Source organism: Nonomuraea rubra (genome assembly GCF_014207985.1).
Taxonomy (GTDB): domain Bacteria; phylum Actinomycetota; class Actinomycetes; order Streptosporangiales; family Streptosporangiaceae; genus Nonomuraea; species Nonomuraea rubra.
This window is the reverse complement of sequence record NZ_JACHMI010000001.1, coordinates 6,710,820-6,767,525: the sequence shown is the minus strand read 5'-3', so window position 1 is coordinate 6,767,525 and position 56,706 is coordinate 6,710,820. Positions and strand designations below refer to the sequence as shown.

Annotated in this window: 51 protein-coding genes and 1 pseudogene (2 of these 52 running past the window's edge); 29 read left to right on the top strand and 23 right to left on the bottom strand. The window is 72.8% G+C overall.

Going from position 1 to position 56,706, the window contains the following annotated elements; genetic code table 11:
- The 3 genes in view from HD593_RS30905 to HD593_RS30895 are tightly spaced (each overlapping or abutting the next) and all read left to right on the top strand, a layout consistent with a single transcriptional unit that may run on beyond the window.
- Nucleotides 1–203, top strand: partial view of a roadblock/LC7 domain-containing protein gene (locus tag HD593_RS30905; protein WP_379478765.1) — the final stretch only. Its footprint begins 232 nt before the window's first position; 203 of the gene's 435 nt are visible here — the last part of the coding sequence; its start codon lies off the left edge, out of view; it ends in the stop codon at nucleotides 201–203.
- Nucleotides 200–598, top strand: a complete 399-nt coding sequence (locus HD593_RS30900; RefSeq protein WP_185105508.1) for a DUF742 domain-containing protein — start codon at nucleotides 200–202, stop codon at nucleotides 596–598. The genes HD593_RS30905 and HD593_RS30900 overlap by 4 nt, the downstream gene beginning before the upstream one ends.
- Nucleotides 579–1,178 (top strand): GTP-binding protein, encoded by a 600-nt coding sequence (locus HD593_RS30895; protein WP_185105507.1) that lies wholly within the window; start codon nucleotides 579–581, stop codon nucleotides 1,176–1,178. Before HD593_RS30900 ends, HD593_RS30895 begins: the two co-directional genes overlap by 20 nt.
- A gap of 5 nt (nucleotides 1,179–1,183) precedes the next feature.
- On the opposite strand, the gene HD593_RS30890 is transcribed toward HD593_RS30895, so the two are convergent.
- The 3 genes from HD593_RS30890 to HD593_RS30880 form a co-directional block, all read right to left on the bottom strand.
- Nucleotides 1,184–2,164 carry a DUF1838 family protein gene (locus HD593_RS30890; RefSeq protein ID WP_312903820.1) on the bottom strand — a complete coding sequence of 327 codons (981 nt, stop codon included), beginning with the start codon at nucleotides 2,162–2,164 and terminating at the stop codon, nucleotides 1,184–1,186.
- 72 nt (nucleotides 2,165–2,236) lie between these two features.
- Nucleotides 2,237–2,839, bottom strand: a complete 603-nt coding sequence (locus HD593_RS30885) for a DJ-1/PfpI family protein (RefSeq protein ID WP_185105506.1) — start codon at nucleotides 2,837–2,839, stop codon at nucleotides 2,237–2,239.
- A complete protein-coding gene (locus HD593_RS30880) occupies nucleotides 2,836–3,798 on the bottom strand; it encodes a GlxA family transcriptional regulator (protein WP_185105505.1) in 963 nt (320 codons plus the stop codon). The genes HD593_RS30885 and HD593_RS30880 overlap by 4 nt, the downstream gene beginning before the upstream one ends.
- Nucleotides 3,799–3,925: 127 nt before the next feature.
- Here HD593_RS30880 and HD593_RS30875 point away from each other — a divergent pair, with 127 nt between their 5' ends.
- Nucleotides 3,926–4,594 (top strand): HD domain-containing protein, encoded by a 669-nt coding sequence (locus HD593_RS30875; protein WP_312903818.1) that lies wholly within the window; start codon nucleotides 3,926–3,928, stop codon nucleotides 4,592–4,594.
- A gap of 8 nt (nucleotides 4,595–4,602) precedes the next feature.
- Here HD593_RS30875 and HD593_RS30870 read toward each other — a convergent pair whose 3' ends face one another.
- The 5 genes from HD593_RS30870 to HD593_RS30850 form a co-directional block, all read right to left on the bottom strand.
- Entirely contained in the window at nucleotides 4,603–5,697 is a 1,095-nt protein-coding gene (locus HD593_RS30870; protein WP_185105504.1) for a DUF917 domain-containing protein, read from the bottom strand.
- Entirely contained in the window at nucleotides 5,694–6,764 is a 1,071-nt protein-coding gene (locus tag HD593_RS30865) for a DUF917 domain-containing protein (protein ID WP_185105503.1), read from the bottom strand. Before HD593_RS30865 ends, HD593_RS30870 begins: the two co-directional genes overlap by 4 nt.
- Nucleotides 6,765–6,767: 3 nt before the next feature.
- A complete protein-coding gene (locus tag HD593_RS64570; RefSeq protein WP_185105502.1) occupies nucleotides 6,768–8,318 on the bottom strand; it encodes a hydantoinase/oxoprolinase N-terminal domain-containing protein in 1,551 nt (516 codons plus the stop codon).
- A 22-nt stretch (nucleotides 8,319–8,340) separates the two neighbouring features.
- Nucleotides 8,341–9,654, bottom strand: a complete 1,314-nt coding sequence (locus tag HD593_RS30855; protein WP_185105501.1) for a purine-cytosine permease family protein — start codon at nucleotides 9,652–9,654, stop codon at nucleotides 8,341–8,343.
- Between the two features lie 129 nt (nucleotides 9,655–9,783).
- Complete coding sequence (locus HD593_RS30850) at nucleotides 9,784–10,962, bottom strand: cysteine desulfurase-like protein (RefSeq protein WP_185105500.1); 1,179 nt, start codon at nucleotides 10,960–10,962, stop codon at nucleotides 9,784–9,786.
- 9 nt (nucleotides 10,963–10,971) lie between these two features.
- On the opposite strand from HD593_RS30850, the gene HD593_RS30845 reads away from it, so the two are divergent.
- From HD593_RS30845 to HD593_RS30835, 3 genes are read left to right on the top strand one after another with little or no spacing between them, the layout of a single operon-like run.
- Nucleotides 10,972–12,021, top strand: coding sequence for a winged helix DNA-binding domain-containing protein (locus HD593_RS30845; RefSeq protein ID WP_185105499.1), 1,050 nt, complete (start codon nucleotides 10,972–10,974; stop codon nucleotides 12,019–12,021).
- 25 nt (nucleotides 12,022–12,046) lie between these two features.
- On the top strand, nucleotides 12,047–13,477 hold the full coding sequence (locus HD593_RS30840) for a WS/DGAT/MGAT family O-acyltransferase (protein WP_185105498.1): 1,431 nt from the start codon (nucleotides 12,047–12,049) through the stop codon (nucleotides 13,475–13,477).
- A gap of 16 nt (nucleotides 13,478–13,493) precedes the next feature.
- Nucleotides 13,494–14,597: a winged helix DNA-binding domain-containing protein gene (locus tag HD593_RS30835; RefSeq protein WP_185105497.1), complete on the top strand. Its 1,104-nt coding sequence runs from the start codon at nucleotides 13,494–13,496 to the stop codon at nucleotides 14,595–14,597.
- Between the two features lie 35 nt (nucleotides 14,598–14,632).
- On the opposite strand, the gene HD593_RS30830 is transcribed toward HD593_RS30835, so the two are convergent.
- Nucleotides 14,633–15,292 (bottom strand): TetR/AcrR family transcriptional regulator, encoded by a 660-nt coding sequence (locus tag HD593_RS30830; RefSeq protein WP_185105496.1) that lies wholly within the window; start codon nucleotides 15,290–15,292, stop codon nucleotides 14,633–14,635.
- 149 nt (nucleotides 15,293–15,441) lie between these two features.
- On the opposite strand from HD593_RS30830, the pseudogene HD593_RS30825 reads away from it, so the two are divergent.
- From HD593_RS30825 to HD593_RS30805, 5 genes and pseudogenes are all read left to right on the top strand, one after another.
- Nucleotides 15,442–16,404 (top strand): annotated as a pseudogene (locus HD593_RS30825) (RNA polymerase sigma factor); the annotation flags it as partial.
- Between the two features lie 170 nt (nucleotides 16,405–16,574).
- Nucleotides 16,575–17,342, top strand: coding sequence for a class I SAM-dependent methyltransferase (locus tag HD593_RS30820; RefSeq protein WP_185105494.1), 768 nt, complete (start codon nucleotides 16,575–16,577; stop codon nucleotides 17,340–17,342).
- Nucleotides 17,343–17,544: 202 nt separating this feature from the next.
- On the top strand, nucleotides 17,545–18,492 hold the full coding sequence (gene add, locus HD593_RS30815; RefSeq protein ID WP_185105493.1) for an adenosine deaminase: 948 nt from the start codon (nucleotides 17,545–17,547) through the stop codon (nucleotides 18,490–18,492).
- A complete protein-coding gene (locus tag HD593_RS30810) occupies nucleotides 18,489–19,313 on the top strand; it encodes a TIGR02569 family protein (RefSeq protein WP_221525071.1) in 825 nt (274 codons plus the stop codon). Before add ends, HD593_RS30810 begins: the two co-directional genes overlap by 4 nt.
- An 89-nt stretch (nucleotides 19,314–19,402) precedes the next feature.
- A complete protein-coding gene (locus tag HD593_RS30805) occupies nucleotides 19,403–19,885 on the top strand; it encodes a nuclear transport factor 2 family protein (RefSeq protein ID WP_185105492.1) in 483 nt (160 codons plus the stop codon).
- Here HD593_RS30805 and HD593_RS30800 read toward each other — a convergent pair.
- Together HD593_RS30800 and HD593_RS30795 are read right to left on the bottom strand one after the other, a co-directional pair.
- Nucleotides 19,836–21,857, bottom strand: coding sequence for a beta-galactosidase (locus HD593_RS30800; RefSeq protein WP_246546801.1), 2,022 nt, complete (start codon nucleotides 21,855–21,857; stop codon nucleotides 19,836–19,838). The genes HD593_RS30805 and HD593_RS30800 overlap by 50 nt on opposite strands.
- 22 nt (nucleotides 21,858–21,879) lie before the next feature.
- A complete protein-coding gene (locus HD593_RS30795; protein ID WP_185105491.1) occupies nucleotides 21,880–24,186 on the bottom strand; it encodes a beta-xylosidase/alpha-l-arabinosidase in 2,307 nt (768 codons plus the stop codon).
- A gap of 211 nt (nucleotides 24,187–24,397) precedes the next feature.
- Here HD593_RS30795 and HD593_RS30790 point away from each other — a divergent pair, with 211 nt between their 5' ends.
- Nucleotides 24,398–25,423, top strand: coding sequence for a LacI family DNA-binding transcriptional regulator (locus HD593_RS30790; RefSeq protein WP_312903814.1), 1,026 nt, complete (start codon nucleotides 24,398–24,400; stop codon nucleotides 25,421–25,423).
- 28 nt (nucleotides 25,424–25,451) lie between these two features.
- Here the strand turns inward: HD593_RS30790 and HD593_RS30785 are convergent, their stop codons facing one another.
- Nucleotides 25,452–26,099: a response regulator gene (locus HD593_RS30785; RefSeq protein WP_312903812.1), complete on the bottom strand. Its 648-nt coding sequence runs from the start codon at nucleotides 26,097–26,099 to the stop codon at nucleotides 25,452–25,454.
- A gap of 4 nt (nucleotides 26,100–26,103) precedes the next feature.
- Nucleotides 26,104–27,285 (bottom strand): sensor histidine kinase, encoded by a 1,182-nt coding sequence (locus HD593_RS64565; protein ID WP_185105489.1) that lies wholly within the window; start codon nucleotides 27,283–27,285, stop codon nucleotides 26,104–26,106.
- Nucleotides 27,286–27,446: 161 nt separating this feature from the next.
- On the opposite strand from HD593_RS64565, the gene HD593_RS30775 reads away from it, so the two are divergent.
- The 4 genes from HD593_RS30775 (at nucleotide 27,447) to HD593_RS30760 (ending at nucleotide 30,776) form a co-directional block, all read left to right on the top strand.
- Nucleotides 27,447–28,160 carry an ABC transporter ATP-binding protein gene (locus tag HD593_RS30775; RefSeq protein WP_312903810.1) on the top strand — a complete coding sequence of 238 codons (714 nt, stop codon included), beginning with the start codon at nucleotides 27,447–27,449 and terminating at the stop codon, nucleotides 28,158–28,160.
- On the top strand, nucleotides 28,157–28,900 hold the full coding sequence (locus HD593_RS30770) for an ABC transporter permease (protein ID WP_185105487.1): 744 nt from the start codon (nucleotides 28,157–28,159) through the stop codon (nucleotides 28,898–28,900). The genes HD593_RS30775 and HD593_RS30770 overlap by 4 nt, the downstream gene beginning before the upstream one ends.
- A 251-nt stretch (nucleotides 28,901–29,151) precedes the next feature.
- Nucleotides 29,152–29,724 (top strand): hypothetical protein, encoded by a 573-nt coding sequence (locus HD593_RS64560; RefSeq protein WP_185105486.1) that lies wholly within the window; start codon nucleotides 29,152–29,154, stop codon nucleotides 29,722–29,724.
- 101 nt (nucleotides 29,725–29,825) lie between these two features.
- On the top strand, nucleotides 29,826–30,776 hold the full coding sequence (locus HD593_RS30760) for a phosphotransferase family protein (protein ID WP_185105485.1): 951 nt from the start codon (nucleotides 29,826–29,828) through the stop codon (nucleotides 30,774–30,776).
- A gap of 39 nt (nucleotides 30,777–30,815) precedes the next feature.
- On the opposite strand, the gene HD593_RS30755 is transcribed toward HD593_RS30760, so the two are convergent.
- Entirely contained in the window at nucleotides 30,816–33,128 is a 2,313-nt protein-coding gene (locus tag HD593_RS30755) for a rhamnogalacturonan lyase (protein ID WP_185105484.1), read from the bottom strand.
- A gap of 203 nt (nucleotides 33,129–33,331) precedes the next feature.
- A complete protein-coding gene (locus tag HD593_RS30750; RefSeq protein WP_185105483.1) occupies nucleotides 33,332–34,093 on the bottom strand; it encodes a DeoR/GlpR family DNA-binding transcription regulator in 762 nt (253 codons plus the stop codon).
- Between the two features lie 61 nt (nucleotides 34,094–34,154).
- On the opposite strand from HD593_RS30750, the gene HD593_RS30745 reads away from it, so the two are divergent.
- The 3 genes from HD593_RS30745 (at nucleotide 34,155) to HD593_RS30735 (ending at nucleotide 37,512) form a co-directional block, all read left to right on the top strand.
- A complete protein-coding gene (locus HD593_RS30745; RefSeq protein WP_185105482.1) occupies nucleotides 34,155–35,810 on the top strand; it encodes an FGGY-family carbohydrate kinase in 1,656 nt (551 codons plus the stop codon).
- Nucleotides 35,807–36,697: a hypothetical protein gene (locus tag HD593_RS30740; protein ID WP_185105481.1), complete on the top strand. Its 891-nt coding sequence runs from the start codon at nucleotides 35,807–35,809 to the stop codon at nucleotides 36,695–36,697. Before HD593_RS30745 ends, HD593_RS30740 begins: the two co-directional genes overlap by 4 nt.
- A 128-nt stretch (nucleotides 36,698–36,825) precedes the next feature.
- The gene (locus HD593_RS30735) at nucleotides 36,826–37,512 is read left to right on the top strand and encodes an aspartate/glutamate racemase family protein (RefSeq protein ID WP_185105480.1); all 687 of its coding nucleotides are present in this window, start codon (nucleotides 36,826–36,828) and stop codon (nucleotides 37,510–37,512) included.
- A gap of 99 nt (nucleotides 37,513–37,611) precedes the next feature.
- On the opposite strand, the gene HD593_RS30730 is transcribed toward HD593_RS30735, so the two are convergent.
- Entirely contained in the window at nucleotides 37,612–38,100 is a 489-nt protein-coding gene (locus tag HD593_RS30730) for a hypothetical protein (protein WP_185105479.1), read from the bottom strand.
- A 205-nt stretch (nucleotides 38,101–38,305) separates the two neighbouring features.
- On the opposite strand from HD593_RS30730, the gene HD593_RS30725 reads away from it, so the two are divergent.
- The gene (locus HD593_RS30725; RefSeq protein WP_185105478.1) at nucleotides 38,306–39,169 is read left to right on the top strand and encodes an LLM class F420-dependent oxidoreductase; all 864 of its coding nucleotides are present in this window, start codon (nucleotides 38,306–38,308) and stop codon (nucleotides 39,167–39,169) included.
- Nucleotides 39,170–39,456: 287 nt separating this feature from the next.
- On the opposite strand, the gene HD593_RS30720 is transcribed toward HD593_RS30725, so the two are convergent.
- From HD593_RS30720 to HD593_RS30700, 5 genes are read right to left on the bottom strand one after another with little or no spacing between them, the layout of a single operon-like run.
- Nucleotides 39,457–40,683: a zinc-binding dehydrogenase gene (locus tag HD593_RS30720; RefSeq protein ID WP_246546800.1), complete on the bottom strand. Its 1,227-nt coding sequence runs from the start codon at nucleotides 40,681–40,683 to the stop codon at nucleotides 39,457–39,459.
- The gene (locus tag HD593_RS30715) at nucleotides 40,683–41,042 is read right to left on the bottom strand and encodes a hypothetical protein (RefSeq protein ID WP_185105477.1); all 360 of its coding nucleotides are present in this window, start codon (nucleotides 41,040–41,042) and stop codon (nucleotides 40,683–40,685) included. The genes HD593_RS30720 and HD593_RS30715 overlap by 1 nt, the downstream gene beginning before the upstream one ends.
- The gene (locus HD593_RS30710) at nucleotides 41,039–41,905 is read right to left on the bottom strand and encodes a DODA-type extradiol aromatic ring-opening family dioxygenase (RefSeq protein ID WP_185105476.1); all 867 of its coding nucleotides are present in this window, start codon (nucleotides 41,903–41,905) and stop codon (nucleotides 41,039–41,041) included. The genes HD593_RS30715 and HD593_RS30710 overlap by 4 nt, the downstream gene beginning before the upstream one ends.
- A 20-nt stretch (nucleotides 41,906–41,925) precedes the next feature.
- Nucleotides 41,926–42,759, bottom strand: a complete 834-nt coding sequence (locus HD593_RS30705) for a citryl-CoA lyase (protein ID WP_185105475.1) — start codon at nucleotides 42,757–42,759, stop codon at nucleotides 41,926–41,928.
- Entirely contained in the window at nucleotides 42,752–43,903 is a 1,152-nt protein-coding gene (locus HD593_RS30700; protein WP_185105474.1) for a CaiB/BaiF CoA transferase family protein, read from the bottom strand. The genes HD593_RS30705 and HD593_RS30700 overlap by 8 nt, the downstream gene beginning before the upstream one ends.
- 192 nt (nucleotides 43,904–44,095) lie before the next feature.
- Between HD593_RS30700 and HD593_RS30695 the strand changes: the two genes are divergently transcribed.
- The 5 genes from HD593_RS30695 (at nucleotide 44,096) to HD593_RS30675 (ending at nucleotide 51,627) form a co-directional block, all read left to right on the top strand.
- Nucleotides 44,096–45,529: an amidohydrolase family protein gene (locus tag HD593_RS30695; RefSeq protein ID WP_185105473.1), complete on the top strand. Its 1,434-nt coding sequence runs from the start codon at nucleotides 44,096–44,098 to the stop codon at nucleotides 45,527–45,529.
- Between the two features lie 49 nt (nucleotides 45,530–45,578).
- Complete coding sequence (locus tag HD593_RS30690; RefSeq protein ID WP_185105472.1) at nucleotides 45,579–46,379, top strand: IclR family transcriptional regulator domain-containing protein; 801 nt, start codon at nucleotides 45,579–45,581, stop codon at nucleotides 46,377–46,379.
- 109 nt (nucleotides 46,380–46,488) lie between these two features.
- Nucleotides 46,489–48,525: a M14 family zinc carboxypeptidase gene (locus HD593_RS30685; RefSeq protein WP_185105471.1), complete on the top strand. Its 2,037-nt coding sequence runs from the start codon at nucleotides 46,489–46,491 to the stop codon at nucleotides 48,523–48,525.
- Complete coding sequence (locus HD593_RS30680; RefSeq protein ID WP_185105470.1) at nucleotides 48,525–51,068, top strand: M14 family zinc carboxypeptidase; 2,544 nt, start codon at nucleotides 48,525–48,527, stop codon at nucleotides 51,066–51,068. The genes HD593_RS30685 and HD593_RS30680 overlap by 1 nt, the downstream gene beginning before the upstream one ends.
- Before the next feature lie 58 nt (nucleotides 51,069–51,126).
- A complete protein-coding gene (locus tag HD593_RS30675) occupies nucleotides 51,127–51,627 on the top strand; it encodes a GNAT family N-acetyltransferase (protein WP_185105469.1) in 501 nt (166 codons plus the stop codon).
- Here the strand turns inward: HD593_RS30675 and fusA are convergent.
- Nucleotides 51,624–53,633, bottom strand: coding sequence for an elongation factor G (gene fusA, locus HD593_RS30670; RefSeq protein ID WP_185105468.1), 2,010 nt, complete (start codon nucleotides 53,631–53,633; stop codon nucleotides 51,624–51,626). The two genes, HD593_RS30675 and fusA, sit on opposite strands and share 4 nt — an antisense overlap.
- A gap of 371 nt (nucleotides 53,634–54,004) precedes the next feature.
- Between fusA and HD593_RS30665 the strand changes: the two genes are divergently transcribed.
- The 3 genes from HD593_RS30665 (at nucleotide 54,005) to HD593_RS30655 (ending at nucleotide 55,991) form a co-directional block, all read left to right on the top strand.
- Nucleotides 54,005–54,721 (top strand): GNAT family N-acetyltransferase, encoded by a 717-nt coding sequence (locus tag HD593_RS30665; RefSeq protein ID WP_185105467.1) that lies wholly within the window; start codon nucleotides 54,005–54,007, stop codon nucleotides 54,719–54,721.
- Nucleotides 54,718–55,590: a lysophospholipid acyltransferase family protein gene (locus tag HD593_RS30660; protein ID WP_185105466.1), complete on the top strand. Its 873-nt coding sequence runs from the start codon at nucleotides 54,718–54,720 to the stop codon at nucleotides 55,588–55,590. The genes HD593_RS30665 and HD593_RS30660 overlap by 4 nt, the downstream gene beginning before the upstream one ends.
- Before the next feature lie 131 nt (nucleotides 55,591–55,721).
- A complete protein-coding gene (locus tag HD593_RS30655; protein WP_185105465.1) occupies nucleotides 55,722–55,991 on the top strand; it encodes a WGxxGxxG family protein in 270 nt (89 codons plus the stop codon).
- Nucleotides 55,992–56,063: 72 nt separating this feature from the next.
- On the opposite strand, the gene aztA is transcribed toward HD593_RS30655, so the two are convergent.
- Nucleotides 56,064–56,706: the 3' portion of a zinc ABC transporter ATP-binding protein AztA gene (gene aztA, locus HD593_RS30650; RefSeq protein ID WP_185105464.1), read on the bottom strand. Its footprint extends 71 nt past the window's final position; 643 of the gene's 714 nt are visible here — the last part of the coding sequence; the start codon falls outside the window, past its right edge; the stop codon is at nucleotides 56,064–56,066.

Sequence of the window (56,706 nt, the reverse complement as noted above, 5' to 3'; positions counted from 1 at the left end):
ACCAGGTCATCATCGAGATGGCCGAGCTGTGGCTGTTCATCACCGCCGCGGGCCGGGGCACCCATCTGGCCGTGGTCGCCTCCCAGGAGGTCGACGCCGAGCTGATGAGCGTGGCCATGCACACCCTGATCCAGCAGGTCGGCAAGAAGCTGGGCACCGACGCGCGCACCCCGCAGGGCCACGACGGCTGGGGACACGGATGAAACACTGGACGGACGGGTTCGCCGACGACGACGCCGACGAGCCCCTTGTCCGTCCTTACACGATCACCGGCGGGCGGACCGCCGCCGAGCGGGAGGACCTGGCGCTGATCACCGTGGTGGCGGCGCTGTCCGAGGAGCTCGCGGAGACGGGACGCGGCCAGCGGAGATGGCAGCCGGAGCACCGCGCCATTCTCGCCCTGTGCAGGCGGCCGCTGGCGGTGGCGGAGATCGCCGCCGCGCTGGACCTCCCGGTGTCGGTGACCAAGATTCTCATCGGTGATCTGATCGATTCGGGTCAGGTGCGGGCCCGGCGGCCGCTGGCCTTCGCGCAGGCGGGCGGCAGGCCCGACATGGCAATTCTCGAGGCGGTGAGGGATGGGTTACGCAAACTCTGACCAGGGGGACGACGCGCCCCTGGCGGTGAAGATCCTGATCGCCGGCGGGTTCGGGGTCGGGAAGACGACCATGGTGGGCGCGGTGAGCGAGGTCGCCCCGCTGCGTACGGAGGAGTACCTGACGCACGCCAGCGTCGGCGTGGACGACCTGGACGGCGTGGGCGGCAAGTCCACCACCACCGTCGCGCTGGACTTCGGCCGCATCACCATCCACGACCACCTGGTGCTCTACCTGTTCGGCACGCCGGGGCAGGAGCGCTTCTGGTTCATGTGGAACGACCTCGTCAACGGGGCGCTGGGCGCGGTCGTCCTGGTCGACACCCGGCGGCTGGAGGTGAGCTTCGCCTCCATCGACTTCTTCGAGAGCCGCGGCATCCCGTTCGTCGTCGGCGTCAACTGCTTCCACGGGGTCAGGGAGCGGACCCAGGACGAGATCCGCAGGGCGCTCGATCTCGACCCGCAGGTGCCGCTCGTCCTGTGCGACGCCCGTGACAGGAAGGAGGGGCGCGATGTGCTGCTGGCGCTCATCGACCATCTGATGGCCGCCAAGGCCGGCACCGCACCGCACCCCGTGTCCTGACCGGTTCAGGCGCGGCCGTTGGCGGCGCACCATCCTGCCCAGGTGGTGGCGCCCTTGCCGAGCTGCTTGTTGTAGAAGGACGTCCAGGAGTTCTCGCTCGCGCCCGGCGCGGCGGGGGTGGACTTGTACAGCGGGTAGCCCGCCTCGACCTCGGCCCGCAGCCACGGCTCGACCTGGGAGTAGGAGTCCAGCGACCAGCTACGGGCGTGGTAGGTGAGCTGGCCGCGCACGTCGGTCTCCGGCAGGCACATGAACGGCACCCACGGGCTGGTCCGCGCCCAGCTGATCTTCGTCTGCATCGCGCCCTCGGGCACGCCGGGCCCGGTGCGGTCCTCCACCTCGCGCCGGTCGACGGAGAAGTCGAACATCTCCTGGGCGGCGTACACGCCTCCGGCCAGGCCGAAGCCCTCGCCGAGCGTGGTGGCGAAGTTCGTGCGCACGGGGATGTCGCTGGTCCAGACCGTCTCCTCGTGCAGCTGCTGCAGCGGCGGGCCGGCGTAGGCGGAGGTGATCGTGAACGGGCCGAAGTTCACCGTGTCGTTGTTGATGGGGACGACCGGGTACGTCCTGCCGTCGATCGGGTTCTTCCACTCCCGCAGGACGCGCCGCGGATCCGCCGGGTCGGTGTAGAAGACGATCTCCCGGGAGAGCTGGTAGAGCTGGTTGGTGCCGGGCACCCGGTACAGCTTCCTGATGTTGTAACCCTCGATGTTGAACAGCTTCTGGCCGTGCCGCATCGCCGGGTCCAGGCTGTTGCCCTCGATGTTGGCGTACACCGATCCGGAGATCCGGAACACCATGTCCTTGCCGTCCGGACGCCCGAACGTCTGTAAGGACAGCTTCCCGCTCGTGTCGGTGACGGTCGCGTAGACCGGCCCGGGATGCGTGGGGCCGGGTGCGGCGTCCTGCGCCGAGGCGCCCGGGACGCCGGTGGTGAGAAGTATGGCGATCGGGGCCAGCAGCCCCGCGAGACCTTTTCTGATCACGTTCGGCCTTTCATATCGAACAGCGCCATATTGTGATCATGCGGCGAGACGGCTTGTCCAGCCCTCGCGAGGTCAGGCGGGCTCGTCGGCGAGGTACGGCGGGGCCGGCTCGTACTGGATCAGCCGGCGCACGGCACGCGCGTGGTCACGGCCGTGCAGCCGGCCGACGAGCCACAGCGCGCCGTCGATCCCGGCGGACACGCCCTGGGTGGTGATCAGGTCGCCGTCCACGACGTAGCGGGCGTCGCGGACGACGGTGACGTCCCCCCGCGCCTCCAGGGCGTCCTCGTAGTCGCGGTGGGTGGCCACGCGGCGCCCGCGGGCGGGGCCGGCGGCGTGCAGGAGGAAGGCTCCGGTGCACACGCCCATGACCCAGCCCGCCTGCCCGGCGGTCTTGGCGATCCAGCCGGTGACGGCGGGGTTGTGCGGCTCGCTCTCGCGCGCGCCGCGCCCGCCGGGCACGAGCAGGACGTCCAGCGGCGGGTGGTCGCCCAGGGTGCGGTCGGGCAGCACGCGCATGCCCTTGGCGCAGCGGACGGGGCCGGGGCGCTCGGCGAGCAGCAGCGCGGTGTCGGCGCCGCCGCGCAGGATGGCCGAGGTGGTGAACACCTCCCAGGGGCCGGCGAAGTCGAGCTCCTCCGCGACGTCGAAGAGCAGCAGGCCGTACGTGGTCATCGGGGTCCTCCCGTGGTGGATCGGAAACGGTCGCGGTAGTCGGAGGGGGCGACGCCCAGGCAGCGGTGGAAGCTGCGGCGCAGGGTCTCGGCGGTGCCGAAGCCGTAGCGGCGGGCGATGGACTCGACGGGGTCGCCGCCGTTCTCCAGGGCTCGCTGCGCCGCCTCCACCCTGACCCGCTCGACGTAGGCGGCGGGCGGGATGCCGAGCTCGGTGGTGAAGCGGCGTTGCAGGTGGCGCGGGCTGAGCCCGGCGTGCGCGGCGAGGCCGGAGATGTCGTGCCGGGCGCCGGGATCGGCGTGGATGGCCGTCACGGCCCGGCGGATCGGGTCGGAGGAGGGCTGCATCGACCACAGGCCCACGCTGAACTGGGACTGGTTGCCCGGCCTGCGCAGGAACAGCACCAGGTGGCGAGCCACGTCCAGGGCCACCTGCCGGCCCCGGTCCTCCTCCACCAGGGCCAGGGCGAGGTCCATCCCGGCGGTGACGCCCGCCGAGGACCAGATGTGGCCGTCGCGGATGAAGATGGGGTCGGGCTCGACGGTGACGGCGGGGTACTCCCGCGCGAGCCGTTCGGCCCTGGCCCAGTGGGTGGTGACGCGGCGGCCGTCCAGCAGGCCGGCCTCGGCCAGCAGGAACGCGCCGCTGCAGACGGAGGCGACGCGCCCGGCCCCGCGGGCGGCGGCGGCGATCCAGCCGACCAGGGCCGGGTCGTGCCTGGCGGTGTGGACGCCCGTCCCGCCGGTGACGATCAGCGTGTCGATGCCCTCCGGCCGCAGCGCCGTCACCGCGTGCCCGGCGTGCACCGGCAGGCCGCTCCCGGAGTGGACCGGGCCTGACGCGGGGGCCACGATCACGCAGTCGTAGCCGCCGGCCTGCTGGAACACCTCGTGCGGGCCGGCGAGGTCGAGCGACTGGAAGCCATCGAAGATCACGAAGGCGATGCGGTGTGGGTGCACCCCTCCACGTTCGGGCCCGCGCCGTGATGGCGTCAACGACGTGCATCCCACAGATCGCGCCATCAACCTTCAGTAGGACTGAAGCATCGCGTAGGCTTCAGATTGACTGAAGGAGAGAGGAACTCCGGTGGACCACGACTCCCTGCCCTTCCCCCGTACCGACCTCGCCCTGGCCGCGATGCGGCACGCCCGCGACATCGAGGATCCGGCCATCTTCAACCACAGCATGCGCACCTACCTGTACGGCCGGTTCATCGGCGAGCAGGAGGGGCGGCGGCCCGGCCACGACTACGACGACGAGCTGCTGTTCCTCGGCTGCGTGCTGCACGACACCGGGCTGGGCGACACCGGGCTGGGCGACAGCGAGCAGCCGTTCGACATCGACGGCGCCGACCACGCCGTCGGCTTCCTGGCCGGCCTCGGCGTGTCGCCGGAGCGCCTGGAGGTCGTCTGGGACGCCATCGCCCTGCACCTGCACCCCGACGTCGCGCTGCGCAAGCGGCCGGAGATCGCGCTCGTCTCGGCGGGCGCCGGCTTCGACCTCGGCCCGCAGGGGCCCTACACCCTCCCGGCAGGCTACGCCGACCGCGTCCACGCGGCGCTGCCCCGCCTGCGGGGGTCGGCCGCCCTGTACGACGCGATCGTCGCCCAGGGCCTGGCCAATCCCCACAAGGCCCCGCCGTTCACCCTGACCGGCGAGCTGCTGCGCCAGCACACCGGCCAGAGCTGGCCCACCTGGCAGCAGCTGATGACCCAGCCGCCGAGCTGGAACGACTACGGCCCGCCGACGGCCTGACGCCCACCTCACGCGGCCTCCTCGACCGGCCTGAACGCGTACGGCAGGCCGAACGCGGCGGGCCCGAACACCGCGAGCGCCTCCGGGGTGCGCATGAGGGCCGGCGTGGAGATGCCCACCACCGTGATCCGCTGGCCGTACCGCAGGCTCTCGGTGGTGATCGGCTCGGCCTGCTCCGACTCCAGCACGCACACCAGGTCGGGCACGACGCAGCGCGCCCGGCCGTCCACCAGCGCCACCAGGTGCTCGTTCTGGAACATCAGCTCCAGCTCGTGCCGCCCGTCGAACGACACCGCCGCCGCCCTGCCGCGGGCGAAGCCGGCCTCGGTACGCCGTTCGACGTCGGTGACCTTGCCGCGGAACAGCACGCGCAGGTGCCCGTACAGGGTGTCGCGCAGGGCCTCGGCCAGCGCCGCGATCGGGTCGGCCGAGCGCTGCCTGGCCTGCCTGAGCGTGCGCCCCACGGTGCGGGCGAGCGACAGCGTACGCGGCACCGCCGTGCGCTTGACCTGGGCGCCGGTCATCGGGTACTCGGCGATGTGCGCCACGCCGCCGAGGCGGATCGTGATGCCGCGCGCCAGCCACTCCATGCGGGCGTTGTCGGCGCCGGTGTCGATGATCGTGGTCTCGCCGCGCTCCCCGGCCACGACCATCGGCGAGCCCGGCACCCCGTACACGGCGAACGTCTCCATCTGCAGCTCGGGGAAGGCGCGCCCCATGCCGTCGGCGTCCACGACGGGCAGGCCGGTCCTGGCGGCGACGACGAGCGGGATCATCGAGTTGATGCCGCCGCACTCGATCGGCATGGTCGCGCCGGCCCTCCTGCCCAGGTGCGCCTCCAGCGCGCGCAGCGCGGCGACCGGCTCGGTGCCGCGCGGCAGCTTCTCGTGCACCACCGTCGGCGCGCCCATCTGGGCGGTGGGGATGACGAGGGTGTCGTCGTCCAGGTCGTCCGGGTCGAGCACGGTGACGGGGCCGTGCTCGCGGATGGCCTCGCGCACCAGCAGGTGCCCGACGTACGGGTCGCCGCCCCCGCCCGTGCCCAGGAGGGCGGCGCCGCGCGCCAGGTCCGGCAGGTCGTCCTCGGTCAGCTCCCAGCTCATCCGGCCGCCCCGACGGGGTCGAGGTCGTAGCCGAAGTACCGCGGCCCGGCCAGCGCCAGCCCCTCGGGGGTGTGCCAGCGCGGGTCCGCGGGGGCGGCGATGACCGTGACCCGCTGCCCGAACCGCAGCGCCTCGGTGGTGACGGCCTCGCCGCTCTCGCGGTCCAGGGTGCAGATCAGGTCGGGTACGGTCGCCCGCACCCGCCCGTCCACCTCGGCCACCAGGTGCTCGTTCTGGAAGCGCAGCGTCAGCTCGCTCCCGGCGTCGCCGTCCAGGCCCGCCAGCGTCGCGGTGCCGCGGGCGAACCCGGTCACGGTGCGGCGCTCCACGTCGGTCACCTTGCCGGTGAACAGCGTCGAGCCGCCCAGCCGGGCGACCACGGCGGCCACCGGGTCCGCGTGCGCGGCGCGGGCCTCGCGGACCAGCCGGCCCAGCTCGGCGCAGAGGCTGAGGGTGCCGGGCACGAGCGAGTCGCGGGCCTGGGCGCCGGTCATCGCGTACGAGCTGATCATCGCGGAGCAGCCCATGTCGATGGTGGCGGAGCGGGCCAGGCGTTCGGCCCAGTGGTTGTCCACGGTGTCCAGGACGGCGCGGTTGCCCTTCTCGTCGGCGATGGCCATCGGGGTGGCGCGGATGCCGTACAGGGTGGGCAGGACCATCTGGATCTCGGGGAAGGCCCGCCCCATGCCGTCGGCGTCCACCAGCGGCAGCCCGAGCTGCGCCGCCGCGACCACTGGGATGAGCGAGTTGACGCCGCCGGCCTCGGCGCAGGCGATGTGGGTCAGGCCGCTGCCGAGGTAGCCGCTCAGGGCGCCGGCCGCGGCGGAGACCTGGTCGATCGAGGGCAGCTTCTCCACCATCACGGTCGGCGCGCCCATCATGGCCACCTGGACGAGGGCGGCCCCGTCGGGCAGCTCGTCCAGCGAGCACAGCTTCACCGGGCCGTACTCGCGCACGGCGGAGGCGGCCAGCAGGCGGCCGATGTGCGGGTCTCCGCCGCCGCCCGTGCCCAGGATGGCCGCGCCGGTCGCGATGTCGTCCAGGTCCGCCAGGGTGATCTCGCGCATGTGTCAGCGTCCCTTCGCGTCGGTGAGCTGGAGTTCGCCCACGGCCTTGGCCCTGATGCGGGTGGCGTTGCCGGGCAGGTACGGGATCGGCACCTCGTCGAAGTCGACGATCCGCACGGTCGAGGGGGACGCGCCGGCCGCCACGGCCCGGTCCACGGCCTCCTGCTTGGCGGCGTCCACGACGGCGTCGCGGCGTCCCGGCTCGACGGCGTACACGCGGTCCACCTCGCCGCCGATCTGGGCGATGGCCGCGCCGATCGCGTTGGCCACGGCGTAGTGGTCGGGCCGGCGCACCTCGCCCGCGCCGGCCAGCTCGTCCGGCAGCAGCACCGAGCCGCCGCCGACGGCCACGACCGGGAGCGGCTCGGCGGAGGTGCGCATGCGCTCCACCACGTCGGCGACGTCGTCGGCGATGCGCCGCAGCGCCGCCTCGACCAGGCCCCTGTCCAGGTGCGCGACCAGGGACGGGTCGCCGATCTCGGCCCGGCCCGCCGCCACCGCGATGTCGGTGGCGGTCAGCGTGTCGCCGCCGAACACCAGCGCCCTGGACGTCAGCTCGTAGCCGACGGAGTCGGGGCCCACGGCTCCCTCGCGTACCCGGCTGCCGCCGCCGATGCCGATGGACAGCACGTCCGGCATGCGGAAGTTGGTGCGGATCCCGGCCACGGTCACGTCGGTCGTGGCCTCGCGCGGGAAGCCGTGCCGCAGCACGCCCACGTCGCTGGTGGTGCCGCCCACGTCCACCACCGCGCAGGTGTCGAGCCCGGAAAGCACGGCGGCGCCGCGCATGGAGTTGGTCGGCCCCGAGGCGAACGTGGCCACCGGATAGCGGCGGGCGAAGTCCACGTCCATGAGCGTGCCGTCGTTCTGGCTCAGGTACAGCGGCGCGGTGATGCCCGCGCCGCCGACCGAGGAGGCCAGGCCGTCCACGATGTGCGCGGCCAGCTCGCGCAGCGCGGCGTTGATGATGGTGGCGTTCTCCCGCTCCAGCAGCCCGATCCGGCCGATCTCGGAGGACAGCGAGATCGCCGCGTCCGGCAGCTCGGCGGCGACGATCTCCGCGGCGCGCGCCTCGAACTCGGCGTTGACCGGCGAGAACACCGACGTGATCGCGACGCTGCGCACCCCCGCCTGGCCCATGTCGGCGGCGGCCTTGCGCACCTCGGCCTCGTCCAGCTCGGCGATGTGCCTGCCGTCGAACTCGTGCCCGCCGTGCACCAGGTAGCCGCGCCCGGACACCGCCTCGATCAGCCGCCCCGGCCAGTCGACCATCGGCGGCAGCGACGCCCCCGCGGGCAGGCTCAGCCGCAGCGCCGCCGTCGGGGCCAGCCTGCGCGCCTCGACCAGGGCGTTGATGAAGTGCGTCGTGCCGATCATCACCGCGCGCACGTCCGCCGGGTCGAACGGCCGCTGCTCCTGCAGCCCCGCGATGGCGGCCACGATGCCGGAGGTGACGTCCGCGGTGGTGCTGGTCTTGACGGCGGCGAGCACCTGCCGCCCGTCCAGGAGGACGGCGTCGGTGTTGGTGCCGCCCACGTCGATGCCGATACGCACGAGAATTCCCCTCACTTGTCTCTCAGACCCGCACCCGCTCGGTACGGCCGGCCCCCACGCCCCGCACCAGCCCCAGCCTCCCCGCCACCACGTACAGCACGAACGCGACGACCAGCGAGTTGATGCTGCCGAGCCCGACCTCCACGAACCTGCCCACCAGGGCCGCCACCAGCCAGATCACCAGCGTGGCCGGCACCCAGGCCGGCGCCTGCTCGGGCAGCCGCCCGCCGGCCCTGGCGGCCTCCAGGTCGCCGCGCCAGCGCCGGACCACGAAGTACTCGGCCACCATGATCCCGGCGATCGGCGGGAACGCCACGCCGAGCAGCGTCAGGAACTCGGTGAAGGCGTCCAGGATGCCCGCCGCGGCCAGCACGCTGCCCACGACGCCGATCAGCGCGGTGGCCAGGCCGCGGTGCACGCGCCTGCCGAAGACGGTGCCGACGAAGTTCACCAGGCCGAGGCCGGAGGAGTAGAGGTTCCAGTCGTTGATCTTCACGGTGCCCGCGACGATCACCAGGATGCCGACCCAGCCGACCGACGAGGTGACGATGGTGGTGATCTCGCTGGTGCCGACGGCGTGCGCGAGCAGCACGCCGGCCATGCCGATGACGTACTCGCCGAGCGTGACGCCGACCACCGTCTGCTTGACCACGTCGGCGACGCTGCGGTTGAACCGGGTCATGTCCGGCGTGATGATCGAGCCCACGATGAACCCGCCCGCGACCAGAGTCGTGCCCTCCAGCAGGCTGAGCTGCGGGCCGGGCGGGGCCGAGGCCATCAGCGCGCCCACGTCGTGCCGGGACAGCTCGCTGATGATCGACCAGCCGACCAGGACGAGGAACGCGGGCACGGTGACGTAGGCCGTCCACGCCATGGAGCCGAACCCCCACAGCACGATCGAGGTGACCACCAGCCCGAACACCAGCGACCAGCCCCACTCGGGCAGCCCGCCCACCAGCGCGGCCAGCCCCTGCGCGGAGACCGCCGACTGGATGCCGAACCAGCCCACGAGGCTGATCCCGATCGCCAGCCCGATCAGCGCCGACCCGGACCTGCCGAACCCCGTCCAGCGGGCCAGCATGGAGGTGGACAGCCCCTCCCGCATGCCGATGACGCCGACGAAGACGGCGACCACCTCGAGGATGACGGCGCCCAGGGTGAGCGCCAGGAACGCCTCCCAGAACCCCATCCCGAAGCCGAGCGTGGCGCCGAGCAGGAACTGGCTCAGCGCGGAGACCTGGCCGAACCGCTGAACGGCGACCGACCACCAGGAGTAGCGGGCGCTCTGGGGGACCCTGGTGAGCGCGTAATCGTCGACACCGACGGCTGAGGCCATGCCGGGCTCCTTCGCAGGCGGGGGTGTTGCTTAGCCGCCCACCATAGGCGCTGGTCAAGAGCATGTCAGTGGTGAAATCCCACAGCCGGCACGGCCTCACCGTGCATCATGCACACCCGGGTCCGGGGGTCACGCCAGGGCGGCCACCCCCTCCAGGAGGCGGTCCACGTCCGAGCGGTCGTTGTAGTGCACCAGGCCCGCGCGGACCGCGCTGCCCGTGTCGCGGATGCCGAGCGCGCCGGTCAGCTCCCAGGCGTAGCTGTGGCCGCTCCACACGTTCACGCGCAGCCTGGCCAGGTGCTCGGCCACCTGGCGCGGGGCGTGGCCTGCCACGTTGAAGTACGCGGTGGCGGTGCGCCTGGCCGGCTTGCCGTACACGGTGACGTGCGGCATCGTCTCCAGGCCCGCGACCAGCACCGCGAACAGTGCCAGCTCGTGCTCCTCCGCGGCGGCCATCGAGGTGAGCAGGCGCTCGCGGCGGTTGCCGGTGCCCGGCACCATGGCGGCGAGGTGGTCCACGGCGGCGGTCACGCCGTCGAGGTCGGCGAACGGCAGCGTGCCCGTCTCGAACCGGTGCGGCACCGTGTCGGGGGAGGAGGCCAGCTTGTCGGGCCTGATCGTCTCCAGCAGCGCCGGGTCGGCGACCACGGCGCCGATGTGCGGGCCCGACCACTTGTAGGCGCTGGTGGCGTAGAGGTCGGCCCCCAGCGCCCGCATGTCCACGGGGCCGTGCGGGGTGGCGTGCACGCCGTCCACGTACATGAGAGCGCCCGCCCGGTGCGCCAGCTCGGCGATGGCGGGCACGTCGGGCCGGGTGCCGAGGATGTTGCTGGCCGCCGTGACGGCGACGACCCTGGTCCGCTCGTTGATCAGGCCGGCGTATTGCTCGACGGGCAGCTCGCCGGTGACCGGGTCCACCTCGGCCCAGCGTACGGTGGCGCCGGTCTGCGTCCAGGGCCGTACGTTGGCGTCGTGGTCCAGCCGGGAGAGCACCACCTCGTCACCCGGGCCTGCCAGGGCCCTGGACAGGCGGTAGGTGAGGGTGGTCATGTTCGGGCCGAGGATCACGCCGTCGGGGTGGCCGCCGACCAGGTCGGCCACGGCGGCGCGGCAGGCGGCCACGATGGCGTCGGAGCGGTGGCTGGCGGGGAAGGCGCCGCCGACGTTGCCGATCCCCGTCCTGTAGGCGGTGGCGATGGCGTCGATCACGGGCCGGGGGGTCTGCGTGCCGGCGGCGCCGTCGAGGTAGGCGTATCCGTCGGCCAGGGCGGGGTACGTGGCGCGTACCTCTTTAATGGGGAAAGGCATGATATGTAGATGCTCAACCTTCGCGACCTCAACCGTGCCACCCTGGCCCGTCAGCACCTGCTCTCCCGCTACGAGGGGGACGTGGCCGACGTGGTGCACCGGCTCGTGGGGTTGCAGGCGCAGGAGCCGCGCCCGCCGTACCTCGGGGTGTGGACGCGGCTGGCCGGGTTCGAGCGCGACGACCTGCACGCGGCGCTGCACGCGCGCACGCTGGTGCGCGCCACCCTGTGGCGGGCCACGCTGCACCTGGTGACGGCCGCCGACTTCGCGGCGTTCCGGCCGCTGGTGGCGCCGACGCTGGCCGCGGCGGCGCGCCGCTTCGACGGGGTCGACCTCGACGCGGTCGCGGCCGCCGCGGAACGGCTGCTCGCAGCGGGGCCCATGACGTTCAACGAGCTGCGGCCCCGGCTGCTGGAGGAGTTCCCCGGCGGGTACGACCGGGCGCTCGGGTACGCCGCCCGCATGCTCACCCCGCTGGTCATCGAGCCGACGCAGGACCGCTGGAGCTACCCGCGCGACCCGGCGTTCGGCCTGCCCGGCCTCCCGATGGCGCCCGCGGACACGCCCGCCCTGATCGAGCGCTACCTGGCCGCGTTCGGCCCCGCCACCCCCGCCGACGTGCAGACCTGGTCGGGGCTCGGCCGGCTGCGCGAGGTCATGGCCGGCATGGACCTGGAACGGCTGACCGACGACACCGGGCGCGAGCTGTTCGACCTGCCAGGCGCGCCCCGGCCCGGCGGCGACGTGCCCGCCCCCGTACGGTTCCTGCCCGACTTCGACACGCTGATCCTCGGCCACGCCGACCGCACCCGCGTGCTGGCCGACGAGCACAAGGGCTTCGTCACCACCAAAAACCTGCGGGTACGGGCCGTCTACCTGGTGGACGGCTTCGCGGCCGGGACCTGGCAGATCAAGCGCTCGGGCAAGAAGGCCAGGCTGCTCGTCACCCCGTTCGGCGAGACGGACCTGGGCCCGCTGGAGGAGGAGGGCCTGCGCCTGCTCGCCTTCGCCGAGCCCGACGCCACGTCACTGGCTCTTGAAGCGGCGGACGCCGTCTGATTGGTTCGGTGGCGGAGGTGTGACGATGCCGCAGCTGACCGCCCTGGACGCGCAGTTCCTCCATTTCGAGACCGCCACCAACATCGCCAACATCGCCGGCCTGGCCATCCTGGACGGCGATCTGAACCGGGCCGACCTGCAGGGCCTGCTCGAACGCAAGCTCCCGTACGTGCCCGCGCTACGGCGCCGGCTGGCCACCGTGCCGCTGGGGCTGGACCACCCGTACTGGGTGCAGGAGGACGATCTCGACCTCGACTACCACGTACGCGAGATCGGCCTGCCGCCGCCGGGCGACGACCGGCAGCTGGCCGACCAGGTCTCGCGCCTGCACGCCCGGCGGCTCGACCGCGGCCGCCCGCTGTGGGAGATCTACCTGATCCACGGGCTGTCCGGCGGGCGCATGGGCCTCTACACGAAGATCCACCACGCGGCCGTGGACGGCATCGGCGGCGCCGACGTGCTGGCCGCGCTGCTCGACCTCACCCCCGAGCCCGCGCCGCCGCCCCCGTTCCCGCCCGAGCGGGACGAGCCGCCGCCCGCGCCGCTGGCCATGGTGGCGCGCGGGCTGGCCAGGCTGGCGGGCAACCCCGCCGGCGCCGTGCGGTTCGCCGCCCGTGCCGTACCGCACCTGGACGAGATCCCCGTCGTGTCGTGGATCCCCGGCACCGCGGCCGTCTCCGGGCTCGCCCGCCGCCTGGCCGGCAGCGGCCGGGCGCCCGACCTGCCGGCGCTGCCCGCGCCCAGGACGCCGTTCAGCGGGCCGCTGTCCGGGCACCGCCGCTTCGCGTTCGTGTCGCTGCCGCTGGAGGAGATCAAGCAGGTGCGCAAGGCGTTCGGGGTCACGGTCAACGACGTGGTCATGACCGTGTGCGCCGGCGCGCTGCGGGCGTGGCTGGCCCGCCACGGCGGGGTGCCGCGGCAGCCGCTGGTGGCCGGGGTGCCGTTCTCGCTGCGTGCCGTGGGGGAGGAGGGGCCGGGCAACCAGGTGGCGATCATGACGGCGCCGCTGGCCGTCCACGTCGCCGACCCCGCCGCGCGGCTGCACCACGTGCGGCACGCCATGCACCGGATCAAGGACAGGTTCTCGCTGGCGCCCGCGCGGTGGCTGCGCGAGTTCAGCGAGTCGATGCCCGCCGCCCTCATGGGGCTGGCCTCGCGCTCGGCGTTCGCGCTGGTCGGACAGGCCGCGCCGCCGATCAACGTGATCATCTCGAACGTGCCGGGCCCCCAGTTCCCCCTGTACGTGTGCGGCGCGCGGCTGCTGTGCCACTTCCCCGTCTCGGTGATCACCGAGGTGAGCGGGGGCGTGAACATGACGGCCTTCTCCTACGACGGCTCGCTCGACATCGGGATCGTCACCGACAGGGAGATGGTGCCGGACGCCTGGGAGCTTGCCGGGCACCTGCGCGACGCCCTGGAGGAGCTGCGCAACGCGGAAGGAGACTTGCCGCAATAGTTCCTACGCTGCTCGTATGACGCAGACCCCCGAGCTCGGCCTCCGCGTACTCAACCGCACCACCCTGGAACGGCAGCTCCTGCTGAACCGGTCCGGGATGTCCGCCGCCCAGGCCGTCGAGCGCCTGGTCGCGGTGCAGGGACAGGAGATCGACGCCCCGTACATCGGGCTCTGGACCCGCCTGGCCTCCTTCACCCAGGACGACCTGGCCTCGCTCCTGTACGGCAGGCAGGTGGTGCGGGGCTCGCTGCTGCGCGGGACCCAGCACCTGACGCTGGCCGACGACTACGTCTGGATCCGGCCGCTGGTGCAGGTGATCCTCTCCCGTACCCGGCAGGCGGCGTTCGGGCGGCTGATGCGCGGGGTGGACGTGGCGGAGCTCGCGGAGCTGGCGCGCGGGCACCTGGCCGGGCGCACGCTCACCCGGCCGCAGATCCGCGACCTGCTGCGGGAGCGGTGGCCCGAGGTCGACCCGACGGCGCTGGGCTGGTCGGCGCAGGCGATGCTGCCGGTCGTGCACACGCCGCCGAACGGGATCTGGGGGAAGGGCGGGCCGACGCCGTTCACGCTGGCGGAAGAGTGGCTGGGGCGGCCGCTGGAGCCGGCGCCGGCGGTGGAGCGGCTGGTGGCGCGGTACCTGGCGGCGTTCGGGCCGGCGAGCGTGATGGACGTGCAGATGTGGTCGGGCCTGACGCGGCTGCGCGGGGTCATGGAGGCGATGCCCGGCCTCCGCCGTTATCACGATATTTCCGGACGTGTCCTCTACGACCTGGCGGACGCGCCGCTCGCCGACGCCGACACGCCCGCGCCCGTACGCTTCCTGCCCTGGTTCGACAACCTCATCGTCGCCTTCGCCGACCGGAGCCGGATGATGACCGCCGAGCAGCGCAAGGCGGTGTGCGTGGGAGCGGTCGTCTATCCCACCTTCCTCGTCGACGGAACTGTCGGTGGCGTGTGGGACCTTAAGGACGGTGTGCTGACCCTCGAGCCCTTCCGGGCGTTGCCGGACGAGGTGATGGGGGAGCTGGCCGCGGAGGGGGCCCGGCTGATGGCGTTCGCCGGGGTGGGGGAGGGGGAGATCGTATGGTCGTCGCCCGGGAGTTCCGTGACCGCGCCGTAAGGAGGTCGGGAAGGTTGTCGCGTGCGTGTTCCGGCTCAGCGGATGGCGTAGTCGCCGATGGCGGGCTCCAGCAGCTCGAAGACGCGGCGCGCCAGCTCGCCGAGCGCGGCGGCGATGCCGTCCTCGTCCACCTCGTCCACCTCGTCCGCCTCGCCCGCCTCGCCCGCCAGCATGCGGGCCTGCAGTTCACGGAAGAGCAGCCGATCCGCCGCCGCGAGCTGCGCCGCCACGGCCCGCGCCGCGACCGGATCCCCCGGCGCCTCCTGCGCGAGCTGCCGGGCCAGGGCCTCCTCCCGCTGGTCGTGCAGGTCGCGCAGGCGCGCCACCAGGGTGGGGCTGTCGGCGACCATCCTGGCGAAGTCCCGCCCGGTGAACCCGATGACCGGGTCCCGCCGCTCCAGCGCCGCCAGATACACCCGCCGCACGGCCCCGAGCGCCGACTCCCCGGCCGGGCGGCGCGCGACCGTCTCCGCGAGGCCCGCCGCGAACTCCTCGTGGTGGTCGAGGGCGAGGTCCTCCTTGCGCGGGAAGTAGTTGGTCACGGTCATCTTGGCGACCCGGGCGGCGGCCGCGATGTCCGCGATCGTCGTCCGGTCGAAGCCACGTTCCAGGAACAGTTGGGTAGCGTGGTCAGAGATGGCCTGCCGGGTCTCTCGCTTCTTCTGTTCCCTCAACCCCAAGGTGCCGGTGCTCATGGCCCCAGTCTTCCACAAAAAGTTAGGTTCGACCTTATTTTAGGTTGACCATCTCTTCGAGGTCACCTAAAGTTAGGTGCGACCTAATTTTAGGCCGCCGTCCATCATCCAAAGCGAGCGAGGAGAGAGTTTTGTCCCAAGCAGCAGAGGTTCTCGAACTGGACGACACCAGCGCCGAGGCGGGCGCCGACGGTGGCGCGGCCGTCGGCGCCGACTCGGTCAAGGCCTACCTGAAGGAGATCGGCCGCGTACCCCTGCTCACCGCCGAGCAGGAGATCGACCTCGCCAAGCGCATCGAGGCCGGGCTGTTCGCCAGGGAGCGGCTCGACACCGAGCCGGACCTGCCGCACGAGCTGCGCGCCGACCTCGAATGGATCGCCGACGACGGCCTGCGCGCCAAGCGCCGCATGCTGGAGGCCAACCTGCGGCTCGTGGTCTCCATCGCCAAGCGCTACACCGGCCGCGGCATGCTCTTCCTGGACCTGATCCAGGAGGGGAACCTGGGGCTGATCAGGACGATCGAGAAGTTCGACTACCAGCTCGGCTACAAGTTCTCCACGTACGCCACCTGGTGGATCAAGCAGGCCATCACCCGGGCCATGGCCGACCAGGCGCGCACGATCCGCATCCCCGTCCACATGGTCGAGCTGATCAACAAGGTCGCGCGGGTGCAGCGGCGGCTGCAGAGCGACCTCGGGCGCGAGCCCACCCCCGAGGAGATCGCCAAGGAGAGCGAGCTCGACGTCGACCGCGTCCTCGAGGTCCAGCGGTACGGTCGCGAGCCGATCTCCCTGCACACGCCGCTGGGGGAGGAGGGCGACAGCGAGTTCGGCGACCTCATCGAGGACACCGAGGCGGTCTCGCCGGCGGACGCGGTCTCGTTCACGCTGCTCCAGCAGCAGCTCAGGGCCCTGCTCGACCAGCTCTCCGAGCGCGAGGCGGGCGTGATCAGCATGCGCTACGGCCTCACGGACGGCAAGCCCATGACGCTCGACGAGATCGGCCGCATCTACGGCGTCACCCGCGAGCGCATCCGCCAGATCGAGGCCAAGACCATGTCCAAGCTCCGCCACCCGTCCCGCTCCCTGGCCCTGCGCGAGTACCTGAGCTGAGCGGCCCCCTGAGACGGCGCGCACGCCCGCCATGGCCCCCTCCTCAACCCCTCGCGGGGCGGCAGAGGAGGGAGGCGAGCGGCCGGTGACAGAAAGGCTGCGCAAACGGGAAATCAAGAGTGTCGCGACAGCCCTATGGCCGCCCGCACCCCTGACCTAGATTCCAAGGCGTGAAACGCTCCCGATCGAGCCTCGTCCACCAAGCGACGTACGCCGTCAAGAACCCACACAAGATCGTCCCCCACCTGCGGCGCCTGGCCCGCGACACGTGGTTCAGGCTGCGTACGCGGGACCACGTCGGCTACTACCGCGCCGTCATGAAGTCCGACACGGCTCGCGACCCCGAGGGCGCCGTCGGCTCGCACACCCACAAGCGGTGGCTGGCGCTGGGCCGCATGCAGTTCGACTACCTGGTGGAGCACGGCCTGAAGCCCGAATGCCGGATGCTGGAGATCGGCTGCGGCAACCTGCGGGCCGGCCACCTGTTCATCGACTACCTGCACACCGGCAACTACTACGGCATCGACATCTCGCCCGACATCCTCATGGCCGCCCAGAACACGATCGTCCAGCACGGCCTGGCGGACAAGCTGCCCTACCTCACTCCCGTACGCGACCTGCGCTTCGCCTTCCTGCCCGACGCGCACTTCGACGTCGTGCACGCGCACAGCGTCTTCTCGCACTCCCCGCTGGACGTGATCGAGGAGTGCTTCGCCCACGTGGGCAGGGTCATGAAGCCCGGCGCGTGGTTCGACTTCACCTTCGACCGCACCGAGGGCAGGGAGCACCAGGTCCTGCGGGAGGACTTCTACTACCGCACCGAGACGCTCGTCGCGCTGGCCGGCAGGTACGGCTTCGACGCGGCGTTCATGGACGACTGGGAACGGCTGCCGCACAAGCAGTCGAAGCTCCGCCTCACCAAGCGGCCACTCGCCTAGGGGCGGCACGCGGCGATCCACCGGTGGGGGCGGGCCCGGCGTCTGCCACACCCGCGCGGCGTCGTGCCGGCGGAACCGGGGATGGGCCAGGCCGGGGACGCCGTGAACCAGCACCACGGTCCTCCCGGCAAGGGTCCCGTCTGCGACCGTACGCCGGAAATTGAGCTGCGGGCGGCCCGGGCGGCTCATAGGGTGGTCGCACGTGAGAGACGTACGGACGTTGCCCAAGGCCCACCTGCACGTACACCTGGAGAGCACCGTACGGCCGGCGACCGTGCGCGAGTGGGGCGGCCCGCCGGAGCCCGAGGGTGGTTTCACCACCTTCAGGCAGTTCGCCGACCAGCGGGCCAAGGTGCGCGAGCTGCTGACCACGGCCGACCGGTTCAGGCGGGTCGCGGTGGAGTTCTGCGCCGACGAGGCCGCCCAGGGCACCCGGTACGTCGAGGTCACGTTCACGGCGGCGTCGCACGGCGAGCGCGTCGGGGATCCGGAGATGCCGCTGGAGGCGGTGCTCGACGGGCTGGCCGAGGGGCAGGCCAGGTTCGGGATCGAGTGCCGGGTGCTGCTCGACCACTCCAGGCGGCGGCCGGTGGAGCGGATGTGGCAGACGTACAAGCTGGCCCTGCGCCACGAGCGGGTGATCGGCATCGGCGTGGCGGGCGAGGAGAGCTACCCGCTGGCGCCGTTCGCGCAGGTGTGCGACGCGGCCAGGGACGCCGGGCTGCACCTGGTGCACCACGCGGGGGAGGCGGCGGGCGCCGCCAGCATCCGGGAGGCGATCGAGGTGGGGCACGCCGAGCGGCTCGGGCACGGCATCCGGGTGCTCGACGACGCCGCGCTGGTGGCCGAGGTGCGCGAGCGCGGCCTCCCGCTGGAGGTCTGCCCGTTCTCGAACGTGCTGCTCGGGCTCGTGCCGTCGCTCGCCGAGCACCCGCTGCCCCGGCTGCGGGAGGCGGGGCTGGCCGTCACGGTCAACACGGACGGGGAGACGGCGCTGGGGGAGGAGTACCTGCGGCTGCGGGAGGTCTTCGGCTATGGGGACGCGGAGCTCGCCGGGTTCGCCAGGGCGTCGATCGACGCGTCGTTCGCGCCGGAGGAGCTGAAGGCGCGGCTCAGGACGGACGTGGACACCTGGCTCGCGACCTCGTGACCGCCACCGCCTTCACCGGGGACGGGCCGCCGCCCGCCGGCATCCTGGCCGCCTACGGGGTGGCCGGGGCCGAGCCGGTCTGGATGGGAGGCGCGTGGCGGGCCGGGACCGTGGTGCTCAAGCGGGCCGGCTTCCTTCCCGAAGCCCTCTGGCGGGCCGACGTCCTCGCCACCCTGCCCGGCTCGCCCGCCTTCCGGGTGGCCCGTCCCGTGCCGGCGGCGGACGGCGGCGGGTGGGTGACGCGGGGCTGGGAGGCGTACCGGCTCGTGCCGGGCGAGCCGGACGTGCGCAGGCAGGACGACGTGCTCCGCGCCGCCGCAGCCTTCCACGAGGCGATCGCGCACCTGCCCAGACCGTCCTTCCTGGACGAACGCGACGACCCCTGGTCCCGCGGCGACCGGGTGGCGTGGGAGGAACTGCCGGCCCCGTCCGGCGCGGCGGGGCTGCTGGAGCCCCTGATCCGGGCACGCCGCCCGGTCGATCTCCCGTCGCAGGCGGTGCACGGGGACCTGCCGGGCAACGTGCTGTTCGCCGAGGGCCTGCCGCCGGCGATCATCGACTGGCCGCTCTACTGGCGGCCCCCGTCGTGGGCGGCGGCGGTCGCGGTCGCCGACGCCCTGTGCTGGTACGGCGCCCCGCCCGCGCTGGCCGCCCGCTGGGCCCACCTGCCGGAGTGGGGCCAGATGCTGGTACGCGCCCTGATCTACCGGATCGCCACCCACGACACGGCACACGGCCCGGCCGGCTGGACACCCGGCCGGCTCGCCGCCTACCGGCCGGCCATCGAGATCGCGACCGCGTACGCGGAGCAGGCCCTTTAGCCGCCCGGATCGGGGCCGGACGGGCAGGAGGTGACCAGGTCCGAAAACAGCCGGTCCAGGCCCGCGCCCGCTGCCTAGACTCCCTCGGCATGACCTCCGAGCAGAGCCGTGACCTGGTCCGGCGCGCCTGGCGATCGTTCTCGTCCAGGGACGCGGACACGATCGCCGCCTTCTTCACCGCGGACGCCGAATGGCTGGCCCCGGCGGGCAACGCGACCGCCACCGCCCTCGGCGGGCCGTCCCACATGGTGGGCAGGGACGCCATCACCCGCTTCCTGGCCGTCGACTTCCACCGCCTGTTCGTGGCGGACGTGTCGCTGGACTTCCGCGGCTTCTACGCCGACGGCGACGTGGTGGTCGTGGAGGAGACCATGACGGCCACGCCGGCCGGCGGCGGCAGCTACCGCAACGACTACTGCTTCGTCTTCGAGCTGCGCGACGGCCGCATCCACCGCGTACGCGAGTACCTGGACACGGCCGCCGGCCACCGCATGCTCGGCGGCAGCGCTCCCGCTCAGCCCGTCACGCGCGAGCGATCTGGACCACCGCCGCGCCCAGCGGCGCCAGCGTGACCTCGCCCGGCACCGCCTGGCCGGTGAGCAGGTCCGTCCCCTCCCCTCCGACGGGGACGGACGCGCCCGCCTCGGCGCTGTGGTTGAGCAGGAACACGTACTCGTGGGCGTCGTCACCCCGCACGGTGCACTCCACGTGCGCGGGAACCCCTTCGAAGCGCGAGCGCACGCCCGCCTCCTCGACGACCCGCGCCACGGTGGTGTCGAACGCGTCCTGCTCCAGCAGCGTCGCGAAGTAGACGACACGCCCGGCGCCGTAGGCGTTCTCGACCACGGCGGCCCGCCCCTCCAGCAGCCCGTCCGCGTACGTGGCCAGCGCCTTGCCCGACTCCAGGTGCAGGTCGTCGCGCCACCACGTCGCCGTAGCGCGCCGCCCGTCGGCGAACGTCACGGCGAACTCCTCGTGCGGCCGCGCCGGCCAGTACTCGTCGATCTTGGCGCCGATGAGCTCGCGGAACGCCCCCGGGTAGCCGTTCGGCCTGACCCGGTTGTCGGCGTCCACGACGCCGGAGAAGAACGACATGATCACGGTCCCGCCGTTCCGGGCGAACTCGTGGACGCGCGCGGCGGCCTCGTCGTCGATCAGGTACGCGTTCGGCACGATCAGCACCTTGTACCCGTCCAGCGGCGAGGCGTGGCCCACCACGTCCACGGCGTGATGGCGTTCCCACAGCGGCGTGTAGTGCCGCATGACGGTGTCGGTGTAGCTGAAATCGGAGCGCGGCAGGCCGAAGACCTCCTCCAGGCCCCACCAGCCGTCCCAGTCGAACATGATCGCGATGTCCGACCGCGACCGGGTGCCGGCGACCGGGGCGAGCAGCTTGACCTCGCGGCCCAGGTCGGTGATCTCCCTGAACGTGCGCGAGCCGGGCCCGGAGTGCGGCAGCATCGCCGAGTGGAAGCGCTCCTGGCCGCCGCGGCTGGCCCGCCACTGGAAGAACATCACCGAGTCGGCCGCCCGCGACACCGCCTGCAGCGAGCCGAGCCGCATCCGCCCCGGCTCCTTGACGATGTTGAGCTGCCACTGGCTGACCGCGCTGCTCGACTGCTCCATCAGCATCCACGGCTGCCCGCCCTTGAGTGAGCGGAACAGGTCGTAGTTGAAGGCCGCCGAGACGTGGGAGTCGGCGTCGGCCGGGTTCGGGTAGATGTCGAGCGCGGCGGCGTCCTCCTCCGGCGCCCACTTCCAGTAGTCGGCGTGGCGGAAGAAGCGCATGAAGTTGGTCATGACCGGGATGTCGTCGCGGAAGGAGCGCACGATGTCCCGCTCGGCGACGTAGCACTCCAGCAGCGCGTCGGAGGTGAAGCGCTTGAAGTCGAGCCGGCGGGTGGGGTTCATCCAGGTGCGCGGGATGTGCGGGACGTCCACCTGCTCCCAGTCGGTGTAGACCTGGCCCCAGAAGCGGGTCGTCCACGCCTCGTTCAGCCGGTCGAGGGTGCCGTACCTGCGCTTCAGCCACGTGCGGAAGTTGGCGGCGGCGGCCGGGCCGTAGGAGGTGGGGCCGTACTCGTTGCTGATGTGCCACATCGCCAGCGCCGGGTGGAAGGAGTAGCGCTCGGCCAGCTTGGTGGTGATCCGGGCCGCGTACTCGCGGTAGATCGGCGACGACGGGTCGTACTGCATGCGGTTGCCGAAACCGAACGGGTGCCCGTCCTCCCTGATGGGGAACACCTCGGGGTGCAGGTGGGTCAGCCAGACGGGCGGCGCGGCCGTGGGGGTGGCCAGGTTGACGCTGATGCCGTTCTCGTGGAGGAGATCCATGATCTCGTCCATCCAGCCGAACTCGTACGTGCCGGGTTCGGGCTCCAGCGAGGCCCACGCGAACACGCCCAGGCTGACGGTGTTCACGCCGGCCTCGCGCATCAGCCGGACGTCCTCCTGCCACACCTCGCGGTCCCACTGCTCGGGGTTGTAGTCGCCGCCGAACGCGAAACCACCCACCCGCCGCCGGAAACTCTCCATGCGCGACATGCCCGACATACCACTGCTCCCGTTAGTTGTGATCTTCAATGGAAACGTCCGTCAGGCGGCGCTCGGAGCCGGTGAACGCGTACACCGGGCCGGTCAGCGTGACCGTCAGCTCGTCGACCACGTCCGCGGCGGAGCGGCGTACGGACAGGCCGATCTCGCCGGGCTCGACCACGCGCCGCCCGTCCCTGCCGGTGAACGACAGCAGCCGGGCCGGCACGTCGAACGTGACCCTCGCGGCGGCGCCGGGCGCCAGCTCGACCCGGGCGTAGCCGGCGAGCTGGGCGAGGGGGCGGGTGACGGAGGCGATCCGGTCGGTGGCGTACACCTGGACGACCTCCGCGCCGGCCCGGTCGCCGGCGTTGCGCACCACCACCGAGCACCGGATCGGCTGCCCGGCCGGCACCTCGGCGTCGGCGGTGAAACCGGCGTACTCGAAGCTGGTGTAGCTCAGGCCGTGCCCGAAGGGCAGGACGGGGGCGGGGTCGAGGTTGCTGACCGAACTGGCCGCGCCCAGCCGCGGGTGCAGGTAGCTGTACGGCTGGCCGGCGGTGCCGCGCGGCATGCTCATCGGCAGCCGGCCCGAGGGGTTCACGGCACCGCTGAGCACGCGGGCGATCGCCCCGGCGCCCTCCTCGCCGGGGAAGTACGCCTGCACGACCGCGGCGGCGCCCTCGACGATCGACGGCACGGCGTACGCGCGGCCCGTCATCAGCACCACCACGGTCGGCGTGCCCGTGGCCAGCACCGCCTCGGCCAGCTCCCGCTGCGCGCCCGGCAGGTCGAGGCTCTCGGCGTCGCAGCCCTCGCCGGAGGTGCCCCGGCCGAACAGCCCCGACCGGTCGCCCAGCACCAGGATCGCCACGTCGGACCCGGCGGCCAGCCGGGCGGCGGCGGGGATGCCCTCGCGGTCGCCGTCGTCCACGCCGGTGCCCCTGGCCGTGCTGATCCGCGCGTCCGGCAGCTCCGCGCGCAGCGCCTCCAGCACGGTCGGGGCGGCGAGGCCGGTCTCCACGCCGGGAAAGTGCGGCAGCACGTGCTGGACGAAGGAGTAGCAGCCGAACAGCGCGGCCACGTCGTCGGCGTTCGGCCCGACGACCGCGATCCGCCGATCCCCGGACAGGGGGAGCACGCCGTCGTTGGTGAGCAGGATGACCGACTCCTCTGCCAGCCTCCTGGCCAGGTCGCGGGAGCCGGCGTCGTCGAGGTCCACGGGGCCGGACGGCTCGGGGTCGTAGTCGTCGTCCAGCAGCCCGAGCTCCGCCTTCTGCCGCAGCACGCGGCGCAGCGCCCGGTCGATCAGCGACTGCTCGATCCGCCCCTCGGCGACCGCCTCCCGCAGCGGCTCCAGGTAGGTCACGCCGGTGGGCAGCTCGACGTCGATGCCCGCGGTGAGCGCCTGGACGGCGGCGTCCCCGGCGTCCGCGGCGACCGCGTGCAGGGTGTGCAGGAACGCCACCGCGAAGTAGTCGGCGACGACCGTGCCCTCGAACCCCCACTCATCGCGCAGGATCCCGGTCAGGTAGTGGCCGTCGGCGGCGATCGGGATGCCGTCGATCTCGGCGTAGGAGTTCATCACCGAGCCGGCGCCCGCGTCGCGCACCGCGACCTCGAACGGGAACAGCAGCGTGTCGGCCACCTCGCGGGCGCCCGCGTGCACGGGGGCGAGGTTGCGGCCGGCCCTGGAGTTGGAGTAGCCGACGAAGTGCTTGAGGGTGGCGATCACGCCCGTGGACTGCAGGCCGCGCACGTAGGCGGCGCCGATCGTGGCCACCTCGTACGGGTCCTCGGAGACGCACTCCTCGACCCGGCCCCACCGCTGGTCGCGGATCACGTCGAGCACGGGGGCCAGGCCCTGGTGCACGCCGAGCGAGCGCATGCTCTCCCCGATCCTGCGGCCCATCTCCTCCACCAGCGCGGGGTCGAACGACGCGCCCCACGCCGGAGGCACCGGGTAGGTGGTGGCCCGCCACGCCGCCAGCCCCGTCAGGCACTCCTCGTGCGCGAGCGCCGGAATGCCGAGCCGCGTGCTCTCCCGCAGCCAGCGCTGCCGCGCGGCCAGCGCCGAGCGGGCCCATTCCGGCTCGACGGGCCGGGTGCCGAAATGGCGGGTGATCTGGCCGACGCCGTGCTCGGCGAACGCCTCGAACTTCACGTCCTCGCCCTGCATCGAGTCCTGCAGCGGCGCGACCACGCCCTCCTCGCGATTGACGTTCAGCCACACGCCCACGAGCTGCGCGAGCTTCTCGTCGAGCGTCATCTCCGCCAGCAGCTCCTCGACCCGCCGCGACCGGCGGTCGGCGATCTCCGGCTGCTCAACCCGTGCAGGCATACACCCTCGTTCATGCAGATCTGGGGATCGGAAAGTTTCTGGTGAACTTTCCGAAAGATTATCGTGACATTATCGATCAAGTACGGTAGGGTCCTGCTCGCAACCCTGTCAACAGCGCGTATCAAATGGCGGCCGCTTCCCAATTGTCCAGGTGAAAGCACCGCCCAGTTTCAGGTGGGTTTTCCGAAAGTTTCAACACACGGGAGGTCCTGTGCCTCGAGCCACGCTGGCCGACGTCGCGGCGGCCGCCGGAGTCTCGGTGCCGACGGTGTCCAAGGTGCTGAGCGGCAAGAAACACGTCTCCGCCGCCACCAGGGTCAAGGTCCTCGAAGCGGTCAGGACCTCCGGCTACGAGGCCCCGCGCCCACCCACAGCGCCCCGCGTCGGCGTCGTCGACCTGCTCATCGACGGGCTCGGCTCCCCGTGGGCCCAGGTGCTCATCAGCGGCGCGGAGAAGGCGGCGGCCCGGTGGGGCTTCTCGCTCGTCGTGACCTCCTCCGCGCGCTCCGACTTCGACCTGCGGCGCTGGATCGGCATGGTCCGCAAGCGCAACACCGACGGCATCGTCCTGGTGCTCTCCCGCGCGGACCAGCGCGAGATCGCCGCACTGGAGGAGCTGCTGCACGTGCCGCTCGTCCTGCTCGACCCGGTCGGCCAGCGCGACCCGCGCCTGTCCACCGTCGGCGCCACCAACTGGCTGGGCGGCGTCATGGCCACCACCCACCTGCTGGAGCTCGGCCACACCAGGATCGCCTTCATCGGCGGGCCGCTCGACACGCAGTGCACGCTCGACCGGTACGAGGGCTACCTGGCCGCACACCGTACGTTCGGCATCGACTCCGACCCCGCGCTCACCCGCTACGGCGACTTCCTGGTCGGCAGCGGCAAGAGCTACGGCGGCGAGCTGCTCGACCGCGACGACCCGCCCACAGCCGTCTTCGCCGGCAACGACCTCCAGGCCGCCGGCGTCTACCAGGCGGCCACCGAGCGCGGCCTGCGCGTGCCCGACGACCTGTCCGTCGTCGGCTTCGACGACTCGCTGCTGTGCGAGACGCTCTCGCCGCCGCTCACCACCGTCCGCCAGCCGCTCGACGACATGGCCAACGAGGCGGTGCGGCTCGTGTACGAGGAGCTCACCCACCCCAAGGGCCCCTCCGGCACCCGCATCGAGCTGGCCACCACCCTCATCGTCCGCCGCAGCACCGCGCCGCACGGCCGGAAACCGGCCCGTACATAGGCTCGGAGCACGGGCTCGGAGCACGGGCTCAGAGCAGGCCCGCGTCGCGCACCTTCATGGCCACGACCACCCGGTTGTCGGTCCCGAGCTTGGCGAAGATGCGCGTGATGTTCGCCTTCACCGTGGCCACGCTCACCGACAGGTCCCGCGCGATCTCGGCGTTGGAGCTGCCTTTGGCGACCTCCACCGCCACCTCCCGCTCCCGCTCGGTCAGCACCTCCAGCTCCCGCGCCGCCTCCGGCCGCGGCGGCTCGTAGCGCCCGGTGGCCGCCGCGATCACCTGCTGGGCGACGGTCGGCGACAGCACCGGCTCGCCGCGTGCCACGGCCCGCACCGCCTCGATCATCTTCGGCGGCGGCGTGTCCTTCAGCAGGAAGCCGCTCGCCCCGAGCTGCAGCGCGCGCAGCACCATGTCGTCGGCGTCGAACGTGGTGAGCACCAGGATCCGGGGCGCGTCCCGGCGGGCCAGCAGCAGCTCGGTGGTGGTCAGGCCGTCCTGCTCCGGCATCCGGATGTCCATGAGCACCACGTCGGGCCGCAGGTCGCGGATCACCGCCATGGCCTGCTTGCCGTCGCCCGCCTCGCCGGCCAGCTCCAGGTCGGGCTCGCCGCCCAGGATGAGGCGCAGCCCCGTGCGCACCATCGGGTCGTCGTCCACGATCACCACTCTGATCACGGGGTCAAGCCTCCCACGGCAGCAGGGCGTCCAGGACGAAGCGCCCGTCGCGTACGTCATGGGTGATGCTGCCGCCGGCCATCCGGGTGCGCTCGGCCAGGCCGACCAGCCCGAGCCGCCCGCCGGGCCCGGCGGGCGCGCCGGCGGGCGCCGGGTTGCTCACCCGGATCCGCAGCCCCGAGCCAGGGCGCCCGCCGATCTCGGCGCGCACGGAGCTGCCGGGGGCGTGCTTGCGCGCGTTCGTGAGGGCCTCCTGCACGATCCGGTACGCGTGCCGCCCCGTCTGCGCCGGCAGCAGCTCCCTGCGGTCCACCGAGTCGTCCACCTCGACCCGCTGGCCGGCTGCGCGTACCTCCGCGAACAGGGCGTCCAGGTGCTCCAGCGTGGGCTGCGGCGCCTCGGGGCCGCTGCCGCGGCGCAGCGTGCCGAGCACGGCGCGCAGCTCGTTGAGGGACTGGTGGGCGTTCTCCTGGATGGCCAGCGCGGCCTCGCGCGTCTGCTCGGGGCTCAGGTCCTTGCGGTAGGCCAGGCCGCCCGCGAGCATCGCCAGCAGCGAGATCCGGTGCGCCAGGACGTCGTGCATCTCCTGGGCGATCTTGAGCCGTTCGGCCAGCTTGGCCTGCTCGACCCGCTGGGCCTGCGCCGCCTCCTCCGCCGCCCGCTGCGCCTCGTGCAGCTCCCGCCGGCCGCGCAGGTAGAGGCCGAAGACGGTCAGCGCCGTGAGCCCCACGCCGCCGACCAGCGCGTACAGAGCGGTCAGCAGCCAGTTGCTCTGCCACCAGAGGGTGGAGGCGATGATGCTCAGCCAGAACACCACCGCGACCGGCACCACCTGCCGCCAGCGGCGGTGCGCGGCCAGCGAGGCGAACGCGACGATGGCCGGGCCGTTGAGGGACCAGAAGACGACCGTGGGCACCGCCGTGAGCAGCGCCACCTGCCACGGCCATCGCTCCCGCCACCTCAGCAGCACCAGTCCCGCCACGCCCACCGCCAGGTCGAAGAGCCTGAAGGGGTCGAGCTCCGCGTGATCGGCACGGAGAACCTGGCGGACCAGCAGGAGGATGAAGATCAGCAGCGGGGCGGAGGCGAGCAGGTAGAGAATGCCGGTGCCGAGGGCGTCCAGAGAGCCGCGAGAGGCGCGGCGGAGATTCGGCGGGCGTTCGGCGGCGTCGTGGAGGTCGTGCACGGACTCCAGCCTAGAGACCACTTGGCCTGCGCTTTAGCTCCCCAGGTCCACCTCGATGCAGACCGTGGTCCATGTTCGCGGGCGGCGGGGCAGCCCTGGGGACGGAAACCGTCGACCCAGGCTTGATGAGCCGGGGCGGCGTTTCCGATGGACTTGCCCCCGTGATCGAATTCCATCGCGTCACCAAGACGTACAAGGGGACCAGGGCGCTGGACGAGGTGTCCTTCACGGTCCCGCCCGGCACCGTGACGGGCTTCCTCGGGCCCAACGGCGCGGGCAAATCGACGGCCATGCGCATCCTGGCCGGGCTCTGCCGCCCCACCTCGGGCTCGGCCATCGTGCTCGGGCGGCCGTACGCGGAGCTGGAGCGCCCCGCGTACGACGTCGGCACGCTGCTCGACGCCGGTGCCCGCCACCCCGGCCGCAGCGGGCGGGAGGTGCTCACCCTGGGCGCCATGATGCTCGGCCTGCCCAGGTCGCGCGTGGACGAGGTGCTGGAGCTGGTGGGCCTGACCGGCAAGGAGGGCAGGCAGGCCGTCGGCGGCTACTCGCTGGGCATGCGGCAGCGCCTCGGCATCGGCCACGCCCTGCTCGGGCGGCCCAGGGCGCTCATCCTGGACGAGCCGGCCAACGGCCTGGACCCGCAGGGCATCCAGTGGATGCGCGAGCTGCTGCGCGGCCTGGCCGGGTCGGGGTGCGCGGTGCTGCTCAGCTCGCACCTGCTGCACGAGGTGGAGCAGGTGGCCGATCACATCGTGCTGATCGGCGCCGGCCGGGTGCTGGCCCAGGGCACCCCCGCCGAGCTGGGCGGGGGCCGCAGCCTCGAACAGACCTTCCTCGACCTCACCTCCCACGCCGATCGGAGAACGGCATGACCACCACGCACCGCATCCCCTTCGCCACCCTGCTGCGTGTCGAGACCAGGAAGCTGCTGGACACCCGCACCAGCGTGATCATGACAGGGGTCCTGGCCGCCGCCGCGCTCGCGCTCGTCGCCGGCCGCGGCCTGTTCACCGGAACGGCCGACCTGTACACCCTGGCGAACACCGCGGGGATCGCGATGGGCGTGCTGCTGCCCGTGCTCGGCATCCTCACCGTCACCGGCGAGTGGAGCCACCGCACCGCGCTCACCACGTTCACGCTGGAGCCCCGGCGGGGGCGGGTGCTGGCGGCCCAGTGCCTGCCCGTGCTGGCCGCGGCCGTGCTGGCGTGCCTGGCGGCGCTGCTGGTGGCGGTGCCGATGACGGCCCTGTCCGCTGCCGTGCGGGGCGTGGAGGCCACCTGGGGGCTCGACATGGCCCCGTTGCTGGGCTGGACGGCGACGACCGTGCTCTCGGCCGCCGAGGGGCTGGCCATGGGCATGCTGCTGATGAACGCGCCGGCGGCGATAGTGATCTACCTGGTCACGCCCATGTTGTGGAGCTTCGTGACCCGCCTCGGCCCGGTGGGCGCCACGCTGGCCGAATGGCTGGATCTGAACACCGCCAGCAACGCGCTGATGGACGGGAGCATGGGCGCGGGCGACGCCGCGCGGCTGGCGGCGGCGGTGGCGGTGTGGGTCGTCATCCCCATGGCCGTAGGGGTTCTGCGCGTGCTGCGGAAGGACGTCCAGTGAGCGCTTTACCGGGCAGGGTAGATCTTTGCCCGGTTCATGGGGTTTCGTTTGCCTTTGTCCGGATCGGTGGGTAACTTAGTGCGTGTTACCAGCGAGTGACCTGCGCCTTACCTCTGGAAGAGCAGGGCTCGCGGATCCCGAATCCGGCTCCTTGGATTCTCCTGCGCTCCACGTAGCGACCGTACGGCGTGCTGCCCGGCTACGTCCGTTGGGCGCATGTCCCGTCCCCTAACAAAGGACCTTATTTTACTATGTCTGCTCGCCTGCGTGCCATTGCCATGTTCGCCGCGTCCGCTGCCACGGCGCTGACGATTGGCTCGACCGCGGCGCACGCCGACTCCGGCAACACCGACCAGAAGCAGGGCCTGCTGAAGGGTTCGACCACGGCCTCCTACTTCTGGGACGACGCCTCGGGCCGCGCCGGTGACACCGGCCTCCCGGCCGCCGGAAAGCCCATGCAGAAGGGTCTGGTCGCCAGCCCGAGCTGGCCTCTCATGACCGAGGGCTACGTGGTCTACAAGGGCAAGAAGATGCCCTTCTTCGTGGGTGACCGCGGTCCCGGCGACCCCTCGAACCGTGGTGTCATGCTCGACCTGGACGCCAAGACCTTCGCCGAGCTGACCGGCGGCACGTTCAACCCGGACACCCTGGGTGTGGACGGCGTCGACGGCGAGGGCCACATCAAGATCGACTACGTCGTGACCAAGTGGGGCGACGGTGTCGGCAAGAAGAGCTTCCCGGTGGCCTTCTCCACCGGCGCCTGGTCCGAGAAGGACAACAGCACCATGACCCAGCAGGTGTCGGTCAAGAACGCCGGCCACTGACATCGACGCAGAGGGCGCTCCCCGTACGGGGGGCGCCCTTTTCGCGTGTCCACGGCGGACCGGCGGTCATTTCACGTCCGGCGCCATGGAACGATCGGACGATGACCGATGATCTGACACCGTCCCACCTGGCCCGCCGCACCGCCGCCGCCCTCGACGCCGCCACCGGGGCGGGCCGCGACCTCGGCCTCACCGTGACGGACGCCAGGGTGGTCCATGACCTGTTCTCGGTCGTCGTCCACCTGGCGCCCGCACCGGTCGTGGCCCGGGTCCCCACCGTGCTGCCGCCCGGCACGGACCCCGGCTTCCTGGCCCGCCGCCAGCGGGCGGAGCTGGACGTGTCACGGTGGCTCGCGGACCGGGGGACTCCCGTGATCCCGCCGAGCCCGCTGGTGCCGCCGGAGCCCGTCCGGCGTGACGGCTTCTCGATGACGTTCTGGCAGTTCGTCGAGGAGGACCGGGACAGGGAGCCCGACTACGTGGCGAACGCGGCGAGCGCCGCCGACCTGCACGCCGCGATGCGCGCGTACCCCGGCGAGCTGGAGTTCCTGTCCGCGGCGGAGCCGCACTTCGTCACGGATAGTCTCGAAATGCTCGCGGAGCGTCCCGACCTCATCGACCCTGCCGACCTGGACCGCGCGCGCCGCGAGTGGCAGGTCCTGGAGCCCGTCGTACGCTCCCGTGCCGCGTTCGAGAACGCGTTCCCGGGGATCGGCCTCCAGCCCGTTCACGGCGACTCCCCGCCCGCGAACATCTTCCTGGGGGTGGAGGGCGACCTCTACTCCGACTTCGAGCTGGTCACCCTGGGCCCCGTCGAGTGGGACCTGGCCGCGCTCGGGCCCGAGTACGAGGCCGCCTACAACCGCCGCGCCGAGCACAACGGCATGAGGCCGCTGGACGCGGACGTGATGGCCTTCGTCAACGCCGTCGGCATGCTGCGGGCGGTCGCCGTCCTCGCGCTCGTGCCGCAACTGCCCGTGCTGCTGGACTACGTGAAACCGGCCATCGCCCAGTGGCGTGAGACGCCGTTCGCCGGAGGCTTCCAGGCGTGACACCGAGGGCCGGCCTCGTGGCCGGCCCTCGCTGTCAGATCACTTGCGGCCGGGTACGGGGACCTTCGACCAGTCGATGTCCGAGCCGAAGTAGAAGCTCGGGTAGGCGGGCTGGTTGTAGCCGGTCTGCTGCCTGGCCACCTCCACCCGGTACTGCGGGTCGTGCATCAGCGTGTACAGCTTGCGGTCGGTCAGCTCGGTGCTGACGAACATCCGGATCGCGCCGCTGTCGGCGGTGCGGACCAGCAGTTCCTCGCGCCAGTCCCCGAACACGTCGGCCACCAGGCCAGGGTTGCCCTTCGTCCAGTTGTTGGTGAGCGTGCCCTCGGCGGTCAGCACCGTGCCGCGCCGGTAGTCGTCGATCGTCGGCGTCTGCAGGACGGTGGTGGCGGTGCCGTTGACGAGCTGGGTGGTCATGTCGGCGGCCCAGCGGATGCTCATGTTCGTGCCGGGCGCGTTCCTGCCCAGGTACTCGCCGCGCGCCGACCACAGGCCCGCCTGGACGGTCTGGTCGGGCGGCATCGACGACCAGCTCTCGACGCCGCGGATGTCCGGGTCGATGTCGCCGGTCATGCCGCGGCCGGTGTCCACGCCGCTGTAGCCGCCGTGGACGACCTGGCCGGTGGCCGCGTCGCGCAGCGCCCAGCCGTACGGGGCCGAGCGGCCGCCCTCGTGCACCGTCCAGATCTCCAGGCCGGGCCGGTCGGGGTCGAAGTCGCCCACGTGGATGGCGTCGCCGTGGCCGAGCCGGATGTTCTGACCTGGGAAGGCGCTTTCCGGAGGGGCCTGCGCAAAGGACGAGTAGAGCAGGTCGCCGTCGTCGTCGATGGTGGCGGCGCCGTAGACGATCTCCTGCCTGCCGTCGGCGTCCACGTCGGCGACGCTCATCGAGTGGAAGCCCTGGGTGGTGAGCTTGGCGTACTCGGGGTTGGTGCCGTCCACGCCGTGCGGGCCCGCGTTGAACGGGTTGGACATCGGGGCGTGGCCGCTGTCGACGTACCAGCGCTCCTTGAGTCGCCTGCCGTTCCAGTCGTAGGCGACCAGAGTGGTACGCGTGTAGTAGCCGCGCGCGAAGACCGCCGACGGGCGCTTGCCGTCGAGGTAGGCGACCGACGACAGGAAGCGGTCCACCCGGTTGCCCGGCTCGACCCTGGCCATCGCGTAGTCGCCCCACAACAGGCCGTCGTCGCCCCGCCCGGGCTTGTAGTGGATCGTCTGCAGCTCGCGCCCGGTGGCGCCGTCGAACACCGACAGGTACTCGGGGCCGGTCAGGACGAACCCGTTGAACTCCCGCAGCCGGTTGTTGCCGCTGCGGGCCGGCGCGTAGACGTCGACGAAGTAGTTCGCCAGCTCGGTCGCGTCGGCCTGCGAGAGCGGGTAGGCGTACTTCTTCGGGATCCCGAACGCCTCTTCCAGCGTGGCCGGCCAGCGCCCGGCGACGACCTCCGGGTGCTCGTGCCATTTCGCGAACATTTCAACAACGTGGTCGAAATAGTCTGCGGCACTCTTCCGGTAGTCGTCGGTGTTGGCGTATCCGGCCTTGAGGTCTTCGCGCGGCATCGTGACGTAGCGCTCGGACACCACCCGGCCGTCGGAGCCGTAGCGGATGATCTTCGTGCCGGGGGCGGTCTTGAGCATCGTCTCCGAGCGGCCGTCGCCGTCGAAGTCGTAGACCAGGAACTGCGTGTAGTGGGCGCCTGAGCGGATGTTCACGCCCAGGTCGAGCCGCCAGCGCAGGGTGCCGTCCAGCTCGTACGTGTCCAGGTAGGTGTTGCCGGTGTAGCCGCGCTGCGAGACGTCCTTGGAGTTCGACGGGTCCCACTTGACCACGTACTCGTACTGGCCGTCGCCGTCCACGTCGCCGACGCTGAGGTCGTTGGCGGCGTACGTGTACGCCTCGCCCATGGGGGTCACCCCGTCGGCCGGCTTCTTCAGCGGAAGGTCATAAAACGTTTTAATCCAAGGCTTCGCCACAGCGCTGCGGCGGCCCTCGCGGCCCTTCACGATCGGGGCGACCCGGTACTCGGACGCGGCCGTGCCGGCGGGGTCGCGGTAGTTGGTGCTGTCGGTCACCGTGGCGATCGGGCGGCCGTCGCGGTACACGCGGAAGTCGGCGCCCGTCATGCCCGTGGCGCCCGCGCCGGTCACCTCGTCGCCGAGGAGACGCCAGCTCAGGAAGACGCCTTCGCTGGTGGAGGCCGCGACCAGGCCGCGGTCGAGGTGCTCGAGCCTGATGCCGTCACGGTGGCGGCCCTGGGTGTCGGCGGACGCGGGCAGTGCCGTGATCGGCAGGCAGAGCAAGGCTGCCAGACCTGAGGCTAACGCGCGGCGGATGCTGCTGGGGGGTCTCATGTGACGAGCTCCGCTTGATTGAATCGATTAAATTTTGGCTGGAGAGTATTGGGCGCTCGTGAGGTTTGTCAAGAAGGTGTTTCCTGCCGGTTTCCTGGCATTCAGGAATGCGCCCCGGCTCGCGCGGGGCTGATTTGAAAGGCGTTATGGGAAAAGGCGATCGCCTTCGAGGCCGTGCCGGCGGAGTCGTTTGGCGAGTTCACCTATGGCGCGAGCTGCACCCTGACGCCCGCGAAGCCCGCCGGGACGCCGTCCGTCACCAGGCGCTCGGCCGCCTCCCAGCCGCACACCCGGATGGGGGCGCTCAGCGCGAACTTGCGCGCGTCGCCCACGACGACCGTCCTGCGGGCGATGGAGATGAGGCGCCGCTTGGTCTCGGCCTCGTACGGCGTCGCCCCGTACACGCCCGAGCCGTCGAGCGCGGTGGCGGCCAGGAACAGCGTGCGCACGCTCAGGTGCTCCAGCGCCGCCAGGGTCTCGGGGCCGCCGAAGGAGCGGGTGTCCCTGCCGTACTGGCCGCCGATGCCGATGAGCGTGATGTCCGGGCGGGGGGCCAGGACGGCGATGGCGGGCAGCGAGTGGGTGATCACCGTGAGACCGGCGCCGGCGGGCAGCAGCTTGGCGATCTCCAGGGTCGTGGTGCCCGAGTCCAGCGCCACGGCCGTGCCCGGCTCGACGTGCTCGACGGCGGCGGCCGCGATCGCGCGCTTGGCCTCGGCGGCCTGGGCCGAGCGGTCGGCGAAGGGCGGGGCGGTCGCGTCCGCCGCCGTGGCGCCGCCGCGTACGGCCCTGATCAGGCCCTCGCTGGCCAGCCTGCGCAGGTCGCGGCGGATTGTGTTGGGGGAGACGCCCAGGTGGGTGACCAGGTCGGCGGCGGCGACGTACCCGTCCAGCTCGATGCGGCGCAGGATCGCCTCGCGGCGGTGCGGGGCCGAGGTGTAGCGGAGGGTGCCTTCGCTGCTCATATGAGCATTATGACTCAAGAGTTGGCACTTTTCCGCCAACTTCTGGACTTATAGTGACAACATGACGCCGGGAACGCCGCGGGCACTCACCGCCGGGATCGACGTGGGCACCACCCACGTCAAGGTGGGCTTCTTCGACGACCGCGGCGGCTGCGCCGCCGCCACGCGGCAGGCCACGCCCCGCGACCTGCCCGCGCTCGTCGCCGCCGTGACGCGAGGGCTCGAGGAGTGCGCCGAACGGGCCGGGCGCGCCCCCGCGGCGATCGGGATCGCCGGTATGGCCGAGACCGGCGTGCCGCTCGACCGGTCCGGGCAGGCGCTCACCCCGCTGCTGTGGTGGAACGATCCCCGGGGCGCGGCCGAGATCGCAGAGCTGGGCCTGGACGCCGGGACCCTGTACGCGCGTACCGGGCGGTGGGCCGACGCCAAGGCGCCGCTGGCCAAGTGGCTGTGGCTGCGTGGCCGTGCGCCGGAGGTGTTCCGGTCCATGCGGTGGTGGGCGAGCGTGCCGGACGTGGTCGCGTACGCGCTCACCGGGGTGTTGCGCACGCACGCCACGCTGGCGGCGCGCACGCTGGGCTACCACGTCGCGGCCGGCGAGTACGACGCGGAACTGCTCGCCCTGGCCGGGCTCAGCGACGTGCGGCTGCCCGCCGTCCAGCCCGCGGTGGAGCCGGTCGGCGGGGTGGTGGCGCGCATCGCCGGCGTGCTGCCCGGCACGCCGGTGGTGATCGCCGGACACGATCACGCGGTGGGGGCGTGGGCGGCGGGGGTGCGGCGGCCGGGGGACGTGGCGGACTCGCTGGGGACGGCCGAGGCGGTGATGGTGCCGTCGGCGGTGCGGCCGGAGCCTGGGGCGGGGCTGGCGCTGGGGGTGACGGCGGATCCGTCGCTGGACGGGGCCGGGACGGTGGTGGTGGGCGGGCTGCCGACCAGCGGCGCGGTGGTGGACTGGCTCCTCAGCCTCCTCGCCCCCGCCACTCCGGCCACCCTCGCCACGTCTGCCACTCCTGCCACTCTCGCCACATGCGCCATGCAACTCATCAGTGCCACGCCTGCCACCCACGCTGCCGGCGCCGCCACCTCCGGCGACATCACCGCTGGCCCCGCCACCACCCACTCCGGCCCCGATGCCAGGGCGGTCATCGGTGGCGCGGGCCCGGAGGGTGGGGGCGGCGGTGATGACGTCAGTGGTGCGAGCGGGCCCGGTGGGTATGCGGCGTTGCCCGGGTTGCTGGCGGGGGTGCGGTTGCCGACCGGGATCGTCGTCGAGCCGTACCTGCGCGGCCGGGTGGCCCCCGCGCCCGACCGGGGCCGGCGGATGGCGTGGTCCGGGATCGCCACCGGTCACGGCCCCGGCGACCTGCTCGCGGCCGCCATCGAGGGCACCTGCCTGCACACCCGCTGGACCCTCGACGAGCTCACCACCCTGACCGGCACCACCCCCCGGAGCGTGGCCGTGTTCGGCGGCCAGGTCAGGATCCCGCTCTGGATGCGGGTCAAGGCGGCCGTCTCGCCGGTGCCCGTCCAGGTGGTGCGGGCCGACGACGCCGTCTGCGCCGGCGCCGCGCTCATCGCCGGGCAGGCGGGCGGCTCGCTGGACGGCGTGCCCGTGCTGCCCGCGGAACGCCTGCCGCCCGACCCCGGGCTCCAGGCCGCCTACCTGCCCCTCTACGAACGATTTCGTACCTCAGCCCGACGACAGGAGCACCCATGACCACCCAGCGGACCACCACACCGACGCTCGACCTGCTGGCCCGCCCGTCCGGCGGGTTCGCGATGGTCGCGATGGACCAGCGGGAGAGCCTCAGGCAGATGTTCACGGCGGCGCTCGGGGAGCGGGTGGGGGACGACCGGCTGACGTCGTTCAAGCTGGCGGTGGCGCGGGAGGTCGGGCCGTACGCGTCCGGGTTCCTCATCGACCAGGACTACGGGTTCGGGCAGGTGGCGGCCGGGCGGATGGTGCCTGGCGGGCTGATCGTCGCCGTGGACAGCCTGCGGCAGGAGCCCGACGGGCCCGTGGAGGACACCGCGATCGACGAGCGCGTCGACCTGACCGCCGCCAGGCAGGCCGGGGCGGTGGCGGCCAAGCTGCTGCTCATCTGGCGTGACGACGAGCGGCGGGCGCGGCGGCTGGAGATCGCCGCCGAGTTCGTACGGCGGTGCGCGGACGCCGGGCTGCTGTCCGTCCTCGAAGGCGTCGCCAAGCCGGCCGCCGGCGCCACCACGTTCGACGGGCCCGCCGCCATCCGGGAGGCGGCCAGGGAGCTGGCCGGGCTGCGGCCCAGCCTGTACAAGGCACAGGTCCCGCTGGGCGGGGCGGTACCGGAGGAACGGCTGGCCGAGGAATGCGCCCGGCTCGACGAGACGATCCCCGTCCCGTGGGTCGTGCTCTCCCAGGGCGTGGAGCGCGACGACTTCCCCGCCGCCGTCCGCGCCGCCTGCCGGGCCGGGGCGTCGGGCATGCTGGCCGGGCGGGCCGTCTGGAGCGACGTGGTCGGCTCCGAGGACGTGGCCGCCGAGCTGCGCTCCCGCTCGGTACCTCGCTTGCAGGGACTGGCGGCCATCGTGGACGAGCACGCCCGCCCCTGGACCGCCCGATGACCCGCCCCGACCCGCAGGAAACCGGTCCGATGGGCCCCTCCGAGACGCAGGGAACCGGTCCGATGGGCCCCTCCGAAACGCAGGGGGCGGACCCGATGAAGCGCCCCGCGATGCACGGAGCGGGTCCGGTGAGCCGTCCCGCGACCGGTGTGGATCGGCCGGCGGGGCCGGCCGGGGTGACGGTCGCGATGCTGCACACCGTGCCCGCGCTCGCCGCCCCCCTCGCCGAGCTGGCCGCCGAGGTGCGGCCGGACGCGCGGATCCTGCACTTCGTGGACGAGAGCCTGCTCCAGGACACCATCGCCGCCGGCGGCCCGCCGCCGCACGTGCTGCGCCGGGTGGCGGCGTACGCGGCCTACGCCGAGGAGTCCGGCGCGGGCACGTTGCTGGTGACCTGCTCGTCCATCGGCGAGGCGGCCGAGCGGGCGCGCCCCTTCGCCGCGCTGCCGATCCTGCGGATCGACGAGCCGATGGCCGAGCAGGCCGTACGGGAAGGCGCCCGGATCGGCGTGCTGGCCACGCTCGCCACCACCCTCGGCCCCACCACCCGCGCGGTCCAGCGGGCGGCGGCGCGGCGCGAGGCGGAACGGGAGGTCGTGCCCCGGCTGTGCGAGGGGGCGTTCGAGGCGTTGCGGGCCGGGGACGCCGCCCGGCACGACACGCTGGTCCTCGACGGGTTCCGGGAGCTGGCGGCGAAGGTGGACGTGGTGGTGCTGGCCCAGGCGTCCATGGCCCGGATCGTGGGTGAGGCGGGCGGCGGCGTCCCGGTGCTGTCGTCGCCGCGCTCGGGAGTGGCCCAGCTCGCCCAGGCCTGACCACCACCATCCGCCACCGTCGCGCCCAGCCACCAGCGCCACGCCCAACACCAGTTGCGCGCTCAGCCACCGGTCCCGCGCCCCGCTCCCAGTGCCGCCTCACCCGCCGGCGCCGGGCGCGGCACTGGCGCCGCCCGGCCGCCGTGCCGGTCGCGTCGCCACCAGATACGACCGTGACATCTCCACGGTCGCGCCGATCGCGACGAGGCCGAGCACCCCGTGGTACCACTGCCACCCCACCCCGATGCCCACGAACCCGTCCAGCGCCATGATCCCGCCACCCCCCACCACGGCCAGCGTCATCACCGCCAGCACGACCAGCATCAACGTCCTGGACACCCACCGCCCGAACGGCGTGACGGTGGCCAGCGCGACGCACGCCCCCACCACCCCGGACGCACTCGCGAGCCACTGCGCGAACGCCGGATCCAGAAGGTAGGCGGCGGCCTCGGCGGCCGGCACCGGCGGCCCTCCGGGGAACCCGAGCCGGGCCTGCAGGGCGAAGACGGCCTTCCCCGCGGCGTACCCGAGCAACAACAACGCCACCGCGTACGCCGGCCAGCGCCGCGGACGATCGACATCAACCATGGTCCCGACCGTAGAACCGCCCGCCCGGACGGCACTCCCGTGCGCGGGGGAGCCGCCTCCCCCGCACGGGGGAGAGCCCCCACCCGGAGATCCGTCACCTGACACTCCAGGGCAGGGCAACACGCGCTCCGATCTTCTGCGCAGGAGATCTTCATGGATAGGGTGGTGGCCGTCACCTCGTGTGCCGGCTGTGGAAGAGGCTGCCGTGGATCTTTCCGGTGTGGGCGTGTGGAGTCACCACCTGCGTTACGGCGACCCGGGCGAGGCCGCCGACGCGGCCGCCGAGCTCGACGAGCTGGGGTTCCGGGCCCTGTGGTTCCCGGACGGCGGCGGGCCGGTCTTCGACGCGGTCGCCAACCTGCTGACCGCGACCCGGGAGATCGTCGTGGCCACGGGCATTCTCAACCTCTGGATGCACGACCCGGCCGGCGTCGCCTCCTCCTTCGCCTCGCTGTCGGCGGCGCACGACGGACGGTTCCTGATGGGCATCGGCGTGAGCCACGCGGTCGCCGTCAACAACGAACAGGAGCCGGCCCGCTACCGCAAGCCGCTGGCGGCGATGTCGGCGTTCCTCGACGAGCTCGACCGGGCGGACCAGCCGGTTCCCGCCGAGAGCCGGGTGCTGGCCGCGCTCGGCCCGAAGATGCTGGACATGGCCGCCAGGCGGGCGCGCGGCGCGCACCCGTACCTCGTCACCCCCGAGCACACCCGGCGCGCGCGGGAGGCACTGGGGGAGGGGCCGCTGCTGCTCCCGGAGCAGACGGTGATCCTCTGCGCGGACAGGGAGGAGGCACGCGCGATCGGCGACGGCTGGCTGCGGGGCTACCTCGCCCTGCCGAACTACGCCAACAACCTCCTGCGTCTCGGCTACTCGCCCGAGGAGCTGGCGTCGGTGAGCGACCGCGTGTTCGACGACGTGTTCGCGTGGGGGGACGAGGAGGCGATCCTGCGACGGGTGGACGAGCATCGCGCCGCCGGCGCCGATCACGTGTGCGTGCAGGTGGTCACCGCCGAGGCCCAGGTCTTTCCGCGGAAGGAGTGGCGCCTCCTCGCCGCCGCGCTGCGCTGACCACGCGGCCACCCGGGGTGCTGTACGGGATCGCGCGGCTCCGACGTGGGTGCGGGGGCCTGACCTGTCCCAGGACAGGGTCGTCCGGGGACAGGAGCCGCCCCTTTTCCGGCCCGGTGGCGCCTGGGAGTCTCGATGCCGTGCAACGGCCGGGTCGGCTATCGGCCGGCGTGATCCACCGCCATTCCGTGCCTGCGGCAAAGAACCACGACGGCCTGCGCCTCCTCGCCGCCCGGGCCGCCGGAACCGGCCCGTGCCATGCGACAGGGTGATGGTCGGCGGGGTGGTCAGCCTGTGTGCAGGACGATCCGGCCGTTCGTGGTGCCCGCCGCCTGGCGCTGCCACGCGTCCGCCGCCTGTGCCAGCGGCACCACCTCGTGCTCCACCCGCAGCCGCCCGGCCGCCGACTGCTGCGCGACGTACGTGATGGCCGCCGACCGCTGCTCACGGGTGAGCTCGTTGTTGGTGTAACCCAGGAGGCGCAGTGAGCGGCTGCGCAGGGTGGCGGAGTCGAGCGGGCAGGTCTCCGACGCCGAGCCACCGAGGTTGACCAGGCGCCCGCCGTTGCGCAACGTACGCGCCGCCGCCGCGGCCGGGACGCCGAAGAGGGGATCGAGCACCAGGTCCACGGGCCCGTCACAGACGGCGGCGAGCCGGCGCGCAAGCTCCTCCACCTGGCCGGCCACGGTCTCCGCGCCGGCTCGCCCGCCGTCGGTCACGGTCTCCGCGCCGGCTCGCCCGCCGTCGGCCTCAGGGGCGATTCGCCGGCCTGGTACGGCTCTCGCCACGGGGCCCAGCGGGACCACGGCATCGGCGCCCGCCCGCCGGGCGCGCCGCATCCCGTCCTCGGAACGTGCCGCCGCCACCACCCGCCGCGCCCCCGCCAGGCGGGCGAGCTGGATGGCGGCCTGCCCCACCACGCCGCCCCCGCCCAGCACCAGCACCTGCTCGCCGTCCGCCAGCTCACCCCGCCACGTCAGCGCCAGGTACGCGGCCACCGCCGACAGCCCCAGCGCCGCCATGGCGAACGGATCGGTCCCTGCGGGCAGCTCGACCAGCTCCTCGGCCCGGGCCGGAGCCAGCTCGGCCATGCTCCCGTCACCCGCCGCCATCCCCGCCGCCGTCGGGAACCACACGAGCCGCCCGCCCACCGTCCCCACCCCCTGGACACCCGGCACGTACGGCACCGCGGGCGTCCCGAAGTACGACGCCCCGGTGGCGCACAGCAGGTCCAGCGGCGTGATCGGAGCGGCGAGCACCCGCACGACCTCCCGCCCTCCACCGGCCACGGGCAAGGGGCAACCGGCGACCACGGGAGCCTCCCCGCAGACCTCGACCCGAGCGGCGACCATTACCGGCGCAGCGGTCGCAGCGGTCGCAGCGGTCGCAGCGGGCGCAGCGGGCGCGGTGCCCGGGACCGGGCCGGTGGCGCGATCGGAGAGCTCGCCGGCGGCCGGCCCGGTGGGGCGGTCGGAGGGCTGGTCGGCGGCCGGGCCGGTGGGGCGGTCGTTCATCAGGTCGCGATGTCCGGGTAAGGCAGCCGCACATGCCCCAGCCGCCGCGCATACTCCGTCTGGAACCCGAGCGGCGGATGATCCCGCTCGAACATCGCGATGAACAACGTCAGGATCAGGAACGGATGCGCCCCCAGCTCGAACAGCCGCGGATAATCATGCGAGGCCAGCGCCTCCCGCTCGACGTCGTCGAACCCCAGCCACGTGGACGACTCCCCTTCGTGACACCCCAGGATCCGGTTCGCGTACGCCCCCTCCCACCATTCCACCGTGGCCCGGGGCTCGGCGCGGTACCGTTCGACCAGCTCGGGATCGCGGTCGACGGTGAACAGGAACTTGTTCAGCAGGTACTTGCTCACGACCGGCCGCCTCCGTCCGGGAACCAGGTGAAGTACGCCTCCATGGTGTGGAACAGGTCGTAGGTGTCCACGTAGTCGGCCTTACGCCCGTCCCCCGCCACCCCCATCATGAGCATGAAGTCCATGAACCCGTGGGTGGCGTTGCCCGGCAGGTGCAGGCTGTCGAGGGTGACCTCGGCCAGGCAGCCCTCGATGTCCCCCGAGGAGATCCACTCCACGGCCTTGCGGTCGAACTCGGGGTCGGGGCCGTGCGGCCCGAACTGGCGCGGCCCGCCGAGCTCCAGCGACAGGTGCCCGGTGCCGATGATCGCGACCCGCTGGTCGGACGGCCACGACTCCACCATCTCCCTGATGGCCCGCCCGAGCTGCACGAACCGTTTCGGCCGCGGCAGGGGAGGGGCGAAGATGTTGGTGTAGACGGGCACGATCGGCAGGTCGTTCTGCGGGCGCAAGGTGATGATCGGGCAGGTGATCGAGTGGTCGATCCGCAGCTCGTTGGAGAAGGCCAGGTCGAACCCGGCGTCCAGGCCCTCGCGCAGCAGGTGCGCCGACAGGTCCTCCTGCCCCCGGCACACCATGCGGGGCAGGCCGAACTCGCGTTCCTCGTTGTAGAAGTTCGCGTCGTAGTAGGGCGCCTTGCCGATCAGGAACTGCGGCATGTTGTCCAGCCAGAGCTGGTGGAAGTGGTCGGAACCGACCATCACCAGCACGTCCGGCCTGGCCCTGGTCAGCGTCTCCCGGAACGCCATCACCTTGCGCACCCACTCGTCGGCGAACGGCGGGCGGTCCTCGCCGGTGGCGGTGTTGGCGCGGTAGTAGAACGGGTGGTGCGTGGACGCGATGACGGCGACGACCTCAGCCATGCGGGCCTCCATCGACGTGCTCAGCCATGCGGGCCTCCCTCGGGGTACGGCTCGGGCGGGACGGACCGGTTGTTCAGGTCCACGGACAGGAAGATCTCGTTGGCCACCGGGTGGCGCAGCTCCTCGGCGAGCTGCCCGATCAGCCCGGCGGTCCTGGCCAGCAGCGCGAACCCGCGCAGCAGTTCCAGCGGCAGTCCCAGGTCGGCGAGTGCGGCCCCGCAGGCCCCCGCGCCGTTCAGCGGCAGCGTCCGGCCGAGCACGCGCGCGTGCACCCGCCCGATGGCGGCGAACAGCGACAGGTGCGGCCCGAACAGCCCCTCCTCGGTCGCGATCTCGAACAGCCGCGGCGTGCGCGGGTCGCCGTCCTTGTGCACGTGGTGGCCGAGCCCGGGGACCAGCCGCCCGGACTCGCGCCGGGCCTGTACGGTCTCCAGGGCGAGCGCGTCCCAGCCGGCGTCGTCGCACGGGAGCGGGTCGCGGCCGGCGATCGTCTCGTGCAGGAACCGGCCGCAGTCCTCGGTGACGCCGAGGAAGCGCGAGCCGCCGCCGAGCAGCCCGGCCGCCAGTGCCCCCTGTACGGAGTCCGGCGCCGACAGGTACGTCAGCCGCGTCACGATCGCGGTCGGCGTGAACCCGTGATCGGCCAGCGCGGCCAGCACGGCCTCGAACACCCGCACCTCGCCGGGGGCGGGCCGCCGCTGCGTGGCCAGCCAGAACGCCAGCTCGCCGAACCCCACCTCGCCCATCACGTCCGCGGCCAGGTCCTGCCCGAGCAGCGTGATCTCCTTGCGGGAGGACGCCCCCAGCGCGGTCGGATACTCACGCCCCCGCCCGCCCGCCACGTCCTCAGGCATGCGACCCGCCCTCCAGCCACTTGCGCAGCTCGGCCCCGTGCTCGTCCAGTTCGGGCGGCGGCAGCCTGTACCCGGCGGGCGTCTCGGAGAAGCGGATCGGATGCCGCGTCGTCGGCACCGCCCGCTCGCCCTCGCCCACCACCACGACCGGCTCCAGCCCGAACCGCTCCGCAACGGCGAACCCGCCGTCGATCGTGTTGATCGGCCCGCTCGGCACCCCGGCGTCCACCAGCAGGGCGAACCACTCGTCCGCCGGCCGGGTGACCAGCCGCTCGACGAGGATCGGCCGCAGCTCCTCGCGCCGCGCCGTACGGTCGGCGTTGCGCGCGAACCGCGGGTCGGCGGCCACCTCGGGGATCCCGAGCACCTCGCAGAGCTTCCTGAACTGCCCGTCGTTGGCCGCGGCCACGATCAGGTCGTGGTCGGCGGTGGGCAGCGGCTCGTACGGGAAGACGCTCGGATGCGCGTTCCCCATCCTGAACGGCACCACGTCCCCCGCCACGTACGCGGAGCTCTGGTTGACCAGCCCCGTCAGCGCGGACGACATCAGGTTCACCTCGACGTGCTGACCCTGCCCGGTCGTGTCGCGATGCCGCAGGGCGGCCAGCACGCCGATGACGGCGTGGTTGCCCGCCATCACGTCGAACACCGAGATCCCGGCCCGGTACGGCGGCCCGTCCGGCTCCCCGGTCAGGCTCATCAGCCCCGACATGGCCTGCACCATCAGGTCGTAGCCCGGCACCCGCGCCCCGGCCCCCGACCCGAACCCGCTGATCGACGCGTACACCACGCCCGGGTTGCCGGAGGAGACGGCCGCGTAGTCGAGCCCGTACTTGGCCAGGCCGCCCGGCCGGAAGTTCTCCACCAGCACGTCGGCCCGCCGGGCCAGCTCCCTGGCCAGCCGCGCGTCGCCCTCGTCGCGCAGGTCCAGCGCGATCGACCGCTTGCCCCGGTTGACCCCGAGGTAGTACGTGGACACCTCGCCGCGCGCCGGCGGCGTCCACGTCCGCGTGTCGTCGCCCTGCGGCCCCTCCACCTTGACGACGTCGGCGCCGAGGTCGGCCAGCAACATCGTCGCGTACGGCCCGGCCAGGATCCGGGAGAAGTCGGCCACCAGCACGCCGGACAACGGCCCGTCAGTCATCCGGCCCCACCTCGCACCAAAGGCCCGTCAGTCATCCAGCTCCACCTCGCGTCCGCGTAACGGACGAATGTCCGCCCAAGCGATCACAGCACGCGCCCCGGCCCCCGTCAACCGTCTTGACAGCACATCACCGGTTCATCACAGTGACGGTGACCGTACAGCGGACAATCGTTCGCAAGCGAGGAGCGTGCCATGAACGACTTCGAGGCCGGACGCCCCATAGTGCTGCGCGGCGGCACCGTGCTGCCCATGGACGGCCGCCGCGTGCTGCCCGAGACGGACGTCCTCGTCACCGGGGACACGATCGCCGCCGTCGGCCCCGGCCTGGAGGCCCCGGAAGGCGCCGCCGAGATCGACGCCTCCGGCGGCATCGTCATGCCCGGCATGATCGACACGCACCGCCACATGTGGCAGACCGCGCTGCGCGGCTACGGCGCCGACTGGACGCTCACGCAGTACTTCGTCTGGTTCTACCTGGAGTACGGCAAGCTGTTCCGGCCCGAGGACGTGCACGCGGGCAACACGCTGGCCGCGATCGAGGCCCTGGACGCCGGCGTCACCACCGTCGTCGACTGGTCGCACGGCCTGCGCACCCCCGACCACGCCGACGCCGCCGCCGACGCGCTGCGGTCGGTGCCGGGCCGGTACGTGCTCGCGTACGGCAACATCCAGCAGCCGCCCGCCGAGTGGGCGACGGCGCCGGAGTTCCGCGACTTCGTGCGCAGGAGGATCACCGGCGACGGCATGCTCGGCTTCCAGATGGCGTTCGACGTGCTCGGCGACCCGTCGTTCCCCGAGCAGCCCGCTTTCGAGGTCGCCCGCGACCTCGGCGTGACCATCACCACGCACGCCGGCGTGTGGGGCGCCACCGGCGACGACGGCATCCGGCTGATGTACGAGCACGGCTTCATGACTCCCGGCACCATCTACGTGCACGCCGCCTCGCTGTCGGCCGACTCCTACCACCGCATCGCGGCCACCGGCGGCTCCATCTCGGTCTCCACGGAGAGCGAGCAGAGCGCGGGCCAGGGCTACCCGCCCACCTGGGCCATCCGCTCGCACGGCATCCCCGTCTCGCTGTCCATGGACACCAGCGTGTGGTGGAGCGGCGACCTGTTCTCCGCCATGCGCGCCACGCTCGGCGCCGACCGCTCCCGCGAGCACCTGGAGGCGCACGCCAAGAGCGAGACGGTCACGCACTGCGCGCTCCGCGCCGATCAGGTCGTGGACTGGGCCACCCGGGGCGGCGCCGCCGCCATCGGCCGCGACGACCTCGGCACCCTCGCGCCCGGCCAGAAGGCGGACCTCGTGCTCATCAAGAACGACCACTCGCCCGTGTCGTTCCCGGTGCTCAACCCGTTCGGGCACGTCGCGTTCCAGGCACAGCGCGGCGACGTGCACACCGTGCTCGTGAACGGCCGGGTCGTCAAGCACGAGCACCGCCTGGCCGGGATCGACCTGGCGGCCGCGCGGGCCGCGGTCGAGCGCACGGTCGACTTCCTCAAGGGCGAGATGGGGGAGGAGGCCTGGGAGAAGGGCATGAACCCCGACATCCCGACCACCAAGGTCCTCGACAACCCCTACACCTACACCGACTACCGCAGCGACTCCACCCACCGCCTGTAGGAGACCCTAAAGTCGGATCGAGCAGATCCAGAAACGAGCGAGGGCGTACATGGCACGTGGTGAGACCGGACCTGACTTCATCGAGGCGCTGGCACGCGGCCTCGACGTCATCAGGGCCTTCCAGCCGGGCCGCCCGGTCATGTCGCTGACCGAGGTGGCGACGGCCGCCGGCCTGGCCCGCCCGACGGCCCGCCGCATCCTGCTCACCCTCCAGGAGCTGGGTTACGCCAGGCCGGAGCAGGGCGGGTTCGCGCTCACGCCGAGGGTGCTGGAGCTGGGCGTGTCGTACGTGCGCTCGATGGGCCTGTGGGAGGTGGCCCGCCCGCACCTGGAGCGGCTGGTCACGCTGACGCGCGAGTCGTCCTCGATCGCCCAGCTCGACGGCTCCGACATCGTGTACGTGGCCAGGGTCTCCGTCCCGAAGATCGTCGCCCTGTCGGTGCAGATCGGCACCCGCTTCCCGGCGCTGCAGACGTCCCTGGGCAAGGTGCTGCTGGCGGCGCTGCCGCCGGCCGAGGTGGAGCGGGTGCTGTCCGAGCCGAGCCGCTCCGGCATCGAGCCGCGCTGGCGCCCGGACGCCAGGGAGCGCGAGGCGGCGCTGCGTGCGGTGCGGGCCAAGGGCTGGGCGATCACCGACGAGCAGCTCGCGCTGGGCATCAGGTCGGTGGCGGCGCCGCTGCGCGACGGCCTGGGCAACGTGATCGCGGCCGTGAACGTCAACGCGCACGCCGCCGAGACCTCACTCGAGAAGCTCACCGAGGAGCACCTGCCGCTGCTGCTGAAGACGGCGAGCGCGATCAGCGCCGACTGGGCGGCCTACGACGCGGTCCCGCACGTCACAGCGTCATGACCGAGCACCTCGGGTGGTTTGTCCGAGAGGTCGTGAATTTCCTGGGTCTTGCCGGTTGGTGATTGTCGGCTTTCAATGAGCCCCAGAAGGGATCTTTCTGGAGGGGTACATGCACGGCTTACGGGCGTCCGCAGTCGTTCTGCTGACCGTCGTCACGACCTTGTTCCTGGCACCCGCGCCATCAGTCCCGGCGGTCGCCGGACCCGCCGACCCGGAGCCGGTCTCCCTGGTCACGCTGTCCGTGCCGGACGCGGCCGCCATGGAGCGGCTCGTCGCCTCCGGCGCCGACCTCACCGAACGCGTACGCCCGCAGGCGGACGGCAGCGTCCGCATCGACGCGGTGCTCACGCCGAGCCAGCTCGCCGCCCTGCCCGCGGGCGTCACCCGGGCGTCCGGCAGCGCGCCGCCGGCGGCCCGCACGACCACCACCGTCACGCAGCAGGACCAGCTCGTCGTCGAGCGGGCGGTCTGGTTCAGGTCCCGCGACGGGTACTTCCTGTCGGTCGAGGCCAGCAGCTCCGCCGCCCAGGCCGCCACGCTCACCGTCACCTGGCAGGGCAGGCGCGGCACCACCGGGCAGGCCGAGATGATCGCGTACGTGGACGCGGGCGCGTACCTGGGACACCAGTTCAGCACCCCCGTCCCCGCGGACGACCGGCCGCACCGCATCACCGTCACCTCCACCGGCGGCGGCAGGGCCGAGGCCCGCGTCGGCGAATGGCCCGACGGCGAGCGGCCCGACCACACCGGCCGCGGCTACCAGAAGGACTTCGTCACCCAGTACATGCCGCCGGCCCAGCTCAACGAGCGCATCAAGGCGCTGCACCGGCAGTTCCCCAAGCTCACCGACCTGATCGCGCTGCCGCACAAGACGAACGGCTACCGCAGGCACGCCCAGGCGCTGATCGGCACCCCGCCCGGCGCGGCCGTCGTCGTCACCTCGGCCGCGTACGGCTCCGAGGGCGGCAACGACCTGTCCGTCGAGCTGGTCAACCCCGGCGCGCCCGACCGGCCGCTACAGGTCACCGTCAACGGCAAGCTCATCACCGTCAGCCTGGCCACCGACGGCTCCGGCACGCCCGTCAGCACCGCCGCCCAGGTCGTCGCGGCCGTCAACGCCGTGCCCGGCATCCCCGTGAGGGCCGCCCTCTACCGCACGGACCCGGGCGCCGGCGTCATGGCACCCGCGCCGCCGGTCCAGCTCGACGACTTCCTCAACGCCCCGGCCGACGTCTCCCGCGCGCCCGCGACCGTGCTCGCGCTGCGCATCGGCGAGCGCCGCGATGGCTCGCGCACCGGCGTGCTCGCCTACTCGCAGGAGCACGCCAGGGAATGGGTGACGCCGCTGGTCACGATCGAGGCCGCCGAGCGGCTGCTGCGCAACTACGCCCGCGACAGGGTGACGCGCCGGCTGCTGGAGCGCACCGACATCTTCATCGTGCCGACCGTCAACCCCGACGGCGCCAACTACAGCTTCTACGACTTCAACTCCCAGCGGAAGAACATGACGAACCACTGCCCGCCGCAGCAGTCCGACCCGGCGCTGCGCAACACCTGGGGCGTGGACGTCAACCGCAACTACGCCGTCGGCTCCCTGTCCGACGGCTACTTCGGCGCCTCGGCCAACTGCCAGAGCGGCACGTACGCCGGCCCCGGCGAGCACTCCGAGCCCGAGAGCCGCAACGTCATCTGGCTGGCGCAGAAGTACCGCAACATCAAGTTCGCCATGAACGTGCACAGCTACGGCGGCTTCTTCATGTGGCCTCCCGGCGCGTACAAGCTCGACGGCCGCGTCACCCTGCCCAGGCCCTCGCAGCAGGACCTGGCCTACTTCCTGCGCTCGGCCCGCACGATCGAGGAGGCCATCGCCGGCGAGCGGGGCACCGTCATCTGGCCGCAGCAGACCGGGCCGGTCACGGACGTGCTGTACTCGGCGGCCGGAAACTCCGCCGACGAGCTCTGGTACGACTTCGGCATCTACGGCTGGGACTTCGAGGTCGGCGCCGACCTGTGGAACCCGGCGACCCGCACGTGGGAGGGCGTGGGCTTCCAGCCGCCGTTCGAGGAGGGCCACGCGGAGGCGATGGAGTTCGCCTCGGGCCTCATCTCGCTCATCGGGATCGCCGCCGACTACAGGGAGCGTTGATGCGCCGTCTTCTGGCCGTGACCGTCGCGGCCGCACTCCTCGCCATGCCCGCACCGGCCGCCCTGGCCGATCCGGCACCGCCCGTCAGGGACTTCGGCAACGGCCCCGAGCGGAACGAGGTCGCCGCGGGGGTGCCCGAGCAGGCCGCCGCCCTCGACGCCAGGGCCATGCCCGAGGCGCAACCGTACGGGCACTCGCGCGAGCGCGGCTACCCGCGCCAGACGAGGCTGCCGCTGCCGCCGGCGAACCCGGCCGACTCCTCGATCAAGCTGGGCCTGGTGCCGTACCACGGCATCGCGCCCAAGCTGAACGAGCTGCAGCAGCGCAGCAACCGGGTGAGCGTGGAGATCATCGGCCGCTCGTACCAGGGCCGCGACCTCTACCTCGTCACCGTCACCGAGCCGGAGAGCGAGGCCAGGGCGCGCGAGCAGGAGCGCATCCGCGAGCGCATCGAGCACGACCCGGCCGCCGCCGCCCGCGACCGGTGGCTCGCGGCGCGGTACAAGGCGCCGATCTTCATCAACGCCAACATCCACGGCAACGAGTGGGAGGGCACCGACGCGTCCCTGCGCACCATCGAGCAGCTCGCCACCAGCAAGGACCCGGCGGTCGCGAGCCTGCTCGCCCGCAACCGCCTGTACTTCAACGTCACCGCCAACCCCGACGGCCGCGTCAACGGCGTGCGCCAGAACGGCGCCGGCTTCGACCTGAACCGCGACTTCGTCACCGCCTCCCAGCCCGAGGCGCGCGCGATGCGCCAGGCCATCATGGACACCCAGCCGGTCGCCCTGGTCGACCTGCACGGCTACGTCAACGGCACGCTCATCGAGCCGACCACCCCGCCGCACGGCGCCAACTACGAGTACGACCTGTTCATCACCAACACCTACGCCAACGGCCTCGGCATGGAGGCCGCCGTCAACGCGCTCGGCTACACCCCGGAGAAGGACGGCGTGGAGCCGGCGCAGATCCCGTTCCGCGACTCCACGGACGGCTGGGACGACTGGCCGCCGATCTTCACCCCGCAGTACGCGCCGTTCCACGGCACGGTCGCCGCGCACACGGTGGAGATCCCCCTCGACGTCAACGAGCCCGCCTACAGCAACGAGCCGGTCGAGGAGCTGCGCCGCCGCTCGGCCATCAACACCGACGTGGCCGCCGCGGCGGTGCGCGCCACCTACGGCTTCGTGCAGGCCCGGCACGACCGGCTGATCGCCGACCAGATCGAGGTGTTCCGGCGCGGCGCGGCGGGCGAGCCGGCCAAGGAGGTGCCGCTCGGCATCGTGCCCGGATTCGGGCCCGAGGACGTCTACACCACCACGTTCCCGCGCGCCTACGTCATCCCGGCGGGGTCCGGGCAGCGCTCGGCAACGGCCGCCGCACGCCTCGTGGACCACCTGGTCGCCAACGACGTCCGGGTCGAGCGGGCGCGGTCGGCGTTCCGCTCGGGCGGCAGGACGTACCCGGCCGGCTCGTACGTCGTGGACATGCGGCAGCCGAAACGCGGCCTGGCCAACGTCATGCTGGAGCCGGGCGCGGACATCTCGCCCAGGGTCGGCGCCATGTACGACATCTCCGGCTGGAGCCACGCCCTGCTCTGGGGCGCGACGGTCGAGCCGGTCGAGTCGCTGCGCGCGCGTACCGAGCCGGTCAGGGCCGCCGCCCCGACAGGGTCGGTCCCGCGCACTCCCGGCGCGCTCGCGCTGGAGGTCGGCGACGCCAAGGAGGTCAGGGCGCTCAACGACCTGCTCGCCCAGGGCATCGCGGTGACCTGGGACGACGGCACGGCGATCGTCCCCGCCACGGCCAGGCAGGCCGCCAGGACGGTCGCCGACCGCTACGGCGTCGCCTTCACCCCCGCGGGCACGGCCACCGGCACCCCTCTCGCTCCGGTGCGCGTGGCCGCCGCGGCCTCCGCCGACGAACTGTTCACGCTGCGCGAGCTGGGCTTCCCCGTCACGCCCGTCTCCACCGCGATCCTGAACGCGGGCTTCGACTGGAGCGCCACCGACGTCCTGTACGTCTCCAGCGGCCTCAGCCACGCGGCGCTCAACCAGGCGGCCAGGACGGCACTCGAGGCGTTCCTCGCCACGGGCGGCGTCATCACCAGGGGCCGGACGGGCGCCACCTTCAACACCGCTGCCGGCCTGCTGACCGCCACCACGGTGGCCGGGAACGCGGACGGCAACGGCGTGGTCCGGGTCGTGTCCGCCGACGACGGCCTGCCCGGCCACTCGTTCGTGTACTCGCCGCTCTGGTTCACCGGCCTGGGGCCCGAGGTCACGGTCGAGCAGTCGTACGCGGCCGACGGCCCGCTGGTCGCCGGCCACTGGCGGCCCAGGGAGGACGGCTCGGGAGGCGGCCAGGAGCAGGCCAGGGGCCAGGCGGCCGTGGTCAGCGGCAGGGACGAGCGCGGCGCGGCCGTGGTGCTGTTCGGCACCGAGCCGATGTTCCGCAACCATCCCAAGGGCCTGTTCGCCCAGGTGGCCGGTGCGCTGTACTGGTCGTCCTCGGTCACGGGGGCCGCCGTCACCACTCCATGATCGAACCTGCTATGTTCTACCTTCCGGCCGGGTTCGCTCCCGGCCGGAAGATCTCTTTATGACTTCCCCACCTGTGACCGTGCGGCCGATGACCGCCGCCGACCACCCCACGGCCGAACGGCTCTGGCTGATGTTCCGCCACGACATGGCCGACTTCCAGGGCGGCCTGCCCAGCGCCGACGGCACCTACCACAACGACCGGCTGCGCTCGGCGCTGGCCGACGACGACTGGGCCGCCTACCTGTTCACCAGCGGCGAGTCGCCGGTCGGCTTCGCGTTCGTGCGCGCGCTGTCCGGCCCGGCACGCGTGCTGAACAGCTTCTTCGTGGTCCGCGGCGCGCGCAGGGCCGGCATCGGGATGACCGTCGTGCGAGAGGTGATCGCGCGTCACCCCGGCCCCTGGCGGGTCGCCTTCCAGGACGCCAACACGACGGCCGTCGCGTTCTGGCGGCGGGTCGCCTCGGAGATCGCCGGCGCCGCGTGGACGGAGGAACGCCTGGCCGTGCCGAACCGGCCCGACGTCCCTCCTGACGTCTGGATCTCCTTCACCGCCGGTTAGGCGGGGGCGTACCCGGCGGGGCGCGTGGTGAACGTGCCCCGCCCCTGCGTACGGCTGCGCAGCCGGGTCGCGTACCCGAACACCTCGGCCAGCGGCACCACCGCGGTGATCACCACCGCGCCGGCCCGCGCCTCGGAGCCCGAGATGCGGCCCCGCCGCGCCGACAGGTCGCCCAGCACGGCGCCGGCCATCTCGTCCGGAACGGTCACCGTCACCTCCACCACCGGTTCCAGCAGCACCATCGCGCACTGGCGCAGCGCCTCGCGCAGCGCCAGCCGGCCGGCCGTGCGGAACGCCATCTCCGAGGAGTCCTTGACGTGCGTGGCCCCGTCGGTCAGCGTGACCCGCAGCCCGGTCACCGGGTGGCCGCCGAGCGGCCCGCCGGACAGCGCGTCCCGGCAGCCGGCCTCGACCGCGCGCACGTACTCGCGCGGCACCCGGCCGCCGGTCACCGCCGAGGCGAACGCGAAGCCCTCGTCCAGCGGCTCGACGTCGATCACCACGTGGGCGAACTGCCCGGCGCCGCCGTCCTGCTTGACGTGCCGGTACAGCAGCCCGGACACGCCACGCGCGACCGTCTCCCTGAACGCGACCTGCGGCCGCCCGACGCGTACCTCCAGCCGATGGTCGCGCCGCAGCTTCTCCGCCGCCACCTCCAGGTGCAGCTCGCCCATCCCGGACAGCACGGTCTGCCCGGTCTCGGCGTCGGAACGCACGGCCAGCGAGGGATCCTCCTCGGCCAGCCGGGCCAGCGCCGCCGCCAGCCGGTCGCCGTCGCCGCTGCCGCGCGCCTCGACGGCCACGGACACCACCGGCTCGGTCGCGCCCGGCGGCTCCAGCAGCAGCGGGGCGTCCGGCGCGCACAGGGTCGTGCCCGTGCGGGCCGCCTTCGGCCCGACCACGGCCACGATGTCGCCGGCCACCGCCCGGTCCGCCTCGGCGTGCCGGTCGGCCTGCACCCGCAGGATCCGGCCGATCCGCTCGGTCCGGCCCGTGCCCGCGTCCAGCACCGTGTCCCCCTTCCGTAGCGTGCCCGAGTAGATCCGCAGGTACGTCAGCCGTCCCGTCGCCGTCGCGCTCACCTTGAACGCCAGCGCGGCCAGCGGCGCAGCCGGATCGGCCGGGCGGGCCTGCCCGTCCTGCCCGCGCACGGCGGGCACGTCCAGCGGCGAGGGCAGGTACCGGACGACGGCGTCCAGCAGCGGCTCGATCCCGCGGTCCCGGTAGGCGGAGCCGCACAGCACCACCAGGCCCGCGCCGGCGGCCGTCAGCTCGCGCAGCGCCGCCACCAGCGTCGCCTCGGAGACCGACGGCTCGGCGCAGAACTCCTCCAGCACGCCCGGATGCAGCTCGGCCACCGCCTCCTCCAGCAGCCGGCGCCGCCGCCGAGCCTCCTCCAGCAGGTGCTCGGGCACCGGCCCGGTCTCCAGCACGCCGCCGTCCCAGACCAGGGCCCGCATGGCGAGCAGGTCCACCACGCCGGCGAAGCCGTCCTCGCGGCCGATCGGGAGCTGCACGACCAGCGGCGCCGGATGCAGCCTGCGGCGGATCGACTCCACCGCCGCGTCGAGGTCGGCGCCCGCCCGGTCCAGCTTGTTCACGAACGCGATGCGCGGAACCCCGTGGCGGTCGGCCCGCCGCCACACCGACTCGCTCTGCGGCTCCACCCCGGCCACGCCGTCGAACACCGCGACCGCGCCGTCGAGCACCCGCAGGGAACGCTCCACCTCGTCGGAGAAGTCGACGTGGCCAGGGGTGTCGATCAGGTTGATCCGGTGCCCGTCCCACTCGCAGCTCACCGCGGCGGCGAAGATCGTGATGCCGCGGTCGCGCTCCTGGGGGTCGAAGTCGGTGACGGTCGTGCCGTCGTGCACCTCGCCGCGCTTGTAGGTGGCGCCGGTCAGGTACAACATCCGCTCGGTGACGGTGGTCTTGCCCGCGTCGACGTGGGCGAGGATGCCGAGATTACGGACGGTCTGCAGGGGATTGAAAACGTGAGCACGCACGGCCCATGACCCTTTCGGGACTCATGTCGGACAGGACGGCGCGATTCGGCGGCCCGCGAAGGGTCCCAGGGGAAGCGTCTTCGTCAGGGCAGCAACCAGTGGCGGCCGCGCGGCCGGCACCGGGCGCGCGAAGACACCAGGATCACCTCGTAACGCGCCGGGGAGACGGCGGCAGCGGTGCTGTGGTCGCGCACGGCCGGCTCCCTTCCTTGATCACGTCATCGGCGTCGGTGGGAAGTGTAATGATCCGGGTGACGCCCGGGGAAACGATTTTTTCTCACGGTCGCCTGGCTGCCCCCAGCGCGAGACGTGCACGTCATTTACGCATGTCGACATAGGCGCGAGAACCCTTCAGGGAAGGACGCGCGCCCATGACGATCTCTCTTGACACCGGTAGGTACACGGTCGGCATGGCCACCAGCGCCGCCGACCTGCGGGCGGCCCAGCGGCTGAGATACGCCGTCTTCGCCGGGGAGATGGGGGCGCGGCTCGACAGCCCGGTCTCCGGCCTCGACGCCGACCGGTTCGACGCCTACTGCGACCACCTCCTCGTCCGCGACGGCGAGGAGGTGGTGGGCACGTACCGGCTGCTGCCTCCCGGGCGCGCCGACCGGCTCTACTCCGACGCCGAGTTCGACCTCGCCCGCCTCGCCCCCATCAGGAAGGGGCTGGTGGAGGCCGGTCGCACCTGCGTGCACCCCGGCCACCGGGACGGCGCGGTGGTCGCCCTGATGTGGGCCGGCATCGCCCGCTACATGGTCTCCGGCGGGTACCAGTGGCTGGCGGGCTGCTGCTCGGTGCCGCTCGACGACGGGGGCGCGCTGGCCGCCGCCGTGATGGACCGGGTGCCGCTCGGCCCCGAGGAGCACCGGGTGCGGCCGCGCACGCCGTGGCGGCCCGGCCGGGTGGCGCTGCCCGACCGTTTCGTGCCGCCGCCGCTGCTGCGCGGCTACCTGCGGCTGGGGTCGTGGGTGTGCGGGGAGCCCGCGCACGACGCGGACTTCGGCACCGCCGACTTCTTCATGCTGCTGTCCATGGCCAATGTCAACGCCCGCTACCTGCGCTATTTCCTCGGCGAGCCCCTGTGAGCACCGTACTGCCGCCACCCGCGGCGCAGCTCAACCCCTGGCGGCCCCTCGGGCCGTGCACGCCCGCCGCCTGCATCGGCGACCCGGCCTCCGCGGTGGGCCGCGTCCGCCGCACCGCGCGCCTGCTGGCCGCCGTCGTCGTGGTGCTGGTCGGCGTGCCCGTGGCCGTGGTCGCCCGCGCGTTCACGCAGGCGCGCATCACGCGGCTGTGGGCGCGGCTGATGCTCCGCGCCCTCGGCATCCGGCTGGAGGTGAACGGGGCCGGCGCCGCCGCCGGGACGGGAACGCTGGTGGTGGCCAACCACATCTCCTGGCTCGACCCGCTGGTCATCGCCGCCGCGGTGCCGTCCAGGCCGCTGGCCAAGCAGGAGGTCGCCGGCTGGCCGGTCGTCAGCACGCTGGTGGCGGGGGCCGGGGCGCTGTTCATCGACAGGGAGCGGCTGATGGCGCTGCCGTCCGCGGTGGCCGCCGTCGCCGGCGCGCTCAGGGCGGGCGACACGGTCGTCGCCTTCCCCGAGGGCACCACGTGGTGCGGGCGGGGGATGGGCGGGTTCCGGCCCGCGGTGTTCCAGGCGGCGATCGACGCGGGGGCCTCCGTCAGGCCCGCCGTGCTCCGCTACCGCGAGGGAACGGAGCCCTCCACCCGCGCCTGCTTCGTGGGAGACGACTCGCTGCTGGCCTCCGTGCTGCGCGTGACCGCCACCCGCGACCTGGCCGTGGAGGTGACGCTGATGGCCGCCATCACGCCCGCGCCCGGCCTCGCCGGCCCGCCGGCGAGGGCGGAGCTGGCCAGGATCGCCGAGGCGCGCGTACGTGCCGGTGTGCGTGCCGGTGTGCTGGGGCGCCACCTGCCGGGAGAAGGCGTTTGATGCGGCCTGGACGATGGTAGGGGGCTCTTAGCAGGGGATCTGGAGATCGCCCCGCTATCGGAAGCCTTCGTCGGAGAAGGCGTGATAGGCGGTCTCCGCGGTTGTAGGGACCGCCGGATCGGGGGAACCCAATGCGCAAGACCCTCACCGGGCTGGGCCTGGCGTTCTTCTTGACGCTAGCACCGGCCGCTGCGGCGACGGCCGACACACCCGTCGAGCCGGTCGCACAAAGTCAGGTGACGCCAGCACCGCAGGACAACACCAGGGACGAGGGCGGCGGCAACGCCGGCCTGTGGGGCCTGCTGGGCCTGCTCGGCCTGCTGGGCTTCGCCGGCATGCGCAAGCAGCGCAACCACGTCGGCACCGCGGAGCACGTCCCGCACCGCACCACGCGGCCGTAGCAGGGCCGGCCCCGGCCTCGTGCCGGGGTGACAGCTCACGAGGTGACACGGCTGCCTGGCAGGTCAGCCGTGTCACAACATCGATCGACTCCATCCGACGCCGCCGACCGGCGGCGTCTCAGCAGCCAGTACGGACGTCGGCAGCCCCTGCGCGACCAGCCGGCCCTCGTCGAGGAGCAGGCAGTGGTCGGCGGCCATGGCCGCGCCCAGGTCGTGGGTGACGTGGACGATCGTCACCCCGCGGGCCCGCTCCCGGTCGAGCACCCCGGCGATGTGCTGCCTGGCGGCCGCGTCCAGGCCGGTCGTGGGCTCGTCCAGCAGGAGCAGCCAGGGCTCCTGGGCGAGGCCCTGGGCCAGGAGCACGCGCTGGCGCTGGCCGCCCGACAGCGTGCTCAGCCGGCGCGCGGCCAGCGCGGACACGTCCAGCTCGGCCATGCACGACTCCACGATCGCCCAGTCGTGGGCCGTCAGCCGCCGCCACGGGCCGCGCGACGCCCAGCGGCCCATCGCCACCGTGTCGCGTACCGTGATCGGCAGCGCGTCGGAGACGGCGTCGCGCTGCACCACGTACCCGGGCCGGCCGGCGCCGCCGGGCTCGACCGTGCCGCGCACCGGCCGGATGGTGCCGGCCAGCACGCCGAGCAGGGTGGACTTGCCCGAGCCGTTCGGGCCGACGACCGCGGTGACGGCCCGCCGGGGCAGCCGGGCCGACACG

Coding starts and splice junctions, on each gene's coding strand:
- HD593_RS30900 (WP_185105508.1), top strand. CDS start 200: ATGAAACACTGGACGGACGGGTTCGCCGACGACGACGCCGACGAGCCC.
- HD593_RS30895 (WP_185105507.1), top strand. CDS start 579: ATGGGTTACGCAAACTCTGACCAGGGGGACGACGCGCCCCTGGCGGTG.
- HD593_RS30885 (WP_185105506.1), bottom strand. CDS start 2,839: ATGACCACGTACGGCCTGCTGCTCTTCGACGTCGCGGAGGAGCTCGAC.
- HD593_RS30870 (WP_185105504.1), bottom strand. CDS start 5,697: ATGAGCTGGGAGCTGACCGAGGACGACCTGCCGGACCTGGCGCGCGGC.
- HD593_RS30865 (WP_185105503.1), bottom strand. CDS start 6,764: ATGCGCGAGATCACCCTGGCGGACCTGGACGACATCGCGACCGGCGCG.
- HD593_RS30855 (WP_185105501.1), bottom strand. CDS start 9,654: ATGGCCTCAGCCGTCGGTGTCGACGATTACGCGCTCACCAGGGTCCCC.
- HD593_RS30850 (WP_185105500.1), bottom strand. CDS start 10,962: ATGCCTTTCCCCATTAAAGAGGTACGCGCCACGTACCCCGCCCTGGCC.
- HD593_RS30845 (WP_185105499.1), top strand. CDS start 10,972: ATGCTCAACCTTCGCGACCTCAACCGTGCCACCCTGGCCCGTCAGCAC.
- HD593_RS30840 (WP_185105498.1), top strand. CDS start 12,047: ATGCCGCAGCTGACCGCCCTGGACGCGCAGTTCCTCCATTTCGAGACC.
- HD593_RS30835 (WP_185105497.1), top strand. CDS start 13,494: ATGACGCAGACCCCCGAGCTCGGCCTCCGCGTACTCAACCGCACCACC.
- HD593_RS30830 (WP_185105496.1), bottom strand. CDS start 15,292: ATGAGCACCGGCACCTTGGGGTTGAGGGAACAGAAGAAGCGAGAGACC.
- HD593_RS30805 (WP_185105492.1), top strand. CDS start 19,403: ATGACCTCCGAGCAGAGCCGTGACCTGGTCCGGCGCGCCTGGCGATCG.
- HD593_RS30800 (WP_246546801.1), bottom strand. CDS start 21,857: ATGTCGCGCATGGAGAGTTTCCGGCGGCGGGTGGGTGGTTTCGCGTTC.
- HD593_RS30795 (WP_185105491.1), bottom strand. CDS start 24,186: ATGCCTGCACGGGTTGAGCAGCCGGAGATCGCCGACCGCCGGTCGCGG.
- HD593_RS30770 (WP_185105487.1), top strand. CDS start 28,157: ATGACCACCACGCACCGCATCCCCTTCGCCACCCTGCTGCGTGTCGAG.
- HD593_RS64560 (WP_185105486.1), top strand. CDS start 29,152: ATGTCTGCTCGCCTGCGTGCCATTGCCATGTTCGCCGCGTCCGCTGCC.
- HD593_RS30760 (WP_185105485.1), top strand. CDS start 29,826: ATGACCGATGATCTGACACCGTCCCACCTGGCCCGCCGCACCGCCGCC.
- HD593_RS30755 (WP_185105484.1), bottom strand. CDS start 33,128: ATGAGACCCCCCAGCAGCATCCGCCGCGCGTTAGCCTCAGGTCTGGCA.
- HD593_RS30750 (WP_185105483.1), bottom strand. CDS start 34,093: ATGAGCAGCGAAGGCACCCTCCGCTACACCTCGGCCCCGCACCGCCGC.
- HD593_RS30745 (WP_185105482.1), top strand. CDS start 34,155: ATGACGCCGGGAACGCCGCGGGCACTCACCGCCGGGATCGACGTGGGC.
- HD593_RS30740 (WP_185105481.1), top strand. CDS start 35,807: ATGACCACCCAGCGGACCACCACACCGACGCTCGACCTGCTGGCCCGC.
- HD593_RS30730 (WP_185105479.1), bottom strand. CDS start 38,100: ATGGTTGATGTCGATCGTCCGCGGCGCTGGCCGGCGTACGCGGTGGCG.
- HD593_RS30720 (WP_246546800.1), bottom strand. CDS start 40,683: ATGAACGACCGCCCCACCGGCCCGGCCGCCGACCAGCCCTCCGACCGC.
- HD593_RS30710 (WP_185105476.1), bottom strand. CDS start 41,905: ATGGCTGAGGTCGTCGCCGTCATCGCGTCCACGCACCACCCGTTCTAC.
- HD593_RS30705 (WP_185105475.1), bottom strand. CDS start 42,759: ATGCCTGAGGACGTGGCGGGCGGGCGGGGGCGTGAGTATCCGACCGCG.
- HD593_RS30700 (WP_185105474.1), bottom strand. CDS start 43,903: ATGACTGACGGGCCGTTGTCCGGCGTGCTGGTGGCCGACTTCTCCCGG.
- HD593_RS30695 (WP_185105473.1), top strand. CDS start 44,096: ATGAACGACTTCGAGGCCGGACGCCCCATAGTGCTGCGCGGCGGCACC.
- HD593_RS30690 (WP_185105472.1), top strand. CDS start 45,579: ATGGCACGTGGTGAGACCGGACCTGACTTCATCGAGGCGCTGGCACGC.
- HD593_RS30685 (WP_185105471.1), top strand. CDS start 46,489: ATGCACGGCTTACGGGCGTCCGCAGTCGTTCTGCTGACCGTCGTCACG.
- HD593_RS30680 (WP_185105470.1), top strand. CDS start 48,525: ATGCGCCGTCTTCTGGCCGTGACCGTCGCGGCCGCACTCCTCGCCATG.
- HD593_RS30675 (WP_185105469.1), top strand. CDS start 51,127: ATGACTTCCCCACCTGTGACCGTGCGGCCGATGACCGCCGCCGACCAC.
- HD593_RS30665 (WP_185105467.1), top strand. CDS start 54,005: ATGACGATCTCTCTTGACACCGGTAGGTACACGGTCGGCATGGCCACC.
- HD593_RS30655 (WP_185105465.1), top strand. CDS start 55,722: ATGCGCAAGACCCTCACCGGGCTGGGCCTGGCGTTCTTCTTGACGCTA.